41 protein-coding genes are annotated in these 40,548 nt (G+C 46.2%); 25 read left to right on the top strand and 16 right to left on the bottom strand.

From position 1 onward, the window contains the following. Positions 1-406 precede the first annotated feature (406 nt). From BIZ37_RS12710 to BIZ37_RS12720, 3 genes are all read right to left on the bottom strand, one after another. Positions 407-1,282: a 5'-methylthioadenosine/S-adenosylhomocysteine nucleosidase gene (locus BIZ37_RS12710; protein ID WP_187461816.1), complete on the bottom strand. Its 876-nt coding sequence runs from the start codon at positions 1,280-1,282 to the stop codon at positions 407-409. Positions 1,283-1,559: 277 nt separating this feature from the next. After that, positions 1,560-1,985: a hypothetical protein gene (locus BIZ37_RS12715; protein ID WP_187461817.1), complete on the bottom strand. Its 426-nt coding sequence runs from the start codon at positions 1,983-1,985 to the stop codon at positions 1,560-1,562. A 41-nt stretch (positions 1,986-2,026) separates the two neighbouring features. Further along, on the bottom strand, positions 2,027-2,323 hold the full coding sequence (locus BIZ37_RS12720; RefSeq protein ID WP_187461818.1) for a hypothetical protein: 297 nt from the start codon (positions 2,321-2,323) through the stop codon (positions 2,027-2,029). A 306-nt stretch (positions 2,324-2,629) separates the two neighbouring features. Here BIZ37_RS12720 and BIZ37_RS12725 point away from each other — a divergent pair, with 306 nt between their 5' ends. From BIZ37_RS12725 to BIZ37_RS12740, 4 genes are all read left to right on the top strand, one after another. Continuing rightward, a complete protein-coding gene (locus BIZ37_RS12725) occupies positions 2,630-3,175 on the top strand; it encodes a sigma-70 family RNA polymerase sigma factor (protein WP_187461819.1) in 546 nt (181 codons plus the stop codon). Continuing rightward, on the top strand, positions 3,165-3,812 hold the full coding sequence (locus BIZ37_RS12730) for a DUF3379 family protein (protein WP_187461820.1): 648 nt from the start codon (positions 3,165-3,167) through the stop codon (positions 3,810-3,812). The genes BIZ37_RS12725 and BIZ37_RS12730 overlap by 11 nt, the downstream gene beginning before the upstream one ends. 160 nt (positions 3,813-3,972) lie before the next feature. Further along, entirely contained in the window at positions 3,973-4,830 is an 858-nt protein-coding gene (gene yghU, locus BIZ37_RS12735) for a glutathione-dependent disulfide-bond oxidoreductase (protein ID WP_187461821.1), read from the top strand. A 100-nt stretch (positions 4,831-4,930) separates the two neighbouring features. Then, positions 4,931-5,329 (top strand): VOC family protein, encoded by a 399-nt coding sequence (locus BIZ37_RS12740; RefSeq protein WP_187461822.1) that lies wholly within the window; start codon positions 4,931-4,933, stop codon positions 5,327-5,329. Positions 5,330-5,427: 98 nt separating this feature from the next. On the opposite strand, the gene BIZ37_RS12745 is transcribed toward BIZ37_RS12740, so the two are convergent. Next, complete coding sequence (locus tag BIZ37_RS12745) at positions 5,428-5,799, bottom strand: hypothetical protein (protein ID WP_187461823.1); 372 nt, start codon at positions 5,797-5,799, stop codon at positions 5,428-5,430. A 7-nt stretch (positions 5,800-5,806) separates the two neighbouring features. Further along, positions 5,807-6,115 (bottom strand): monooxygenase, encoded by a 309-nt coding sequence (locus BIZ37_RS12750; protein WP_187461824.1) that lies wholly within the window; start codon positions 6,113-6,115, stop codon positions 5,807-5,809. 130 nt (positions 6,116-6,245) lie between these two features. Between BIZ37_RS12750 and BIZ37_RS12755 the strand changes: the two genes are divergently transcribed. The 3 genes from BIZ37_RS12755 to BIZ37_RS12765 all read left to right on the top strand — a co-directional run bounded on the left by BIZ37_RS12755 (position 6,246) and on the right by BIZ37_RS12765 (position 7,927). After that, complete coding sequence (locus BIZ37_RS12755; RefSeq protein WP_187461825.1) at positions 6,246-7,151, top strand: LysR family transcriptional regulator; 906 nt, start codon at positions 6,246-6,248, stop codon at positions 7,149-7,151. Between the two features lie 113 nt (positions 7,152-7,264). Then, positions 7,265-7,540 (top strand): hypothetical protein, encoded by a 276-nt coding sequence (locus BIZ37_RS12760; protein WP_187461826.1) that lies wholly within the window; start codon positions 7,265-7,267, stop codon positions 7,538-7,540. Beyond that, positions 7,541-7,927, top strand: coding sequence for a helix-turn-helix transcriptional regulator (locus BIZ37_RS12765; protein WP_187461827.1), 387 nt, complete (start codon positions 7,541-7,543; stop codon positions 7,925-7,927). A 32-nt stretch (positions 7,928-7,959) separates the two neighbouring features. Here BIZ37_RS12765 and BIZ37_RS12770 read toward each other — a convergent pair whose 3' ends face one another. Then, the gene (locus BIZ37_RS12770; RefSeq protein WP_187461828.1) at positions 7,960-8,613 is read right to left on the bottom strand and encodes a DsbA family oxidoreductase; all 654 of its coding nucleotides are present in this window, start codon (positions 8,611-8,613) and stop codon (positions 7,960-7,962) included. 247 nt (positions 8,614-8,860) lie between these two features. Here BIZ37_RS12770 and BIZ37_RS12775 point away from each other — a divergent pair, with 247 nt between their 5' ends. Then, a complete protein-coding gene (locus BIZ37_RS12775; RefSeq protein ID WP_187461829.1) occupies positions 8,861-10,084 on the top strand; it encodes an ester cyclase in 1,224 nt (407 codons plus the stop codon). Further along, positions 10,085-11,365, top strand: a complete 1,281-nt coding sequence (locus BIZ37_RS12780) for an MFS transporter (RefSeq protein WP_187461830.1) — start codon at positions 10,085-10,087, stop codon at positions 11,363-11,365. It begins immediately after the preceding gene. Positions 11,366-11,456: 91 nt separating this feature from the next. Here BIZ37_RS12780 and BIZ37_RS12785 read toward each other — a convergent pair whose 3' ends face one another. Both BIZ37_RS12785 and BIZ37_RS12790 read right to left on the bottom strand, forming a co-directional pair. Beyond that, positions 11,457-11,951, bottom strand: a complete 495-nt coding sequence (locus BIZ37_RS12785) for an SRPBCC domain-containing protein (protein ID WP_187461831.1) — start codon at positions 11,949-11,951, stop codon at positions 11,457-11,459. Between the two features lie 93 nt (positions 11,952-12,044). Continuing rightward, positions 12,045-12,851, bottom strand: coding sequence for a helix-turn-helix domain-containing protein (locus BIZ37_RS12790; protein ID WP_187461832.1), 807 nt, complete (start codon positions 12,849-12,851; stop codon positions 12,045-12,047). A gap of 227 nt (positions 12,852-13,078) precedes the next feature. Here BIZ37_RS12790 and BIZ37_RS12795 point away from each other — a divergent pair, with 227 nt between their 5' ends. The 4 genes from BIZ37_RS12795 to katG all read left to right on the top strand — a co-directional run bounded on the left by BIZ37_RS12795 (position 13,079) and on the right by katG (position 18,103). Beyond that, a complete protein-coding gene (locus BIZ37_RS12795) occupies positions 13,079-14,095 on the top strand; it encodes a bile acid:sodium symporter family protein (protein ID WP_370577351.1) in 1,017 nt (338 codons plus the stop codon). A gap of 209 nt (positions 14,096-14,304) precedes the next feature. Beyond that, positions 14,305-15,180 carry a hypothetical protein gene (locus tag BIZ37_RS12800; protein WP_187461833.1) on the top strand — a complete coding sequence of 292 codons (876 nt, stop codon included), beginning with the start codon at positions 14,305-14,307 and terminating at the stop codon, positions 15,178-15,180. 168 nt (positions 15,181-15,348) lie between these two features. Further along, a complete protein-coding gene (locus BIZ37_RS12805; protein WP_187461834.1) occupies positions 15,349-15,819 on the top strand; it encodes a Dps family protein in 471 nt (156 codons plus the stop codon). 112 nt (positions 15,820-15,931) lie between these two features. Continuing rightward, a complete protein-coding gene (gene katG, locus BIZ37_RS12810; protein ID WP_187461835.1) occupies positions 15,932-18,103 on the top strand; it encodes a catalase/peroxidase HPI in 2,172 nt (723 codons plus the stop codon). Between the two features lie 97 nt (positions 18,104-18,200). Here katG and BIZ37_RS12815 read toward each other — a convergent pair whose 3' ends face one another. After that, the gene (locus tag BIZ37_RS12815; RefSeq protein WP_187461836.1) at positions 18,201-19,103 is read right to left on the bottom strand and encodes a LysR substrate-binding domain-containing protein; all 903 of its coding nucleotides are present in this window, start codon (positions 19,101-19,103) and stop codon (positions 18,201-18,203) included. A gap of 165 nt (positions 19,104-19,268) precedes the next feature. Between BIZ37_RS12815 and hisC the strand changes: the two genes are divergently transcribed. Further along, positions 19,269-20,351 (top strand): histidinol-phosphate transaminase, encoded by a 1,083-nt coding sequence (gene hisC / locus BIZ37_RS12820; RefSeq protein WP_187461837.1) that lies wholly within the window; start codon positions 19,269-19,271, stop codon positions 20,349-20,351. An 18-nt stretch (positions 20,352-20,369) separates the two neighbouring features. Beyond that, positions 20,370-21,155 (top strand): ABC transporter substrate-binding protein, encoded by a 786-nt coding sequence (locus BIZ37_RS12825; RefSeq protein WP_187461853.1) that lies wholly within the window; start codon positions 20,370-20,372, stop codon positions 21,153-21,155. 83 nt (positions 21,156-21,238) lie between these two features. Here the strand turns inward: BIZ37_RS12825 and BIZ37_RS12830 are convergent, their stop codons facing one another. Next, positions 21,239-22,153 carry a DMT family transporter gene (locus BIZ37_RS12830; protein WP_187461838.1) on the bottom strand — a complete coding sequence of 305 codons (915 nt, stop codon included), beginning with the start codon at positions 22,151-22,153 and terminating at the stop codon, positions 21,239-21,241. Positions 22,154-22,338: 185 nt separating this feature from the next. Between BIZ37_RS12830 and BIZ37_RS12835 the strand changes: the two genes are divergently transcribed. From BIZ37_RS12835 to BIZ37_RS12850, 4 genes are all read left to right on the top strand, one after another. Next, entirely contained in the window at positions 22,339-23,235 is an 897-nt protein-coding gene (locus BIZ37_RS12835; protein ID WP_187461839.1) for a LysR substrate-binding domain-containing protein, read from the top strand. Positions 23,236-23,460: 225 nt separating this feature from the next. Next, positions 23,461-23,838, top strand: a complete 378-nt coding sequence (locus BIZ37_RS12840; protein WP_107297117.1) for a RidA family protein — start codon at positions 23,461-23,463, stop codon at positions 23,836-23,838. A 324-nt stretch (positions 23,839-24,162) separates the two neighbouring features. After that, entirely contained in the window at positions 24,163-24,747 is a 585-nt protein-coding gene (locus tag BIZ37_RS12845) for a sugar O-acetyltransferase (RefSeq protein ID WP_187461840.1), read from the top strand. A gap of 442 nt (positions 24,748-25,189) precedes the next feature. Then, positions 25,190-26,455, top strand: coding sequence for a CHRD domain-containing protein (locus BIZ37_RS12850; protein ID WP_187461841.1), 1,266 nt, complete (start codon positions 25,190-25,192; stop codon positions 26,453-26,455). Positions 26,456-26,549: 94 nt separating this feature from the next. Here BIZ37_RS12850 and BIZ37_RS12855 read toward each other — a convergent pair whose 3' ends face one another. Both BIZ37_RS12855 and BIZ37_RS12860 read right to left on the bottom strand, forming a co-directional pair. Further along, positions 26,550-26,996, bottom strand: coding sequence for a VOC family protein (locus tag BIZ37_RS12855; protein ID WP_255526745.1), 447 nt, complete (start codon positions 26,994-26,996; stop codon positions 26,550-26,552). 164 nt (positions 26,997-27,160) lie between these two features. After that, entirely contained in the window at positions 27,161-29,029 is a 1,869-nt protein-coding gene (locus tag BIZ37_RS12860; protein ID WP_187461842.1) for a RimK/LysX family protein, read from the bottom strand. A 304-nt stretch (positions 29,030-29,333) separates the two neighbouring features. Between BIZ37_RS12860 and BIZ37_RS12865 the strand changes: the two genes are divergently transcribed. Beyond that, positions 29,334-30,683, top strand: a complete 1,350-nt coding sequence (locus BIZ37_RS12865) for a DUF4236 domain-containing protein (protein ID WP_187461843.1) — start codon at positions 29,334-29,336, stop codon at positions 30,681-30,683. Between the two features lie 92 nt (positions 30,684-30,775). Here BIZ37_RS12865 and BIZ37_RS12870 read toward each other — a convergent pair whose 3' ends face one another. The 3 genes from BIZ37_RS12870 to BIZ37_RS12880 all read right to left on the bottom strand — a co-directional run bounded on the left by BIZ37_RS12870 (position 30,776) and on the right by BIZ37_RS12880 (position 34,730). Next, complete coding sequence (locus tag BIZ37_RS12870) at positions 30,776-32,071, bottom strand: alpha/beta fold hydrolase (RefSeq protein ID WP_187461844.1); 1,296 nt, start codon at positions 32,069-32,071, stop codon at positions 30,776-30,778. 134 nt (positions 32,072-32,205) lie between these two features. Then, complete coding sequence (locus tag BIZ37_RS12875) at positions 32,206-33,693, bottom strand: hypothetical protein (RefSeq protein ID WP_187461845.1); 1,488 nt, start codon at positions 33,691-33,693, stop codon at positions 32,206-32,208. A gap of 113 nt (positions 33,694-33,806) precedes the next feature. Beyond that, complete coding sequence (locus tag BIZ37_RS12880; protein ID WP_187461846.1) at positions 33,807-34,730, bottom strand: M14 family metallocarboxypeptidase; 924 nt, start codon at positions 34,728-34,730, stop codon at positions 33,807-33,809. 250 nt (positions 34,731-34,980) lie between these two features. Between BIZ37_RS12880 and BIZ37_RS12885 the strand changes: the two genes are divergently transcribed. The 5 genes from BIZ37_RS12885 (at position 34,981) to BIZ37_RS12905 (ending at position 39,666) form a co-directional block, all read left to right on the top strand. Beyond that, entirely contained in the window at positions 34,981-36,429 is a 1,449-nt protein-coding gene (locus tag BIZ37_RS12885; RefSeq protein WP_187461847.1) for an NAD-dependent succinate-semialdehyde dehydrogenase, read from the top strand. A 130-nt stretch (positions 36,430-36,559) separates the two neighbouring features. Continuing rightward, positions 36,560-37,093 (top strand): molybdopterin adenylyltransferase, encoded by a 534-nt coding sequence (gene mog / locus BIZ37_RS12890; RefSeq protein ID WP_107297108.1) that lies wholly within the window; start codon positions 36,560-36,562, stop codon positions 37,091-37,093. Positions 37,094-37,255: 162 nt separating this feature from the next. Next, positions 37,256-38,017, top strand: coding sequence for a hypothetical protein (locus tag BIZ37_RS12895; protein ID WP_222939667.1), 762 nt, complete (start codon positions 37,256-37,258; stop codon positions 38,015-38,017). A gap of 260 nt (positions 38,018-38,277) precedes the next feature. Further along, entirely contained in the window at positions 38,278-38,556 is a 279-nt protein-coding gene (locus BIZ37_RS12900) for a hypothetical protein (RefSeq protein WP_187461849.1), read from the top strand. 90 nt (positions 38,557-38,646) lie between these two features. After that, entirely contained in the window at positions 38,647-39,666 is a 1,020-nt protein-coding gene (locus BIZ37_RS12905) for an adenosine deaminase (RefSeq protein WP_187461850.1), read from the top strand. A 291-nt stretch (positions 39,667-39,957) separates the two neighbouring features. On the opposite strand, the gene BIZ37_RS12910 is transcribed toward BIZ37_RS12905, so the two are convergent. Beyond that, a complete protein-coding gene (locus BIZ37_RS12910; RefSeq protein ID WP_187461851.1) occupies positions 39,958-40,506 on the bottom strand; it encodes a hypothetical protein in 549 nt (182 codons plus the stop codon). Positions 40,507-40,548: the final 42 nt, after the last annotated feature.

The following is a 40,548-nucleotide window of genomic DNA, read 5'->3' on the forward strand; positions in this document are numbered from 1 at the left end:
AAATTATAAATAAAGACAAACTCTTTAAAATTAGGTTTGAATAAATATTATTGTAACTTCAAATAACTTCTATAAAAATATAACGTTTTATATTTGAAAAATAGATAGAGTTTTTTCAAATCGAAATAGAATTAAATTTAAATTGTATCTTTCTAAACAGGTTAGCATTTTATTGCATCTGTTTGAGTGGGGCGTATTGTAGGGAAGTAAAAAATGTCCGTAAAGACAGTAGCGGGGTAAATTTGGCTGCTTTGTTCTATTGCTGTGATAGGTTTCGGCTATTGAATGATAAATCTATTCCTATCAAGAATTTAGTCAAAGTCGCCCATACTGAGAAGTGAAGCCTAAAAATGAACAAACCCGCTAAGATGTCTTAGCGGGCTTTGGAAATTACTTTGAAGAGTAATTACAGCGTAGAGATGTAGTGCAGGACTACATTCTTAACGAACTTCTGGTTGTCCGTTGCTGTTGATGGGTCGTATTTGCCGCCGTTGGTTAGGTTGTTCGACAGGATACGAATACCCAGGAAAGGAATGCCGTAAGCTTCAGCTATCATCGCAGCTGATGCGGTTTCCATCTCTTCTACGCTTGAGCCGAAGTGCTTGTTTAGCCAGTTCATGCGATCGATTTCGTTGTTCCAGAAGTTAGCTGAACCAATAGTGCCTTCAACAACCTTACCGCGTTTGTGCGTTTCTTTAACTGCGTGTGCTGAAGCCAGTAGTTCTGGGTTACCTTCGTAGTAACGGACTTTTTCGGCATCAACAGCATCGTCGCCTTCACCTGCACTCCCTTCAGATGCCATCACATCCATAGGGATCCAGTTCATTGGGTTTGAACCTTCGCCTTCAGCCAGAACCGGAGTCTTGAAGTTGCCTGCGTTGAATGAACGCTTGCCTAGTACGATATCACCGACATTCAGAGATTTGTCGTGGCCACCAGATGTACCCTGGTTGATGATGGCACGTGGCTTATAACGCTCGATTGCAATCGCAGTTGCCGCTGCAGTGTTCTCTACACCCTTGCTGGTTTTGGTTACAACAATTGGGTAGTCGTTCAGCGTACCAATGTAGAAGGTAAAGTTGCCGCTGTGTTCAATGCGAACATCTTTCAGCAAATCTGCGAAGTATTCCGCTTCGATTGGCATTGGACCCTGAATCAGGATTGGCTGCTTAGGGGCTGTGTTAGCCGGAACAGTAACGCTCTTTACAGTAGAAGCTGTTGCAACGGTGGAAAGAAGTAGTGCTCCGATAACGAAAAACACTTTTTTGGTTTGCGATAGCATGGGGTGATCCTTGTTATTAGCTTAAGCGCTTAATGTGTGCGGCACGGAATATACATCGCGCAATCGTTTGCGTCACTAGTGATGTTTGTAACTAGATGTTTCAATGGGAAATAAAGCACTAATAAATAAGCACTAAAGTTAATGGATTGGCGGGTGAGTAATAGAATGAAATAGTGACATTAATGGAGATTATCTATCAAGGTCAGGTAAAAAGGGAGCCAACTAATATTAAGTTGGCTCCCTTTTGTGTTCTGGAGATTAGATAGGGACTAAACCGTTAGTTGGCTACCGCTTGGGTCTTGGTGGTGTTGCCGAGGGTGATGGTGTCGTAGTCCCTGAGTAGGTAAAGTGCCAAGCAGGCTGCTAGCATTGGCCAGGCAGCAAAGAACAACAGGTTGTTCATTGGGTCTAGGTATTTGGCGAACGAGGAAAGGGTTGAGACCAAGTGCAGTACCAAAATGGCGAGATAGGTTTTGTTACGCCACAGACCCAGTAGAAATGCGAATAGGAAAACCATTTGTAGCAGGCCGAGAGCAATCATTACTGAAGGTGATAGGTTAATGCCGTAGAATCCAGAGAATACATTGACAGCATGCTCGGTCGCGATAATTTTATCTAGACCCCACATAAAGAAGACCAGAAAGATACCTAGCCGTAGTGTTAATAGGCTAATAGATAAGTTTTTTTGTAATTGCACTGGCATGTTTATTACATCCTTGGTTGCTATATTTAAATAGGGGATGTTTACAGATTTTCGATATGGAACTTAATTAGGTTTTGTGGAGTGTGATCCTCAATATTTGTAGGCTGGTTTATCGCCCTTGTAATACTTAATGATGACGCTTTCTCACCGGATGAAGATAAATGCTGCTCCAAAATACCAACATCGTAGAGTGTGTCTTTTGTGCTTAACACTATGTTTGATGGCGCGTTTTTATCGTTGGTAGTAGAGATGTGGTGCTGAAGCAAAGACGCCATGCCCAGCGGGCTAAAAGTGATCGCAGTACCGAGGATAGCGCTGATAAAAAAGGGCTTTTTCATTTAAATTCCTAGAGTCATAAAGTATCGATTTGGACGTCCTGACCATTAAGACCCCCATACCAATTAAATTATTTCCTTCCCAATAAAAAATTTTTCAATAGATAAAATAGCAGCAAATTAACGCATCTAAACCTTAATTATTTTGTGGGAAATAAGCTAGGAATATCTAGGCCGTTTGTTTTGATAATAATTGATTGTATCTATTGATATTTCATATTCTGATACATCTAAAATGATTTGCTCGGTGAATTATTTGTAATTTTCAGGCCCTAACTCTCATATTTTGACGGCTAGTATGAATTCAGGATGATCACCAATATAATTAAATCGACCGTTGACAAATTCGGTCATCGCAGCAAAAAAAAACGATACGAGAAGTTGGTTGCACAATATAGTCAAGACTTATACCGCTATGCTTATTGGCTCTGCCGTCATCCTCATGATGCAGAGGATCTGGTTCAGGAAACATTTCTGAGGGCTTGGCGTTTTCTCGATAACCTCAAAGAAGATGCGGTAGCCAAGCCATGGCTAATTACCATACTTCGTCGGGAAAATGCCCGCCGTTTCAGGGGGCAAACGGTAGAGCATGTGAACATAGATGACTGTGATTATCTTTATCACGATGACAGACCTGATCTTAATGCTACGTTGAGGTCAAAAATCATTGCGTTACCTGAGATATACCGTGAGCCTTTGCTGCTGCAAATTGTCATGGGGTTCACTGCCGATGAAATTTCAAAAATCACGGCGCTGAACCTTAATACGGTGCTGACAAGGCTCTCGAGAGGTAAGAAACAACTGTTTGATAACGGAACGGAAATGAGTGACCTAAGGACGGGGTATGGGGCGTAAAATCACATCTATTTCGGCTTATCGCAACAAAAAGGAAAAAGAAGAGATCCAATTACAGACGGCGTTGTCGGTCGACATGCCGCAAGGGTTGGAGCAACGCTTGTTGCAAATCTCTGAACGGGAAAACTCTGCAAACAAGCGCTCTCGTCCTTGGTTAAGCGTTGCGGCAGCCTTGTTGATGACGTTGACAGGTTATGGCATGTATCCAATGCTGGAGCAATCAAATTTGTTCACATCGGGTAGCCTTATCCAAGATGCCATGGCTCATGCAGGCTCTCAGTATGAATTTATCCAAGGAATCGACGAAGCGGTTTCATTGCAGCAAGTTAATATGAAATTGCAGCCATTCGGTTCGCAGTTGGATCATTTGCCTGGCCATGTTTATTACGTCAATCATTGCCAGTTTGGCAAAAAGACAGTTTTTCAGATGGTGCTGGGTGATGCGCAGGGCCAGAAAGTGAGTGTTTATATTGTACCGCAGAGCAGTTCCGGTGAAGACATGCGGGTTCAAGGGAATGTTAATGGGGTGCAAGTGCCTGTTAATCATGCAAGTTTGGTTGTCCTCGGAGAGGATGAGCAGGAGGCGCGTGCAATGTCAGACAAGATGAAAGCAGCCATTGAGTGGCATTCAATTTAGCCGGTAAGAATGAACGTCTATGAGGTTATGAACAAATGTTCAAAAATCTTGCGCTAAGCTGGATTATTAGCTAATGTTGAATTTTGAACGACTGTTCATAGTCGATATTAAGGCACGCGTTGAACAGGCAGTAACGGGCAGATAATGCGAGGAACGGCAAATGGCGACAGAATATAACCCACCAAAAGTTTGGACTTACGATAGTGAAAACGGCGGTGAGTGGGCGAGTATCAACCGTCCGGACTCAGGGGCAAGGCATGAACAAACTTTACCTGTCGGTGACCACCCTTTGCAGTTGTATTCAATGGGAACACCGAACGGCCAGAAAGTGACAATCATGCTTGAGGAGCTGTTGGCTGCAGGAGTTTCAGAAGCTGAATATAATGCCCATTTGATTAGAATCGGTGAGGGTGATCAGTTCTCTTCCGGCTTTGTCGAAGTGAACCCCAATTCTAAAATCCCTGCTTTGGTTGACTATTCATTAGAAAAACCACTCAACGTCTTCGAATCTGGCGGTATCTTACTGTACCTTGCCGAGAAGTTTGGCCACTTTATTCCGCAAGATGTTGTTGCCAAAACTCAGGTAATGAATTGGTTGTTCTGGCTACAAGGTTCTGCGCCGTACTTAGGTGGTGGTTTCGGGCACTTTTATGCCTATGCCCCAGCCAAGTTTGAATACCCAATCGATCGTTTCACCATGGAAGCTAAGCGACAGTTGGATGTCCTTGATAAACAACTGGCTAAAAATGCCTTCATTGCCGGTGATGAATACACCATTGCCGATATGGCTATCTGGCCCTGGTATGGCAATTTGGTGCTGGGCAAACTATACGATGCTGCAGAGTTTCTGCAGGTCGAGCAATACACCCACTTAGTCCGTTGGGCCAAAGAAATTGACGCCCGCGAAGCCGTTCAGCGTGGCAAGATCGTTAACCGTTCATGGGGTGAAGAATGGGAACAAGTCCCAGAGCGCCACACTGCCGGTGATATAGACAAGGTACTAAAGCTCAAGCCTTAGTCTTTGGGGCATAGAGACAGGTTCATTACTGGGGTTGCATATAAGTGATTGAATGATAAGTTAGCAGTTAATGTATCCATCATTGAACAAGGGACTATCAATGATTCCAAAATCGGCAAAACTAAGAATTGCCCGTCCGACAGATAATCTTGAAGATATTACCCAGATGTATGTAAAGGGGCTGGGGTTCAAGTTGCTCGGTACTTTCGAAGGCCACAATGGCTTCGACGGTTCTATCATTGGCCATGAATCACATAATTATCACCTGGAATTTACCCATCACCACGGGACTGTGGTGGGCCGTGCTCCAACCCAGGATAATTTGTTAGTTTTCTATTTTCCTGAACATGACGTTTGGGCCAAGTGTTGCGAGGAAATGGAGCAAGCCGGTTTTATCCTTGTTCCTGCCTATAACGATTATTGGGATGTGGTCGGGAAAACCTACGAAGATATTGACGGTTACAGGGTCGTACTGCAAAACAGGGAGTGGACGGCATAATTTCTCGGGCTTGGAATTGGCTAATCGACTAATTGCAATAGAAGTTACCCAGCGAAAAACTTTCGCTGGGTAATATTTTTTGGGAACGGCAAAACCTTCTATTGCTTGGTGACTTGTAGGTAACTCAGCACTGAAAGTAAGGTAAAGAAGGCTGGGTCACTCCAACCAAAACCAACAAATATCCCCGATATACCGGCATAAACTGTGATAATGACGCCAAGCACATTGTTTATCAGTAAAGCGATGAACAATTTTCTTGCCGTTATTCCTTGCTCAATATCTCTTAACAAGAGGCTTACCGCGGCGATCCCACCAAGGAAGATACTCGTATGCTGAGAAAGGAAATAGGCATATTGGTCATTGATTTCGACGCCATACATCGGCCACATTTGGTTTGGTGCAAAGAACAGCGCAATGGCAAAGACTAAGTAGATAATACCGTGCAGGGTTAAAAAGGTTTTGTTGTTCATGGTCGCCTCACTGATTGACCGGGCCTTTATTGATTGAGGTGAGCGGTTGGTTGATATCAAAAATCTGCCCACGAACCTCTGCGATTCCCATATGCTGCAAACGTGCCGTGTGCATCTCAAGGTAGGACTGTGCACTTGCTTCGTCTTCGAAAAGGTAGATACCACCTCCTAATTGGTCTTTTTCACTTTCGGTCCAGATTTTCCAGATCATCCCCGGTTCTTTGTTAATCGACTCGGCAAGGCCTACCAAGGCTGTTGCCATTTCATCGCCGAACGGACCGTTAAACTCAAAATCAACCTGTAGTAATTTCGCCATGGTTTTCTCCACACTCATTAAAGGAAGCCACAATAGTTGGCTTGTCTGTTTGGTATGGGCCTATTCTTGTCTATATAAAATAAACAGAAAAGTTCATAATATTGCAGTTTACTGTGGAATATTTAGACCAATGAGATTAAAGACCACCCTTGATCAATGGCAGACACTGTTGGAAATTGAGCGTGCTGGCAGCATTCAAGCTGCGGCCACAAGCATGAACAAAAGCCATACCACATTGATTTATGCAGTGAAAAAGCTAGAGCAACAGCTTGGGGTACCATTGATAGAAGTGCAAAAGCGAAGGGCAGTACTGACCGAAGACGGGAAGTCGTTGTTGCGCAGGGCCAATGCCATGTTGGAACAGGCTCAGGAACTGGAAGAAATGAGCGAGCAACTATCAAAGGGGATCGAGTCTGAAATTACCATCGCTATCGATCACCTTTGTGATCCTGCTTGGCTATACCAACCTATGTCTGAGTTCTTGGCACATAACAGTACGACATCGGTCCAGGTCGTTGAAACCTCGTTGTCGAAAACGAAGGAGATGGTCACTGGCGAACAAGCAGATTTTGCCATTATCAACATCCCAATTACCAACTATCCGGCAGAAGCTTTTGGGGTGACGACTATGGTTCCAGTAGTTGCTGCACATCATCATTTGGCACAAAAAGAGTCTTTATGTTTTAGCGAATTGGCTTCAACGAGCCAGATTGTTATTCGTGATTTGGGCGGGGAAAGTGACAAGAGCTCCAAGCAAGATATTGGTTGGCTAAAGTCGCGGCAACGCATTACGGTAGATAATTTTGACCATGCATTTCGCGCCGTGGAGCGGGGGGGAGGTTTCTGTCGTTTACCAGAACACATAGTGGAAAGCCGCGCGGACGGACGCATTAAAGTGCTAAACATTGAGAATGCTGAGCGCTATCAGGTCCCTTTGCATCTAACACTACCCAAAGGTGTGAAAACCGGACCTGCAGCAAGGTATTTCTATGAGTTGCTGCTTGATACTTCCAGATCCAGAGTCGATCAAAGTTAGGCATTTTGTTGGGTAGGTAAAGCTATCGAGTCGTGAATAATTTTAACACTTGCATAAATGCGCAAGTGATCATATGTTTGGTTTGTTGTTTTCTATGCCAACAGGAAAATATAATGCGAGCGGTAATAGCAGGACTCACAAAATGGTGCGCTTATAGCCATATTTTTAAAGCTTTGACGGTTTTGGTTAATGGCGGACAGATCTCAGAACAAATGAGGGCGGGGAGAAACATCGCTTTGCTTGGCATATTCTGCCCGTTTTTTTGGATTGCGTTGTTTACCGGGGCCGAGGCATCATCATTGGCATTCCATGCCACTCACTCTGGGATCGTTTTCTTGATTGGAGTCGCTATAATGGTTGCCAGTCTTAAGAAACAGCAACAAAAATAGATGGATGAACAATATATCGATGCCCTGAAGGCATTGGCTGAACCACACCGATTACGTTTGTTCTGGCTTCTGGTTCATGTTGACCAGAGGATCACGGTTGCCGAGGCGATGGATGTGACCGGTGATAGCCAATATAACGCATCACGTAATCTCAAAATGCTGTTCAAGGCTGGGCTGCTTACCCAGCAGAGGCAAGGCAAATGGGTCTATTATACGCTTGCCCAACAAGAGCTGCCGCACTGGCAGGCATTGGTTGATTCGGTCAGAAGTTTGCCAGAAACAGGCTTTAAGGACGTGACAGAGCGCTGCAAGATGCGCCTTGCAATGCGGGTGGATAATGAATGTGTTATTGGTGCCAACAGCGAAGAATGGCAGGATAAGCTATAACCGCTATTCTTCGCTGGATTGATAAGGGCCAATCAGCCATTCATTTCATTGACAAGCTCGGTGAGTACCTGCTTGTAGGTATCGACTTCTTGCGCACCGGTAAGGGCGCTGGTGCGATTGAACACGACAGTTGGAACTGCTGATACCCCAAGCTGTTGCCAGTCTGCTTCCGCCGAACGAATTGCATCACGGTGGGCTGCATCTTCCAGCCTTGATTGAGCCGCTTGTTTGTCCAAGCCAACAGCCGCCAACTCTTCAAGCAATACCGGCCTGTCTGAAATATCTTTTTTCTCACTGAAAAAGGCGTTGAACAAACGCATTTTCAGCTCCGTTTGTTTGTCATATTCCTTGGCAAACTCCAGCATGATATGGGCATCCAAGGTGTTGACCATTTTCATTTCATCAAAGTAGTTGAAAATGAATCCGTGCTCGGCGCCGAGTTTGGCAATTCTTTCCCGTGCTCTTTGGCTGTCCTCCGCCGTTGAGCCGTATTTCCTTGCAACGTGCTCACGTAGATTTTCACCTTCAGGCGGCATATCCGGATTCAGTTCGAACGGTTGCCATTCTATGTCGATGCGATCTTGAAGACCCAGCTCATTGATGGCTGCCTCAAGGTGCTTGTAACCGACTAGGCACCAGGGGCAAACCACGTCTGAAATAATGTCGAGTTTGATTTTGTCAGTCATGGTGGTCTCTCTAACGAAATTGCGGCTGCTTGCCGCTTAGTTGTTTTTCAATATAGGAGCTTTTGAACAATTGTTCAAATTTAATTTGAGTGATCGTTCAGTAATGGCTCAATGGTTGGGGGATATGAATTCAGAGAACTTTGCGCTTAATCACGTCATTGGGTAAAAAATAAACACATAATGACTACGTATCCAAAGGATTGTAGTTCGTAAGTGTTTAATTAGAAAATGCATATGAGGATTAGCAATGGAACAAGCGACAATAGAAAAGAAGGTATCAAATAAAAACACCCCAGCAAAAAGCCCCACCAAACCCAGTAAAAATATTGAGCAATCACACCCGAGTGGAAAGGTATTCATTGGTGACAGCTCCCAAGTTAACCCAGTTCATTTCCACTCTTATAACGAGATCTATAAAAACACCGAAATCAAACAAGACCTTGAGGGGTTTGATAGCCATTACTGCGATTTTGTTGACTACATACTGAGGCTAACCCATGAAATATGGGAAGAGCGTGGTATCGGCAGGATATATGATACATACCATGACGATGTCACGATGCACTGCGGTTCCTTTAATTTACAGGGCATGAATGATGTGGTGTCAAATACCCTCCAAACCTTGCATGCCTTCCCCGATAGAAGGTTGGTCGGGGAAAATGTTATCTGGTCGAAAGATAACGATGATACCTATTACTCATCCCACCGAATTGTTTCCAATGCAACGAATCTAGGTGATAGCAATTTTGGCCCGGCAACCGGTAAAAAAGCCTTTTTCAGAACCACGGTAGATTGCAAAGTTTTCCGTAACCGCATCGTAGAAGAGTGGTTGGTACGGGATAACTTATATATAGCCAAGCAACTCGGATTTGACCCTGTTGAGCTTGCCAAAAAAATGGCCAAAGGGTTCAAGGCGAAGTCACCGGCCCTCCAGTCCCGATTCGGACTGTCTGAAAATAGGAAAGGGCAGTTTACTCCGGAGATCACCGTTACATCTATCAATGGCCCTGACGGCAAATTCGATATTGGCAACTTTGTGATAGCCATGTACGAAAACATCTGGAACTACCGCTACTTCAATAAGGTAAAAGATTTTTACTGCGAAAATGCGATCGTTCATTCTATCTGTAATAAAGACCTGCTCGGAGAGAGCCAAATCCAAGGCTTCCTGGTTAGCTTATTTGCATCGGTACCTAACTCAAGGTTGCTGATTGAAAGGGTGACATGTAACCAAAATGGCGGAACTGAAGACTGGGACGTATCGGTAAGGTGGCGTTTGTCAGGCGTGCACGAGGGAACGGGTTTCTTCGGGGCACCTAGCGGTAAGCCGGTGGAAATATTCGGTATCAACCAGCTAAGGGTCAAGCAAGGGCTAGTCGTTGAGGAGTGGGTAACGTTCGATGGCCTGGATGTACTTCGTCAGATCCATATGGAAGAAGACGATGCATACCTCAATGTCACTGGAGGCTAAATGAGCAATCAGCAAGAAGACGCTGTACTCGGCAAAGAGCTATCTATGCCCCGCAGGTTGGCCGCCTTTGCAGCGATACTAATGGTCTATTTCTTTTACTGCTATAACTTCATGGTCGATATCTTTGTTAGGCCAACGTTAGTCAATGAGTTTGGCTTTACCTTGCAGCAAGCCTCTTCGATATTTGCGGTAATGTCGCTCGGTACTATTCCGGGAACTATCGTGGCAGGAATGTGTTGCTCTCGGTTTGGCAAAAAAAGAACGTTAATTGCAATAGCCGTGCTCTATGCATTGATGACATATCTCCCTCTGTTAAGCCCTGACAACTACTCGCTCTGGCGGGTGGCACGATTTATCACTGGGTTTTGTCTTGGAGGGGTATTTGGTACATCGATTCCATTGGTTGCAGAGTTATTCCCGCAAAAATACCGTGGCAAACTGGCCGCAGTCTGTACCAGTACATTCTCGGTAGCAATGATTTTTGCCGGTCAACTTTATGGCTTGTTGGGCGATGAAAACTGGCAGTTACTGGTGTGGTCAGCGATCATTCCTCCGCTATTTGGTGCCCTGTTGGTCTATTTCTTGGTACCGGACGATGCTTCCTACATGAAAAAACTCCGTGAAGAAGCAGCCCAAGAAAATACCAAGATTAGCTATTTAGAAATGTATAAGGGTAAATATCTCTGGATTGGTATTGCCGTCATTGTACTGTCAGGCACTAACTTCGTTGCTTATTCTGGTTTTTCCAATAATGCGACGACTTACCTGACAACTGTTCTGGGCATGTCGGCGGCGACCGCTGGTACTATCTTCAGCATACAAGGTGTTGGCCAGCTGATTGGTTATAACTTTTGGGGTTTTCTGTCAGATAGATACGGCAGGAAGATACCAATTATAGGTATGGTGGCCGTTTCTGCCCTGATATTTGTCTATTCGCAGCTGGGCATTGAAGATATCAACACATTCTACTTGGTATCTTTCGTACTGGGGATGTCATTTGGTTTCTCTGGCGCCTGGGGAGCTTATTACACAGAGTTATTCCCGAACAAATTCAGGTCGCTCTCTGCCGGTATTTCCTTTAACGGTGGCCGGTTAATCTCCACTGTTGGCCTACCTTTGGTCGCTGGTGTGTCGGCGACAGCCTGGGGTATGCAAGGTATCTTCACTGTTGTGATGTTTGTAGCCCTAGCCGGTGCCGCACTTTGGTTTTTCTTACCGGAAACCTTGTCCCGCGATAAACCCGATTCACAACCGAACAAACAGATAAAAACGGCAAATTAAACAAGGTGCAGTTCTGCGAGCTTGTCAGCCGTTAAACAGAAAAGCCGGACTATTTCGTCCGGCTTTCTTATATCGATAATAAATGAAGGGTTTAATCTTTCTTCAATTTCTGGCACTGCGGCTGTTTTTTGAGTTCCTCCAGCCACCTTCTGTGGTAGGAGTTAATATTCCTGCTGTTGAAGAATTTGGTTAGCCAAGTCATACCGCCGCGCTGGGTGGATTCCGTCAGTATCATGCAGCCTTCATCGGTAGGTTCAATGAGCCAGGCGTGGTACATATCGACATCCCCACATTTTCCTTTCCAAGCCAGCCGTTGATTGGGGATAAACTCAACTACGGTGCAATCAAAATGAAGCGTTCTCGCCCGCCAGCTAAAAATCGTGCCTTTGTGCAATTCAATCCCGTCACCATTGAGGATTTGCACTGAGGTCTGGGCGCGTCCCCACTGCGGCCAGCATGGAGCGTGGGTAAGACTGGACCAGATTGCATCGGCATGTGCAGGGATCAGTGTTTCGTTTCTCACATGAAGCTGGGCATGCTTGGGATGGTAGTATTCCGGCCAATGGATTTCCATGCTGGTTGTCATTCGTTACGCCTTTTGCAGTAAGGTAACTAAAGACTAATACCATTAGCCGGTTTTCACTAGTTGGCTTAACAACAATGATTGGGCGGTACGTTATCACTCCTTGCGCAGGTATTTTCCCGGTGTGACGCCAAATTGTTTCTTGAAGATGGAGACAAATGCAGATACCGAATCATAACCACACTCTATAGAGACACTGGTAACCGGTTTGCCGCTCTCCAATCGATTCAATGCCTCAAGCAAACGTGCCCGCTGGCGCCATTGCTGGAAGGTTAAGCCGGTTTGCTGTTTGAAAAGGCGGCTGACACTGCGGCCAGAGAGTCCAACGATTTCGCCCAGTTGCTCGATATCCCTTTGCTCGTCGGGGTGGTGCAGGAGCATTTCAGCGATGGTTGTAAGGCGTTTATCGGAGGGCATCGTCAATTGGGTTGAGGACGTTGGCAGGCAAGCAATTTGATCAACGAGAACTTGTACCAAACGGCTATCAGCGCTGTCTTTGTCATAGTTAGCAGCAAGGGTGCAAAATTGCAGGGTTAACTCACGGACCAAGGGGGTGATACTGCAAACTCGAGGCTTGGTCCAAGGTGTATCTGGCAATAATCTGGTTTCGATATAAAGACTGCGCATTTGAGCCGCGCCATTGGAAATTACCTTATGCTCAACGCCTGCTGGAATCCAAATCGCAAACTGCGGTGGGGCGACATAGTGCCCTTCGCGGGTATGGACGATTAGCATACCTTCTACGGCATAGGACCACTGCCCCCAGTTATGGGTATGCCAATGGGTCTGACTGCCGGACTTTTGCCAGTTTTCGACACGGGCATAAACGGGGCGAGGGAGCTCGGTTAGCGTGGGTACGTGGCGAAGTTGCCTGTTGGGGGCTTTGTTTGCCTGTTTGTTCATGCCGGGAAGCCTTCAGTCCTTTGGATAGGGGAATCGTCATCGGTTACCGTTTTTCTGCGGAAAAAAACGGGCTAGTTTGTCCTGTTATCGATAAAAGTTATCTTCCTTGCGATAGCAGGAAATCAAGACCAGCGTATCCTAATAGCCCTAGATTGCCAATGGATGGTGACAGCCTGCCCTCACTTTTACTTGATGAGGCAGAAGACGGGTATATGAAGGTGAAAATAGTGTTCAAAAAAGTCATAAGTTACTTCAAGAAAGAATGGTTCCTTACGGGGATGATGTCAGCTGTTGCGTTGGCTGCACTCATGCCCTCTGTCGGTCAGTCAGGTGGTTTGCTGCACTTGGATCAAGTGACTGCTATTGGTATTGCCATTATTTTCTTCCTCCACGGCATTGGTTTGTCGCCGCAAGCCATCAAAGCCGGCATCACTAACTGGAAGCTGCATATTTTTGTCCAGAGCGCGACGTTTATTGCCTACCCTGTGCTCTGGTTGCTGTTTGGTAATGTCTTCCATGCCATGATGCCTGCGGCGCTGGCTTATGGTTTCTGTTACCTGTTTGTCTTGCCGAGTACGATTTCATCTTCGGTGGCAATGACCAGCGCGGCTAAAGGCAATGTGCCGGGGGCGATTTTCAATGCGTCTTTGTCGAGCGTGCTGGGTGTGTTGATCACACCTCTTTTGATTCAGTGGTTCATGGGGATGGACGGTGTCGAGATGGATATTATCGATACGGTTGTTTCTATTTCCTCAATGCTGCTACTGCCGATGATCCTCGGTCAGTTGTTACGGCCTGTGTTGTTCAAGGTGTTGGAGAAGCGTAAGTCCATCATTAACAAAATAGATAAGTGGGTGATACTGCTTATCGTGTTCAATGCCTTTAGCGACTCGGTAAAAGATGGCATCTGGAGTGATTTTGCTATCAGTACGTTGGCAGTGACCCTACTGGTGACAACGGCTATTCTGTTGGTTGTTGTGCACAGTATGCAGTGGATTGCCCGCAAGGCTGGCTTTAACCGCGAAGATGAAATTGCTGCTGTTTTCTGCGGTACCAAGAAAACCCTGGCAGCCGGTGTCCCGATGGCGAAGGTTATTTTCGGTGCCAACCCAATGCTGGGTATGATGTTGCTCCCAATCATGTTCTATCACCAAATCCAAATCTTCTACTGCGCGATTTTAGCGAATCGCTATGCCAAAGAAAGTGAACAAGAAGAGCAGGTGGTGGCTCAGGAAACTGCTTAGCCAACGCTGAACACAAACCTTAAAATAGCCTTTAGGCTCACAGGCTTGAAAAGAGATTAGGATCTACCTTGGGGTAGATCCTTTTTGTTCTTGATTGGTCGTGATGTCGTTTTACATTCTAACCGTTGTCCTCAACTATCCTTGTCTGATCCCTCTTTAGTAGCATGACGTTTATACTTGTAGTGTCTTCAAGCACCCTGGGAGAAGTTATGTCTGATTCATCTTCATGGGATAAAGGCCATCACGCCCATCGTTGGGGTGATAATGCTGAAGAGGGAAGACAGCGTCAAATGTACCTAGAGGATCCCTATGCGTTGTATTCGTCGCATGCTGGGCTGCAGTTAGAGCGTGGGGAAGGTAAAGACCTAATAACGTTACAAGAACCGAGACGTAAGGCCAATACCCTGGTTCGTTGGCCTGATTTGCTGTCTTTCGATATCGCCTATTGGAGTGATCAACAGTCTCAAATTTTCCAACTGGGTCGAGATACATGTTCAACCACCATTCAACAGCACACTCCCGGCTCTAAGCCAATTATTCCAGATGGATATATCAATGAGTTAAGAGGTGAATGGATAAGACTTTTTTACAATGGGCGATTAGTCTACGGTAACCTCTACAGTGCCCTTCATTACATTCTCAATTGGGCACAGGTTGCTGTCGAAACATGGTTAAATAGGCGTTTTCCTTTTCAGTTGCAAAGAGATAGTCAATTGCTCCCCCACAATGCTGCTGGGAATCAGTCATACCGCAAAGAAAATTTCTATAATGACCAGTTGGTAAAAACATACTTTGCCAACCATTACCATGATTGGCTAAGCGATCATCTTTTCGACTTAACTGTCGAATTGAACCAATATCTTGATCAGCAAACCCCAGCGACCTACGTTATCGAATACAAGAACGCCAAAGGGCTTCCCTGCATCGATTTTGTGTGCAAAAACCAGCACGCTATGCGGTTGGTTCGTCCCGCCCATTTTGTTGAAGATATGCAAAACATGAGTTGTGACTCACGTTATCTGGAGCACAAGGCGCAGGAATTGACGGCAAAAATCGAGGATGAAATACGCGCTTTAGGATGGTAGGGCTGGGGATTCCTTAATGGGTTAGCCCACCAGTACAATCCAAAAAAGAGAACATGATGATTATTCTTATCACTTTTACAAACATCCAATTGTCACCAATACTTTAGCCAATCTTCTCATTATCGGTTCAATTAGTCGTTATTTAGATACGCTACCTAAGGAGCTACTGTGTCCCGAATTGACATTGGTATCGACAGCGAAGGCAGAATCAAAACAGCCGAAGGCTTAAAAAAGCTACTTGCTGATTCCTATACACTATATTTGCAAACACATAATTTTCACTGGAATGTGCAAGGTCCGCATTTCAGGGACCTGCATCTTATGTTCGAGGAACATTACACCGAATTAGCTACCGCGGTCGATGAGATCGCAGAGCGCATCCGGACCCTAGATGTACCAGCCCCAGGCACCTTTCAGGAATTTGCCCGCCTCAGTTCTATCAAAGAGGTTGATGGCGTCCCTAGTTCTTCAGAAATGGTCGATATCTTGACTAAAGGGCACGAACAAGTTGTCAAAACCTCCCGGGATGTACTCAAATTGGCGCAGGCCGCAGATGATGAATCAAGTGCCGCGCTAGTGTCGGATCGTATGCGGATCCATGAGAAGACGGCCTGGATGCTAAGAACGATTCACAAATAAAATTAGAAATATTGAGTTATTCGGCAACACATGTAGATATCACGCTGTGCAAACAGCAAAGCAATTGTCGTATCAAATAGTACGTGGAATTCACTGGAACAGGAGAATTATTATGCCGCAGGATAAACCTAGTGCCGCGGGTAAATGTCCTTTCATGCATGGTTCGATGACCACTAGTAATCGTACGGAAATTGACTGGTGGCCCAAGTCACTCAACCTGGATATCCTTCATCAGCACGATACCAAAACAAATCCGATGGGGGATTTCAATTACCAAGAAGAAGTCAAAAAGCTAGACTTTGCCGCCCTCAAAAAAGATCTTACCGACCTAATGACAGACAGCAAAGAATGGTGGCCGGCTGACTGGGGCCATTACGGTGGCTTGATGATACGTATGACATGGCACGCCGCAGGTACGTATCGTATTGCCGATGGCCGGGGCGGTGCCGGTACCGGTAACCTCAGGTTCGCTCCTCTTAATTCTTGGCCTGATAACACCAATCTGGATAAAGCAAGAAGAATCTTGTGGCCAGTAAAACAGAAATATGGCAACCGCTTGAGCTGGGCCGACTTAATAGCTTATGCCGGTACGATTGCCTACGAGTCTATGGGCCTCAAAACCTTTGGCTTTGGTTTCGGGCGGGAAGATATCTGGCATCCCGAGAAAGACATTTACTGGGGTTCGGAAAAAGAATGGCTAGCGCCCACAAATAACCCCAACAGCCGCTGGTCTGGTGAACGAGATCTAGAAAACCCGCTTGCTGCCGTAATGATGGGGTTAATTTATGTTAACCCTGAGGGGGTTGATGGCAATCCTGACCCACAAAAAACGGCGCATGATGTTCGGGTTACTTTTGCCCGTATGGCAATGAATGATGAAGAAACGGTAGCGTTGACTGCGGGTGGTCACACTGTGGGTAAAGCTCACGGTAATGGTGATGCCTCGTTGCTTGGTCCAGAGCCTGAAGCCGGTGAACTTCAAGATCAAGCGCTGGGCTGGCTAAACAAAGATAAACGCGGTGTTGGTGCTGATTCCGTGACCAGTGGCCTTGAAGGTGCCTGGACCACTAACCCTATACAATGGGACAACGGTTATTTCGAACTGCTGCTCAATCATGAGTGGGAGTTGGCAAAAAGCCCTGCCGGTGCGTGGCAATGGGAACCTGTCGACATCAAAGAAGAAGACAAGACCGTTGATACTGAGAATCCATCAGTCCGTCACAACCCAATCATGACAGACGCTGATATGGCGATGAAGGTTGACCCTGAATATCGCAAGATATCAGAACGGTTCTATAACGATCCGGCTTACTTCTCTGAAGTATTTGCCCGTGCATGGTTCAAACTAACCCACCGTGATATGGGCCCGAGGGCACGTTATATCGGGCCGGATGTCCCTTCAGAAGATCTTATTTGGCAAGACCCAGTTCCATCCGGCAGTACTGGCTATGATGTGGGCGCAGTGAAAGCGAAGATCGCATCGAGTGGCCTGTCAGTTAGCGATATGGTGTCTACGGCATGGGATAGTGCCCGTACATTCCGCGGTTCAGATAACCGGGGTGGGGCAAATGGTTCGCGAATCCGCTTAGCGCCACAGAAGGACTGGCAAGGTAATGAGCCGGAACGTTTGGCCAAGGTGCTTGGCGTGTTGGGTGGTATCGCACAGGACAGCGGAGCCAGTGTCGCTGATGTGATTGTACTGGCAGGTAATGTGGGTGTAGAACAAGCCGCTAAAGCTGCAGGCTATACAGTCGATGTGCCATTCTCTCCGGGGCGTGGCGATGCAACGGAAGATATGACAGATAAGGAATCGTTTGAGGTGTTGGAGCCATTGCATGACGGTTTCCGGAACTGGTTGAAGCAGGAATACCTAGTCACTCCCGAAGAGATGTTGCTGGACCGTACCCAATTGATGGGCTTAACCGCCGCTGAAATGACAGTGCTGGTTGGTGGTATGCGTGTTCTGGGTACCAACCATGGCGGAACCCAGCACGGGGTCTTCACTGACAGAGTCGGTCAATTGACCAATGATTTCTTTGTTAATCTGACGGACATGAATTACACATGGGAACCTGCTGGCAGCAACCACTATGAGATCCGCAACCGTCAGTCAGGGGAAGTGTCATGGACAGCGACCCGGGTTGATTTGGTGTTCGGTTCAAACTCTATCTTGAGAGCTTATTCAGAGCTTTATGCCCAAGATGACAACAAAGAGAAGTTCGTTAATGACTTCGTTGCAGCCTGGACCAAGGTAATGAATGCAGACCGGTTTGATTTGAGCTAAACCAGCTAATCGCCCATGGCGATGACATTTTGCAATTAATGCTTTAACCCAAAGCCCCTGAGTATTCAGGGGCTTTTTTGTCGAGCAATCTATAAAACTAATGGTCAGTCAGCCATTTTATCAGCCGCTTCATTGCCTTTGATTGTTGGCTAACCGGATACATCAGGTAATAGCCTTTGCCTGAAGCCACTGTTTGAGTATTGGGCATGACTAATCGGTGGCTGTCTAGATCGGGTTTGGCGAGGGTGACATCACCGATTGCAATACCGAATCCTTGCAGTGATGCGCTTACTGCCAAGTCAAGGGTGGCAAAGTGCTGGTTTTGATTAGCAAGCGCTGAATGGGTATTCCCCGTTTTGCTCAGCCATAAATTCCAATCACTTCTGTCTGGGGTTGCATGGAGCCAAGTGTATTGGCTCATAGCATCAGCAGTCATTTCATTTTCATCACCAGCAATCAGGCTAGGTGAGCATAATTTAGGTGAAACCAATTCTGGAGAACACATGGGTGCGAGGATTTCCTCGAACAATAAGTTCGCCGCCAGTTCTGCCGACTGTGGTTCGTGCCCGTAGCAAATCGCAGCATTGAAAGGCTCAGTGGAAAAGTTAACGCTGTGATTAATGGCAGAGGTGAGCTCGACATCAATATCGGGATGGGCTTGCTGGAAAGCCATTAATTTGGGTAATAGCCAGGTTGTAATGCAGCTAGGAGCTTTAAGCTTTACCAGATTTTCATCGGCACTGACCTTAGCAACGGCGTGTTGAATTTGATTTACCGCTTTTTCAATTAATGGGAGAAACTCCTTACCTTTATCGGTAAGAGCCAATCCTCTGGCTTGACGATGAAACAAGGGCGTTTTCAACCTATTCTCTAACGCAATGATCTGCCTACTGATGGCCCCTTGGGTGACATTGAGTTCATCAGCCGCGCTAGTAAAGCTGAGCGTTTTCGACGTTACCAGAAAAGCAGCCAGCTCCTTGGTTGTCGGTAGATCCTTCATTCACTGCATCCTTAAGCTATGAGGTTTTCTCATGGCTAGTATGCCGATTTATCGATTCCTTTATCAAGAAGAAACTGCATATAATGATTTTAAATTCTTAAATTGTGATTATTTATGCTTCTTTGGCCGGATCTATTGAAGCATTTTCATGAATGGAGTCATTAGATGAAGTCATTGGCCGAAAAGATCGCGCCTGATGCGATAAAAAAACTCATACCCTACCAATCTGCAAGGAGGATTGGGGGTAATGGCCATTTGTGGTTGAATGCCAATGAGTTGGAATCAAGTTGTCGGTATGAAGGGCAACAAGGTGACTACCAGCGCTATCCTGATTTTTTGCCTGATCAGCTAGCCAATGCTTATCTGGATTATTGCCAGACCCATACCGAAACCATTGGTTGTAATACGGTTGCAGTTCGTGGAGCGGATGAGGCTATCGACTTGTTGGTAAGGACATTCTGCCAGCCGGGTGTCGATAAAATTATGGTATGTCCGCCGACTTATGCAATGTATGAGTTCTGTGCCGACTCAATTGCTGCTGAAACTATAAAGGTTCCACTTTTAGCTAACTTCCAGCTGGATATGGCGGCGATCAATGGCCAGCTTGATGCCGTGAATATCTTGTTCTTGTGCTCACCCAATAACCCAACGGGTAATATTATTGCCCAAGCCGATATTATTTCTTTGCTGGAGTCAGCGAAAGACAAGGCGTTAGTTGTGGTTGACGAGGCCTACATTGAGTTTGCTCCGCAGACGACGGTGGTCGGGCTTATCAAGCATTACCCTAACTTGGTTGTAATAAGAACCCTATCTAAAGCATTTGGCCTTGCTTCTGTGAGATGTGGGTTTTTATTGGCTGATGAGAGTGTGATGGACTTGGTGACACGGTTGATTGCCCCGTATCCGATTGCCGACCCTAGCGCTGAAGTTGCTTTGGCTGCATTGACTGAGAAAGGTATCAGTCAAATGAATGCGCAAACGGATGATCTCATTACCGTAAGGGAATGGTTTGCCGGTGAACTCAAACAGCTGGCGATTGTAGAGCAAGTATTCTGCTCATCAACAAATTTCGTATTGGTGAAGTTCAATACCGCAACCTGTATGTATGAGTACCTGTGCAGCAAGGGGATTATTACCCGGAATCAGGTTCATGAGCCAGCTTTGTCCAACTGTGTGAGGATTACCATTGGCTCTAAAGAAAGTATGCGTGAAACGCTTCTTGCCCTAAAAGAGACGGAAGCAGAGTAAATATAAAAGGAACTTATGATGAAAAAAACGATGACATTGGCTCTTGTACTGACTTCTCTTTTCTCGGGACTAGTATCGGGTTCGGCACTTGCGGCACAAAAGTCGGTTCGCCTGGCTTCGGATTTCACCTACCCACCGTTTAACTACAAGGATGCGTCTGGTACGCCGGCAGGGTTTGATATTGAGATTGCCGATGCGCTATGTGCAGAAGCTAAGCTTAATTGCGAGTGGGTATCGCAGAGCTGGGATGGATTGATCCCGTCTCTACTGGCTCGTAAGTCAGATGTGATCATGGCTTCCATGCGTATCACCGATGAACGTAAACAACGTGTACTGTTTAGTGATAAGTATTACCAGACTCCAGCCCGTTTCGTAGCAGGTTCCGCTGCAGGTATCACGATTAGCGAACAAGGTTTGCAAGGCAAGAGAATTGGCGTTCAGCTGGGGACTATCCATGACCGTTATGTCACTGATAAATTTGGTGATGTAGCCAATATCCGTCGTTACAACGGGCAAGATGAAGTCTACCTTGATCTCCAGAGCGGTCGCCTAGATGCGGTATTTGGTAACTCGGACCAACTGGCATTGGCATTCTTGGAAAAAGAGCAGGGCAAAGGTTTTGAGTTTGTCGGCGAGGCAGTGACTGATCCGGCCTACATTGGTGAAGGGACCGCATTAGCGATGCGTAAGAATGACAAGGAATTAGCTGAGAAGTTTAATCAGGCAATCGCAACGATTAGAGCCAATGGTACCTACGACAAGATTGCAGCTAAATACTTCAGTTTTGATATCTATGGCGAGTAATTGCCACTGAAATGAAGCCTTTGGGTAGAACCCTAAAAAGAAAATCCCCAGTTGGGGATTTTCTTTTTTTGGGGGAAGAGGGATTAATGCGCAGCTGCTCGTTGGTGTTGTATCCATTTTGGCCCGAAGGTGTTGATGATAGTCGCGAGCACGATGAGGCTGATCCCTATAACTTTGTTGGTCTCGAGGGTTTCATTAAAAAAGCTGACTTGCCAAATAAGGGCAAACAACAGATTGGTGAAAATTAAAGGGGCCAGCTGAGAGCCTGTCGAGGCCAACTTATAGGCTTTTGCACGGAACATTTGGGTGCTGACTATGCTGATAGCCAGTGTGATGAGCAGTACCAAAAGCATGTTGGTATCAAAAGGATTTGAGGCAATTAGCAAGCTGTCATTGGTGACAACCCGCATCGTTGCAACAGGTAATAGGATGATAGCAGCCAGCATAAAACACCAACCGTTCAAAGCGGCTGGTGGCAGATCAGATTTAGCGCCTTTGAATAGGGTAACTTGTGACAGAGCATTGAATCCGCCTGCAGCTAAACCAATGAGTAGTTCCGGTTTTAGCTCCATACCTGCTGGATTGCCGGCCTGAAGAACGACCCCGATGAAAGTCATAGCGAGGCAGGCAAGAGTGATGCCTTGAATCGGTGTGCGGTACATCAATTTTTCTAACACTGGAATAAACAGTGGCCCAGTACTGAAAAGCACCACGCTTTCGACCAAGGTTAGTTCGTTTAATGCGGCAAGAAAACATAACTGGCTACCAACAACGCATAAGGCGCGGATGATAATAGGCCGGCTGTTGTGTTTATTCGGTATCACCCAGCCAGAACTTTTTAGCATTAACAACATAATGCTAGCAGGGAGAAAGAACCTCAGAAAACCGAGCACTTCGGTACTGAAACTCTCCGTCAGTAATTTTCCCATAAGGCCATTAAACGACAGGCTGAAAGTGGAGATAAGCATAAAAAGTACGGGCCTGAGGTCTGTCGGCATGAATGTAAACTCCTATTGGGTGAAGGCATGTATTTACAGTGATATTTACTGTGTTTGCTTTGAATTACTCTGAATGTCTTTGATGATGAAGAAGGCAGTAGAGTTTTGTATGGTTTGATTCTAGGCTGCTTGTCTCGAGGAAAAAAGCGAGTAATACTGACTAAAACTGTTAGAAAAACTTACATATGAGAAAGCTGGTCCCCCTTAAGTCAATTTATGCTTTTGTTGCCGTCGCAGAAACTGGCAGCATGACTGATGCTGCCGAGGTACTAAGCGTAAGCCATTCGGCTGTCAGCCAAGCGATTAAGGCGTTGGAATCTCAGCTTGATGTCAGTTTGTTCCGAAGAGTCGGACGTCGGGTTGAGCTGAATCCCGTTGGCCGTAAGTACTACCGTAAGGTTGCTCCAGCCTTAGCACAAATTGTTGAGGCCAGTGAGGCTGTTGCCCGTAAGAAGCCTAGCAATCGCATTACACTGAATATGGTCAATTCTCTAGCATTGCACTGGTGGATCCCCCGTGTTCCTGACTTCAACGAATACGCTCCCCATATCGATATCCGTATTTCTAATATCGTCCACGCCTTTGATTTGGAAAAAGAAGGGGTTGATGTGGCGTTGTTACATGGTAAAACCGATGAGTGGCAGGATTACTATTGTGAAAAGCTCGGTGACGATGAGCTTATCATGGTGTGCAGCCCGCATTTGCTGGAAGGAAACCTACAGGCAACACCGCAACAGCTTTTGGCTAAATATCCGTCGATTTTTGCAACTAACCCTCGGCGCCAAAATGACTGGCAAGTATGGTGCGACCATCATCAGTTAGCGGTGCCGAGCCAACAGAAAAACTTAAGCTTTACTGCATCGGTGCAAGCCGTGCAGGCAACAATAAGACGGTTAGGGGTACTTATTACCCATAAGCAGTTTGTCCGAGATGATATCAAGCACAATATGCTGGTACAGGTTGGAGAACCGGTCTTGAATCCATACCATGAGTTTTATTTTGCTTGTTTGCCGGAAAAGTTGAAGGAAGAGAGCGTGTTAGCTTTGCGAAACTGGTTTCGAGCCCAGTTTAGTGCCGACTAGTGGGTAAAGCAGGGCTAGTGGTTATAGGTATGGCGCTGCGATTGTTTGAATTGCATAATATTCCTTCATTAAAGAAAAAAATTCTCTCTTGAATGGTTTTAGTAGAATAGATTGAAAATAATTTCTCCTCGTTGCTGTGTATATTTCTATTCAAGATTTAAGGGCTTAACAGTGATGGTAAAGAAATTACTCATAAGCTCGACACTGCAAACAAGGAAATCAACAATGACTCAAACAATCAATACTGTAAATGCCCCTGCAGCCGTTGGCCCATATGTTCAAGGTAAGCATTTCGGCAATATGCTAATCACATCAGGCCAGCTTCCGTTGAACCCAGAAACCAACACTATGCCGGAAGATGTGGCAGAGCAGGCAAAGCAGTCACTAGCTAATGTGGAAGCGATTGTGAACGAAGCCGGCATGACAAAAGCGGATATCGTCAAGGCGACAGTGTTCGTTAAAGATTTGAATGACTTTGCGACAGTGAATGAAGTTTACGCGGCATTCTTTGGTGATAACTGTCCGGCGCGAAGCTGTGTTGAAGTTGCTCGCCTGCCGCTTGATGCCAAGGTTGAAATTGAAGTGATTGCGGTTAAAGGCTAAGCCAAGCTCCACTCTATTTTTAATGAACGCCTACCTTTGGTAGGCGTTTTTCGTTGGACTAACTGTGATGATCATTCTGGAGGCTACATCGTGATTCTGTTGGTGGGGCCAATGAGTGAGATGGATTGTGAATGGAATCCTAGTGAGCTATAACCCAAGGCTTTATATTTATTGGGAACTTTCCCAACGCCCTGTTCAGAGTGTGATCTACACGAGTTTTTGGCAACGTAAACCAGCGTAAAAGCAGCAATAGTGATGGCGCTAAGGAATAATAATGGCTTCTTTTTTACCGGCGTTGCCGGGTTGATAAGGTGCAGATCCAACATGGCTTTAACTGAAAAACAGAAGATGATTACTGGTGAAATGTATCAAGCTTGGGATGAAGAGCTTGTTGCTGACCGCCAAAAAGCAAAGAAACTTTGCTTTGCACTCAACCAAACGTGCCCTACTGATAAAGATGCCCGTCAGGTATTAATTAATGAGTTGCTTTGCAAAGAGACCGATGCATGGATTGAGTCTCCGTTTAACTGTGATTATGGCTACAACCTGAAAGTGGGTAAGGGTTTTTATGCCAACCACGGGTGCACGATTCTTGATTGTGCGCCAATAAACATCGGTGACAACTGCTTATTGGCTCCAGGAGTTGTGATAGCAACTGCAGGCCATCCGCTAGACCCAGTCGAGCGCGCTTCGGGTGAAGAGTTTGCCAAGGAAATTACTATTGGCAACGATGTGTGGTTTGGTGCCAATGTGACAGTTTGCCCTGGAGTAACCATCGGCGATAACGTGGTAGTGGGGGCCGGCAGTGTTGTGACGAAGGACTTGCCAGCCAATACGGTGTGTGTGGGTTCTCCAGCAAAGCCGATCCGTACCCTGAAGATTGAAGAGAAGAAATCAGCATTGGTTTAATGCTGGTAGCTTTGACCGTGTTCTGCTGCCTGATTTACGTATTTAGTACATAAGTTCAAGGATTGGGCAGTAGAGCCATTCAGAGACCCCAACAGCAAGTGTTGGAAAGGTAATCAACATCCCTGCAACAGACCAAACAAGCTTCTGAGTGTTCATACTCGTTCCCTAAGAAAGTATTTATTAACGTATTAATTGTAATTATTTGAGGCAAAAAGTCCTCTACTTTGACAATGATTTACTTTCGGAAGCATTCCTCTATATGCAACCTCCTGTCTGCTTGAACTATTTCAATAGCCTGTATCAGGCGAATAAGTACCACCAAACTAGGACTTTTCTTACCCTTGAGTAAGTTGTCTCATTTTTGAGCCAATGTATGGTTTTTGAGGCATGGCCCGACAACTACACTTTGCGACACGAACCAGTTGTTGGTGTGGGAGGGGGTATGAGTAGACACTTGATTTGGTTATTGCTGCTGGTTGTTACCTCATTGGTCGGTTGCCATGATGAAGAAATGACATTTGAAGTCACGCTGTCTGGCGCTCAGGAAGTGCCACCAGTGAAGACCGAAGCGGTTGCTTCTGGAACAGTGACATTATTGATTGAAAAGAGTCACGAAGATGAATTTGTCAATGTGACAATTAATGAAGTATCGGCAGGTGATCAGCTTAATAAAAGCGGGGACGAAGATAGTCCTTATAAAAATGATGACGGCGATGATGGGACTGACGATGAAGAACGTTTTTTGTTATCGGCAAACATTGACGTCAGTGTTGTCGAGAATGTGGTTGCTGCTCATATCCACCAAGGCGGGATTGGGGAGAATGGCCCTGTCGCATTCGAGTTTGTCGATAATGGTGATGGTACTATGTCAGTAGAGGAAGTGGAGATCACCGCAGAGCAAGCCGATATGCTGCAAAATGATGAGTGGTATATCAATGTTCATACTCAGCAAACCCCATCAGGTGAAGTAAGAGGCCAGATTGTTGGTGGTGACACTGAATTATTGGCTTTTGTACTGAGTGGTCGCCAAGAAGTCCCAGCTATAGAGTCCGATGCGACGGGTAATGGTTATGCAACGGTAAATACCGAAACTAACGCAGTGAACTTGAAAGTAGTAACGACAGGTGTAGAAGATGCCGTTGCCGCTCACATTCACGAAGGGGTAGTCGGTGAGAATGGCGGTGTGGTGGTCTTCCTAGAACAGAATACTGATGATCCGAATGTGTGGCAGACACCAGATGGCGCGACGCTTGAAGACGATGTGATCGATCAATTGCTCGAGGGCGGTCACTATGTGAATGTTCACACGCCTGATGTACCTAGCGGGGAATTAAGAGGTCAGATACTTCCTGCCACAGTAACGCTGTTTGCCTTTGAGTTGGAGGGTGAACAAGAAGTGCCTCCGGTCGAAACAGATGGCTCCGGTGATGGTTACGTCTGGTTTGATTCACAAACTAACTTGCTTTCAGTGCTGATCTACACAACTGACTTAGATGATGCCGTGGCGGCACATGCTCACGAAGGTGAAACCGGTACTAATGGTGGGGTGATTGTAGAGTTGGAGCAAGATGGGGCTTCAACTTGGCGAAGTCCTGGAGAGGTAGAGATTGACGATGAAACCGCAGAGAGATTACTGTCAGCCGGTCATTACCTTAATGTCCATACACCGGATGTTCCAAGTGGTGAAGTGCGAGGCCAGATAGAGTAGCAGTCTCCGTCTAGTCATAATTTATCATACTGAGAAAAGCGCAAAGGAGCTTAAAAGCTCCTTTGCTCGTATCCGTGCAGTGAGATTAAATCCTTTACTGTGCTTTTTCCTCGTCCCAAAAAGCAGCCTCGATTTTGTGTCCATCTAAATCGCGGACAAAACACCCATAATAGGGTGCTCCATACTCCGGTCTAGGACCTGGCTTACCATCACATGTTGCCCCAAGTTTTATTGCGGTATCGTAAAATGCATGCACTGCGTCTTCAGAAGGAGCAATGAAGGCGAAGTGAACACCATTCGCTGCTTCTGCAGGCTTCTGGTTATATGGCAGCTGTACCCAGAACTCAGGAAACCTTTTGCCATAAGCGACAGCAATACCGGGCACATTTTCTTGGCGTGTGGCACCAATGGTAGCTAACACTTGATCGTAAAAATTAAGGGCTGCATCAAGTTGATTGGTACCGAGTGATATGTGGGAAATAATTGACGGAATATCATCGAAATTTTGCGGCATAGTCCTTTCCTTATTTTCATCAAACATGCATATTCGCAGCTTGTTGTAATTTTGAAGCCACTCTTGCTACTACTTGGTTGAATTTTCTTCATATAAAGGAAATGAAGTCAAAGGGGGACAGCCAAAAGCTGGAGTTTGATCAGGCTAAAAACGATGAGGCCCCACATTGATAATGCGAGGCCATGAAGTAATTATTGCTTCTTGGTCAGGATAAATTGGTCGTCACTGCTGACCACGATATTATGCTTAAGGAAGTTTTTACCCAGAATCATGCTGTACTCGAACCGGCTTCGGTCACGTAGGTTAACGTTGATATCCTTTTCCATACCATCCAACTTCACCTTCATCTTCACCACATAGCGCGTGCTTGGTTTTTCTCCAGCGCGGGCCTTGATACGCATGGTTTTTACGATTTCTCGGGTATAGGTTTTTTCGTCTCCCTGATGGTTACCATAAGTGAAGGTGACCATCTTCTTGCCGTTGTCTTCAAATGTCTTGATGTCGGTGGCATGCATTGAGCTGACATCGGCGCCGGTATCTAGCTTGACTGGGAAATGCATCTTATCCATGGATAGTTGCTCGATATAGCCGGCCTGTTTGGGGGCGTGCTTATCAAGTAGCTGAGTTGTACGGGTATTAACGAGCAAGTCACCAGGGATCAGGTCTGGGCTGATTTCCAGTTGGCTAAAGGGACTGTCGCTTGACTCTCGGGTTTCGAGGGCAATATCACGAAGCAGGAGTGAAGATGGCAGTGAGATTTCCGTACCTACGATAGGGCGTACCTGATCACCGACACGGATCTTTCTTTTCAGCGGTTTATCCAAACGATGGTTTTTACCATTGGCATCTTTGATGGTGTAATTGATCATTCGGCCATATTCCGTTCTCTGTTCATCAATTTGTGAAACTTTGAGAAGGGGCGTTTTGATGATGCCAGAAGGCCCGGCAATAATGCTAACACCATCGATTTTGACCGTCTCTTCACCGCTGATCATCAAAATAGAATCATCTTTTGCCATGGTTGAGATAGGGGCCAAGTCCGATTTGCCCAAGTAGCTTGCCCCTAGGTTGACGACAAAGTATTGGTTGAGGGCTTCTGTTCCAAGGCGCAATTGGCTGTGATTCTTTGAGCGGTCTTTAAGGTATACCTGGATGTGTTGTTCGGTATCACCCAGTTTTACCGGTAAATAAACCATTGGCCTTTGCGCATTGCTAAAACGCAACATGCGGCTTAGTGGCGCAGTCATGGTCTTGCGGGTTTTGTCCTGGCCTTCCAATGTAAAAGTTACTTTTTTGTTTTCTTCATCGACCTTGATATCAAGGGCATGGAGAATGCTGTAACGGCTATCGAAAGACGTGCTGACTTCAAGCGGTAAGTTCTCAATAGAGGCTTTTTCTTTGCGACCAATAATGTGCGCATCAGGCTGCGACTGCAGGTAATCAAACCCAGCATCGACCCATGCGGTATTTCGCAGGAACGTTTTACCTATCAGGATTGGGTACGAGAACCTGTCACGGTCAGTTAAGTTGACCTCGGTACGGACTGTTTTGCCCGCGATCGTCAGATCTAGCTCAACCACCGGACGGGCAAGGTGGCCATCCCCACGGCTTTTGATCATTGCCAAGCGGAATAAGGGTTTCTCAAGGCGGATCAGCTCACCAGTAAAAGGGTGCCTGATGTCAAAGCTCACCATGATATTGGTTTTGTCTTCCCGGTCGCGAAGCTGAGTACTGCCAAGCGCATCGTACTTTACGGCGATAGCATCAACCAGCTCGTCACCTTCTATTCCTTCAAAGGCCGGTTCATCAGTAGTGATGACGATATTTTCGGCATGGAGAGAAGTTGAATCCGCGCCGGTATCAATCTTGGCTGGAATACCTATGTTATCGAGTGAATCAATAGCAGGAAAATAAACGAGTTCAGTGCGGCCTAAGACGACTTTATCGTCAATTTGGCTGCGGCTTTCGATAATGCTTTCATACTGGGTGTTTTGCGCCATGGCGGGTGAGGCGGCAAAGGCTGCCAAGCACAAGGTGGTCAACAGTCGTAGGGAAGTCATAAATTTCCTGTATCAATTCAGCGAAGGGGATGTCATCGGTTTAAGTGTACTGTTTAAAGGTAGCGTGAATGTGGCTTATTGGCTGTAATTCAGCAGAGATTCAGTAAATCTGACAGAACTCTTGCAAAACTTAGCTGGAAATTTTGTTTTCGGTGTAACCCTTTATACAACAGTGAGTTGGTTAATGAGCGTTGACTTCTTCACTGGATTTGCAGTTGTAAAGTTTTGCTTTGCCCGTGTATGATTGCGGCCTGTGTATTATGGTTTTGTGTTGTCATCATAATGATGATGTCTTGGTGGTTGTATGGGTTTACGTTTTAACAAGAGAATTAAGATTGCTCCCGGTGTCAAAGTAAATATTGGCTTGGGTGGTGTAAGTGCCACTTTGGGGGGACGAGGGGCGTCTGTCAATATTGGCAAGCGTGGCGTCTATGCCAATGCCGGATTACCTGGTTCTGGGCTGTCCTACCGAACAAAGATTGGGGGCAACGCCGCCAGAAGAAACCAGCAGCGCCAGGAAAAACAATTAGTTCGCCAGCAGGCCCAGCAAGCACGTTTGGCGGCGTTGTCGAAAGTAGAAATAAGCCTCGACAAAGAAAATGGCACTGTTGTACTTACTGACATAAACGGTACCCCGATCGAGGGGCGCGATAAGACACTTGTTTGGCAACATAAAGGCGAGACTATCACCGAGTGGCTACGGGAGCAGACCGAGGAAATCAACGGGGATGCTGAATTACTTGAAGATATTTACCTTGATATGCCAGAGCCGTTTGATGAGCCCGTCTACACTATACAACCTTATGAGACCCCGAAACCGGTAGCCCCGGCCAAGCCTGAGCCAGTGGATAAGCCAGAAAAAGGGACACCGCCGTCCATTGGCTTTTTCGCTAGGTGGTTTGAAAGCAAGAGAAAGCAGCACCAAATTCAGTTGAGTGAATTCGAGCAATCCTACACCTTGGCAATCAAGCACTGGGAGCAACAGGTTCAAGACAGTGAAAGCGCATACCTGAGTGCGAATCAACAGTGGGAAGAGCAATGTGCCTCATGGGCAGAGGCTAAACTAGCCCATGAGCAAACTGAACAGGCTAACAGTGACAATTTTGCCCGCACAATCCGAACGGATGTGAAAGTCATGGAGTCATTGTTGGAAAATGCGTTTAGTGACTTGGAATGGCCAAGAGAAACCTTAGTCGACTTTCAGGTAGAGCAGGACGGTCAGACAATTTGGGTCGATGTCGATCTACCTGAAATTGAGGATTTTCCTGCTAAGGTTGCAGCGCTATCGGCAAATGGCCGAAAATTGAACATTAAAAACAAACTCAAGAAGCAGCTACAACTTGAGTATGCAAAGCATATCCACGGTATCGCATTGCGCTTGGCGGGCTATTCGCTAGCGACATTACCCTCAGCAGGGAAAGTCGTCGTCTCGGGCTATTCCCAGCGGTTAAATCGTCAGACAGGACATATTGTTGATGATTACCTATACAGCATAAAGTTTACCCGTTCAGGTATCGAGCAACTTAACTTTGATGACTTGGAAAGCGTCGATCCGGCCGCAGCCATCGAGTTGTTTGAGCATCGCCGGAATATGACAGTTACAGGCATCCTAAAAGCCATAGCACCTTTTGAATTATCAACTGCCACTACCTAAGGGCATTAAGTTAAGAGGGAAAGGTGAGCAATGTGCCGAAGCAGATAGATTGCTCCGGCATTATTTATGGGATTTTGGGGCAGAAATCTGAGTTACTGTTTAGGCAGATTGGAAATGTTTTCTGCCATTTCCATCAGCTTATCCAAAATACGTTCACCATCGGCGCGAAGGCCATTGTGCTCATACTCATTAGTGATCCAGGCTTTGCTGTTAGGAATGCCTTTCAAGGTTTCCAGTGAATACTGCATTTCTACATACATGTCTTCGGCATAGACCGCACAAGCAACGGGTACGGTGTTGTTCGCCAGCGCTTCAATGTCATATAAATCTGCCCAATCAGTGCGTTCGGCAAGTAGTTTGGCAGCTTCTTGCAATGGCTTGAGGCACTCAAATTGCTCAAACATCCATGGGTAGACCATTTCGCCAGTAAACTGGAAAGAATTCCCTTTCTGGTAGTTAAACTGCGGGAAGCTATCGCGAACCCGGTGGGCAGACCATTTTGATGCCGAGTGTTGGCAATAGATAGACTCGTGCAAAATCGCATAGATAGGGTTGGTTTGGTAGCTTTGCTCTGCCAGCATGGCATTGAGGAAAGCGTAGCTTAGGGTTTCTTGGCCGTTTGTCTCGACAAAGGCATCCTCAAGTAGGTAATACATAGGCACATTGGCACCGCTACGGCCAAGGTTGATGCCTATCAGCTGGAACTGCTCAACCGTGAAGCGCTGGCCGTTAGGCAAGCGAACATCATTGTCCAAGAGGTAATCAGCAATTTTCTGGCATTGGGCCTGTGCAGAAGGGAACTGGGCAAAGAAGGCGTTATTCTTGTCCTGTACCCGCTGATAAGTGGCTTGGTATACCTCGTCGGCATGACGCGACAGTGAAGGTACCCCACCGGTAATATACGCCCGGCTGAGGCTCTGCGGGAAGAAAGACAGGTAAGTCAGCGAGCAGAAGCCACCAAAGCTTTGGCCCAGCGTTGCCCATTGTTTGACCCCAAGTTTTTCCCGGATGGTTTCAGCATCACGGACAATATTGTCTGCGCGGAAATGGCTCAAATACTCGGCTTGTTCAGGCGCAGATAAATGGGCCAGCGTCTGATGGCTGATCACTGTGCTGTTTCCTGTTCCACGCTGATCCAGCAATAACACGCGGTATCGCTGCAATGCACGTTTCAGCCAACCGGAACGACTGTCTGGGCGAGGCGATGGGAAACCAGGGCCACCTTGGAAATAGACCAACCAAGGAAGCTCATCATTGTGTCGGTTAAGGTCGACCACTTCACGGGCGAACACCGAGATGGTTTGTGCGTGAGGTTGGTTGTAATCCAATGGGACTTCGAAAGTATGCTGACGGTAAAGCAAATCACCGTCGATAAATGAGGTTTGCACAGGTAGCTCCTTTACTAGCGAAAACAGACTGATATCGCAAAAGGGTATCCTACCACCAATTCTAATTTCTTTTCATTCTCATCTTACTCATGCAGCTTATCCCCTCAATGACTGTCCTAGCAGTAAGGCGGCGACTAGGGTTCTGTTTTGGGGCGGAGAATTTGCTCAAACAGCCGGGGTTGGTCGAAATGACGGATGCCGATAAAGGCAATGGCATGATGGCCTAACTGCCGCATGGCTCCCGCAGATGGAATGCCGAAAGGCCAAAGATAGGTACTCTCTAGACGTTCACTACCCGCAAGCATTCCTCTTTGGTCGAAAAGGCTTATTGTGTGTTGTTGGTGGGAGGGAAGCTGGCGCAGTTGATCATAGTGGTGACCGACTAGCGATTGGACTTTATTGGCGTTAGGTAAATCCTTCTTTGCCAGCCACCCAACTTGCTTAATCATATGCTCGCCATGGGATAGGGTGACAGACCATGTTGGCAAATCGAAAGGGGCTGGTCGATTAAACAGTAACGGACTTTCGGTATCGGGTTTGGCATTGTCGAACACAAACTTGTCAGAGAAGTTAAACACCATATGGTAGCAGCCGCAGTGGTGGATAGAGTCGAGTAACATAGGCCGGCCTTGGTGATCGAGTGTAAGCCTCAGCAATACCCCGTCAAATTTACCCGCATAGGGGTCAAAAGATGATGTTGGTGTGCGGTTGGCAAACCAGAGGCTGTAGTTCAGTTGTAGGTAGATTTTGCCATAAAGCTGGGTATAGCTGTGGTGTAGGTAGATGGCCGGTTGTGAGGTATCGACAGCGGGTTTGTGTTGGCTATCCACATAGTTTACTGTCCCCGGAATATCATCTGCCGAAGCGGTTTCTATGTTAATTAATGGCGAATAATACTGGTAGAGCTGTGAAATTGTCGTCTTGCTTAACTGGGGCCAATGGATGGTAGATGTATCTAATGCATCACTAAACCAACTCGTAATTAGCTCTCGGTTGATATGAGCTTGGCCCCCTTTGTGTTGAGAAGCCGCAATACCTGAATCTGAAATGGTTTCAGTGAGCTGATATTGAACAATGTCTTTAGGTGGCGCGTGGAACCCCAGCAAAATCCACTTTTTCTCTTTATCAATAGAAGACTGGGCGATTTGGCTGCTGATTGGGTAGAGCCCAAACACACGCAGCCAAGGTTCGTAACTGTCTGGAATCGAGACTGTTTGCTGCTTCAGTTCGGCCCATACCTTTTCGTTATGCTTGGCTTCTTTGACCATTTTTTCCGCACAGGTATCAAGCGCAGCGAGATCGTAAGGATTAGCAATAAGGTTGTGGTATTCGGCTTGGCGCTGCTGGGTAGCGAGTTGGGCCGTATAGTCGAGCCATTGCTCACGGTCCTGCTGCGAGGATAAACGGCTAAGTTGCGACTGGCTGAAACGATCAAAGGCAAGATAGGGAAAAGCAGCTAAGTTAACCACCTGAGCATCATTGACTTTCTGGCGGTTGACCTCTTGCTTGAACATCGCCAATTGGCTAAAGCAGCCATGCAGATCTTGGGAATAAAGATGTGGGTGAGAAGAAGCACATGCACCTAAGAGGGCTATCAATGTGGCAAGTAAGAAACAGCGCATAACCACCTAAATGTATAACACATTGAAAGTATTAAATTATAGATGCTTATGGCATTGGTGTTAAAAAAAGCAGGAGCTAGTTGCCCCTGCTTTTTAAAAAATATCTTGAGCAATTAGCCCAATTGCTTGATGACGTAATCCAGTGCGCCGGTAATAGCGGCAACTTGCGCGTCATTACACTGCTCCGGGGTTGCACGGTCACTATCTGGGTAAACCTCTGTGGTCGTACCGTAAGTACAATCTGTAATGCCGTTACATAGGCTCAGTTTTTTCAGCGGGTAGTTGATCACGCCTTCTTGCTGTACTGGGCTACCGATGATATTGCCATCAGCGTCAGGTGGGGCAATATGGGTCACCTTGCGAACAGAGTCGATAATCGCTTTTTGGAAATCCGGCTGAGGGTTTTCGGTATCGCCAACGGTGTAGAAACCATCTGGCACACCGTCTTCAATGTAAAGCTTACCGTCACGGGCTTCACGGGCTGGGCGGAATTCTAGTTCATCGGTATCGGTTGTTTCATGCAGGTCGATATGAACCAGCACTTCGCCTTCTAGTTCACCAACCATCTTCATAAGATTGGCCGCTTCTTCAGAAGGGCTGTCGGCATAGAATGCGCGGTTTGGGTCAACCGTGTTAGGGTTCCAGCGGTTGATCACTTCGTAGCCCCACGGGCTGACGCAAGGTGCAATGACAATGTTGAAACGATCACTGTATTTAGCCGCCTTGTCTTCGGCAAATTTCAGGGCACCGTGCACGCCACTGGTTTCGTAACCGTGCACACCACCGGTTACCAGAACAACGGGTTTGCTGCTATCCCAATTGCGGGTTTTGATGGCAAACAAAGGGTATTTATCGGCATCGTAGCTAAGTGCGCCATATTGGTGGAGGTCAAAGTCAGATTCTAGCGCTGTGATTTTAGATACGACTTCTTCTTGATAAGAGCGCTTAATGGTGGTTTGTGCTAGCCACTGTGCCTTTTCTTCGTCGCCCCATGGCTTGCCCGGTGTCCCGATTGGGTAGTTATGTTCGCGTTTCATTCGATTGTCTTTTGTTGTGTGTGTTTGTCTTTGTTCAAACAGAATAATTGACTGTGTAACCAGACGCAATCGTATTGATATCCGTAATATGTCTCTGTGGTTGCTATTTTGTGAATGGATGTAACGGATTGCTTAGTTACTTAGTCACAAAATGTCACTAGTGTCTGAAAACACGATCAAGCTAACTTCAAACTATTCCCGTAAGTCATTATGCTGGTTGCTAAACTGATGCCCTTTAGAGGAATACTGCGTGAAGCTACATGATCCCCAACTACTGAAACAGGCCTGCTATGTGGCAGGTAACTGGGTGACTGCGATAGATGATGCCTATACCCCAGTAACTAGCCCATCAACGGGCGAACTGATTGCAACAGTACCTAGCCTTGGCCGCGATGAGACACTTTCAGCTATCCATGCCGCCGAAAAGACTCAGGGAGAGTGGGCAACACGAACAGCGAAAGAGCGGGCAACAGTCTTGCGCCGTTGGTATGAGTTGATTGTCGACAATACCGAAGATCTAGCGACCATCCTGACGCTAGAGCAGGGTAAGCCACTGGCGGAAGCAAAGGGTGAGATCACCTATGCTGCCAGTTTTGTCGAATGGTATGCCGAAGAAGCGAAACGCGCTTACGGGGAAATGATCCCGAGCTATAAGCCAGATGCCCGTATACTGGTATCCAAACAACCTATTGGCGTTGTTGGTGCAATTACGCCATGGAACTTCCCTGCGGCAATGATCACCCGAAAATGTGGCCCTGCATTCGCTGCAGGGTGCGCGGTTGTGCTCAAGCCCGCGCCAGATACGCCGTTAACTGCTTTGGCATTGGCTGAGTTAGCTGACAGGGCAGGGATCCCGGCAGGGTTATTTAGTGTGGTTACCGGTGATGCGGCGGCAATTGGTGGTACTTTGACCGAAAGCCCTGTGGTGAAGAAAATTTCATTTACGGGCTCTACCGGTGTCGGAAAGTTATTGATGGCGCAATCGGCTAGCACAGTGAAAAAAATGGCTCTAGAGCTCGGGGGCAATGCACCGTTTATTGTCTGTGATGATGCCGATCTCAATAAAGCAATTGACGGGGTGATGGTGGCTAAGTTCCGTAATGCCGGGCAGACCTGTATTTGTGCTAACCGTATCTATGTTCACGACAGCGTGTATGACGCCTTTACGGCGAAATTGATCGAGAGAGTCAAAGCGCTGAAAGTGGCAGATGGATTTGAGGAAGGGGCTAATTTAGGGCCACTTATCAATGCTGCTGCCGTTGCCAAAGTGCAGAGCCATATTGATGATGCGTTGGCGAAAGGTGCAATCCTTGCGCACGGTGAGACCCAGCCTGAAGGTACTTATTTCTTCCCGCCTCAGGTATTGACCGAAATGAACGACGATATGTTGATTGCTAGCGACGAAACATTCGGTCCGGTCGCCGCCTTATTCCGTTTCTATGATGACGATGAGGTGATCCGCCGTGCAAACCATATTAGCTCTGGCCTTGCCTCTTACGCTTATACGCAATCCCTGTCTCGAGCTTTCAAATTCAGTGAGTCTTTGGAATACGGTATGGTCGGGATCAACGAAGGATTGATTTCAACCGAAGTGGCTCCTTTTGGTGGGGTTAAGGAATCAGGTCTGGGCCGTGAAGGTGCAAGGCAAGGATTGGAAGATTTTCTTGAAACCAAATATACCTTAATGGGCGGCTTGTAATCGCCTTTACCCGTTTTAGGTGTTTAACAATCCAAGAGAATTTCTTAAACTTGCATGCATGAAGAAACAATACTTTCCTGCTTGCAAGAAAGTAGAAATGGATAACAAGGCTCAGCCTGAGGAATAACCAATGACTAAAGCAAAAATCGGCATCGTGACTGTCAGCGACCGCGCAAGTGCAGGTGTATACGAAGACATCTCTGGGCAGGCGATTATCGATACGTTGAACGATTACCTGACCTCTGAGTGGGAGCCAGTATACGAAGTCATTCCTGACGAGCAGGATGTGATTGAAGCGACATTGATCAAGATGGCTGATGAGCAAGACTGTAGCCTGATTGTAACGACGGGCGGTACCGGCCCGGCCAAGCGTGATGTGACTCCTGAAGCCACTGAAGCCGTTTGTGACCGTATGATGCCAGGTTTTGGTGAACTGATGCGTGCTGAGTCGTTGAAGTTTGTACCGACAGCGATTTTGTCGCGCCAGACTGCCGGCCTGCGTGGTGATAGCTTGATTGTTAACCTGCCGGGTAAGCCTAAATCGATCCGCGAGTGTCTGGATGCCGTTTTCCCGGCGATTCCTTACTGTATCGATTTGATGGAAGGCCCTTACCTCGAGTGTAACGAAGAGGTGATGAAGCCTTTCCGCCCTAAAAAGAAGTAATGATTCGCTTAACTCAAGATTAAGGGAATAGTGGGATAAAAGGCTGAGCATGGTGCTTGGCCTTTCTTTTATCTGCTTGGGCTAGGCTTATAACACACTTGGTATATAACCTAGCGAGGAGGGACGATTGTGAAGTTACGTTCATTAGTCGTTGCCATAGCAATGGCGACAACAGTTATGGCAACAACAGCAACAACTCCGGTGTATGCTGGCTGGGATGAAATCAAAGATGCAGCTTCAAAGCTTGGTGAAGAAGTTGGCAAAGGATCGAAAGAGGCCTGGGAATCTGTATCGGATTTTTCTAAGGAAACCTGGGATTCGGTATCCGAGTGGGGCGAGGATGCCTACAACACCGCCGGTGAGTGGACTGATGCCTCGATAGAAAAAAGCAAGGAGTGGCTCGATGTAGCCGATGCCAAGCTGGATGAAATGCTTGAGCCAGAAACGCCTGAGGAAGCCCGTCTGGCATTGAATACGATGGCAGATACTGCACTGGTCCGTTTATTCAATGAGCAGCCGTCAGCCAAATTGCTTTTCGATAGTGCCTATGGCTATGCCGTTTTTGATTCTCGAAAGTTTTCGTTGATGCTCCATACCAACCAAGGGGCAGGGGTTGCGGTTAACCGTAAAACAGACGAACACACTTATATGAAAATGTTTGGCGCGGGGCTTGCGGTCGGCCTTGGTGGTAAGTTCTATCAGCAGATCATCTTTTTTGAAGATCAAAAGACCTTTGACGGCTTTGTTACCGATGGCTGGGAAGCTACGTCAGAAATGGGCGTGGTGACCGGTACCGATAGCGCTGAGTTAACCGCCAAATACAATGGCGGAATGGCGATTTACCAGATTGGTGAAAAAGGCTTATTGCTAGACGCCAACATTTCAGGTTCTAAATACTGGATTGATACAGATTTAACCCAGTAGCAAGGTTATTCTCCTAGTTAGCGTTAATATGCTTACTAAACCTTCCTCATATGCCCAAGCACCTAATAGTTGCTTGGGTATATTTTTCGCTCCTATGTATGAAAATGCAGTGGTCAAAGTAACCAATACTGTGTTTTTTGGAAGCTTGTTCATAAAAATATCAATAACGCCTGATATTTTCACTTTCCTACGTTATGTTGACAATGATTCATCGTAATCACGTTAGCATAAAACGAATAGAACTAAAGACTAGGCTAGACATGGACATCAAACGTACTTGGGGTTTCCTTTCGCTACTGATTGGTAGTGTTTCTTTGATATTTGGGTTTGTCACTATTGGCGGTATGATCGGCCAAACGCAGGTTGTCTCTGATATGAGCACCTTTATTAGTGCTGGCGGAGGAGATTATTTCCATTCTTTCAGCTCGACACATGCTGCCAGCGAAGTGAAGCACAAATACCAACTGCTACTAAGTAGCGGTATTGTGATGATGGCTATTGGCGGCTTTATGATGCGCGGTCAGTGGCAACGCTACTAAGCGGAAGGCCTTAAGTTTAACTACACTACTTTCAATACCATCTTAGACTCCTAAAGGTAGGTGACCTACCTTTTCTGTGGAGGAAGAGTAATGAAAGGCTTTATCAGTGGGTTACCTAAGGTTGAACTCCATCTTCACCTTGAAGGGACGCTTGAGCCAGAGTTAATGTTTGCTCTGGCCCAGCGTAACAACGTCACACTTTCCTATTCATCCATTGAGTCGTTAAAAGCGGCTTATCAATTTCACGATCTCCAAGCATTTCTGAACCTCTATTATCAAGGGGCCTTGGTATTACGTACCGAGCAGGACTTTTATGATCTGACTTACGCTTATCTTGAGCGTTGTAAGCAAGAGCATATTGTTCATACTGAAGTGTTTTTCGACCCTCAAATCCATACTCGGGCAGGCGTGTCTTTTGATACGGTCGCCTCAGGCATAATACGAGCCTTGCGGGATGGAGAATCCAATTTGGGTATCTCATCGGGTTTGATCATGTGTTTCTTACGGGATTTGCCTGAAGATGACGCCATAGAGACACTTAAGCAGGCCATTGCCTATAAAGACGATATTATTGCTGTGGGTCTAGATTCATCAGAGCAGGGCAACCCGCCAGAGAAGTTTGAGCGTGTTTATGCTATGGCAAGAAACACAGGATTCAAAACCGTTGCCCATGCAGGAGAAGAAGGCCCTGCCGATTATATTTGGGGAGCCATTGAAGCACTCAAGGTGGACCGAATTGATCACGGTGTGCGTTGCTTAGATGATCCAAAGCTAGTGGCGTATTTGGTAGAGAAGCAGATCCCTCTGACGGTATGCCCGTTATCCAATGTGAAGCTCAGGGTTTTCAATGATATATCAGAGCACAACATTGTTGAGCTGTTTAAACAGGGGGTACAAGTAACGATTAACTCTGATGATCCCGCTTATTTTGGCGGTTATCTTAATGACAATTATTTGGCCGTTGCACAGGCCTTTGACCTGTCAAAGCAAGATGTTGCGCTGTTGAGTGATAATGCTATTGAGGCAAGTTTCTTGAGTGAAGAGAAGAAGCAGTTGCTGCAACAGAAATTAGCCCACTACTTGGATATTCAGTTCCGGCCGATTATTTAAAAAAAAACGCCTATCAAGTCCATGATAGGCGTAGCAATAAATCGATTAAGGAACAACATATTTGAAGTGCAAGAATCATACGATCTGAGTGAAAATCACGCAACGATCAATGATGTAAAAGTTGTATGCGCTTTTGTTAAATGTCTTTTTGATTAAATGCTTAGATTAGACTAAACATTCAAATTATTTTCATTGTTTGCTTGGGCGGAAAATAACCATTATTTTTCAATGGTTAATACTGGTTGTTGTCTTAAATATAATCCAGTAACTTTGTTTTTTAGGCTAACGGATTTATTTAAATATTGATTTTACAGCATTTTGTAATGTTAACAGCAGACTCGTTTTCGGCTTCATACTGTGAGCCTGATCAATACCAAGGTAATAGGATTGCATGAATTGCCGGCGAAGTGATTCAGCTCTGTTGCTATCATTGGCCGCAAGCTGCTGGCAAATCTCTGTTGCGTGGTCATTGGCATAGCTAAAATCGATGCTATTGACCCCTTGGCATAGGAACCAAATCATTGCGATAGCTTTGACCTCTAACTCATTCAGTGTGTAGAACTTTTTCGCATGCTGCTCCCCGACATGCTGCTTGAATAACGTATCCATTTCACTGATCTTGCTTTGTGTGGCTTGAAACTCATCAAAGACTTGCTGAATTGCGTGGGTAAATAACCCTAGTGCAAGATCTTGCTGTGGCTTGTCCGCTTTTTGCTGGCAAACAGTCTGGAAAAAATTGGAACGGAAGTTGACGAAGTCTTGTGCGAATTCGCGCTCGGCATCAGTGAAGGGGAGATGTTCAAAGCCGAAATCGTTTAATAGTTGTTGTAATGTTTTCATAGCGGACTAAAAGTAAGGAGCAATGTTGGCAGTATACAAAAT

The sequence above is a fragment of the Photobacterium sp. BZF1 genome (assembly GCF_014349205.1).
In the GTDB taxonomy this organism is placed as follows: Bacteria; Pseudomonadota; Gammaproteobacteria; order Enterobacterales; family Vibrionaceae; genus Photobacterium.

What these genes read in the sequence shown, in the direction of transcription:
- BIZ37_RS12710 (WP_187461816.1), bottom strand. Translation starts at nt 1,282, where the DNA reads ATGCTATCGCAAACCAAAAAAGTGTTTTTCGTTATCGGAGCACTACTT.
- BIZ37_RS12715 (WP_187461817.1), bottom strand. Translation starts at nt 1,985, where the DNA reads ATGCCAGTGCAATTACAAAAAAACTTATCTATTAGCCTATTAACACTA.
- BIZ37_RS12720 (WP_187461818.1), bottom strand. Translation starts at nt 2,323, where the DNA reads ATGAAAAAGCCCTTTTTTATCAGCGCTATCCTCGGTACTGCGATCACT.
- BIZ37_RS12725 (WP_187461819.1), top strand. Translation starts at nt 2,630, where the DNA reads ATGATCACCAATATAATTAAATCGACCGTTGACAAATTCGGTCATCGC.
- BIZ37_RS12730 (WP_187461820.1), top strand. Translation starts at nt 3,165, where the DNA reads ATGGGGCGTAAAATCACATCTATTTCGGCTTATCGCAACAAAAAGGAA.
- yghU (WP_187461821.1), top strand. Translation starts at nt 3,973, where the DNA reads ATGGCGACAGAATATAACCCACCAAAAGTTTGGACTTACGATAGTGAA.
- BIZ37_RS12740 (WP_187461822.1), top strand. Translation starts at nt 4,931, where the DNA reads ATGATTCCAAAATCGGCAAAACTAAGAATTGCCCGTCCGACAGATAAT.
- BIZ37_RS12745 (WP_187461823.1), bottom strand. Translation starts at nt 5,799, where the DNA reads ATGAACAACAAAACCTTTTTAACCCTGCACGGTATTATCTACTTAGTC.
- BIZ37_RS12750 (WP_187461824.1), bottom strand. Translation starts at nt 6,115, where the DNA reads ATGGCGAAATTACTACAGGTTGATTTTGAGTTTAACGGTCCGTTCGGC.
- BIZ37_RS12755 (WP_187461825.1), top strand. Translation starts at nt 6,246, where the DNA reads ATGAGATTAAAGACCACCCTTGATCAATGGCAGACACTGTTGGAAATT.
- BIZ37_RS12760 (WP_187461826.1), top strand. Translation starts at nt 7,265, where the DNA reads ATGCGAGCGGTAATAGCAGGACTCACAAAATGGTGCGCTTATAGCCAT.
- BIZ37_RS12765 (WP_187461827.1), top strand. Translation starts at nt 7,541, where the DNA reads ATGGATGAACAATATATCGATGCCCTGAAGGCATTGGCTGAACCACAC.
- BIZ37_RS12770 (WP_187461828.1), bottom strand. Translation starts at nt 8,613, where the DNA reads ATGACTGACAAAATCAAACTCGACATTATTTCAGACGTGGTTTGCCCC.
- BIZ37_RS12775 (WP_187461829.1), top strand. Translation starts at nt 8,861, where the DNA reads ATGGAACAAGCGACAATAGAAAAGAAGGTATCAAATAAAAACACCCCA.
- BIZ37_RS12780 (WP_187461830.1), top strand. Translation starts at nt 10,085, where the DNA reads ATGAGCAATCAGCAAGAAGACGCTGTACTCGGCAAAGAGCTATCTATG.
- BIZ37_RS12785 (WP_187461831.1), bottom strand. Translation starts at nt 11,951, where the DNA reads ATGACAACCAGCATGGAAATCCATTGGCCGGAATACTACCATCCCAAG.
- BIZ37_RS12790 (WP_187461832.1), bottom strand. Translation starts at nt 12,851, where the DNA reads ATGAACAAACAGGCAAACAAAGCCCCCAACAGGCAACTTCGCCACGTA.
- BIZ37_RS12800 (WP_187461833.1), top strand. Translation starts at nt 14,305, where the DNA reads ATGTCTGATTCATCTTCATGGGATAAAGGCCATCACGCCCATCGTTGG.
- katG (WP_187461835.1), top strand. Translation starts at nt 15,932, where the DNA reads ATGCCGCAGGATAAACCTAGTGCCGCGGGTAAATGTCCTTTCATGCAT.
- BIZ37_RS12815 (WP_187461836.1), bottom strand. Translation starts at nt 19,103, where the DNA reads ATGAAGGATCTACCGACAACCAAGGAGCTGGCTGCTTTTCTGGTAACG.
- hisC (WP_187461837.1), top strand. Translation starts at nt 19,269, where the DNA reads ATGAAGTCATTGGCCGAAAAGATCGCGCCTGATGCGATAAAAAAACTC.
- BIZ37_RS12825 (WP_187461853.1), top strand. Translation starts at nt 20,370, where the DNA reads ATGAAAAAAACGATGACATTGGCTCTTGTACTGACTTCTCTTTTCTCG.
- BIZ37_RS12830 (WP_187461838.1), bottom strand. Translation starts at nt 22,153, where the DNA reads ATGCCGACAGACCTCAGGCCCGTACTTTTTATGCTTATCTCCACTTTC.
- BIZ37_RS12835 (WP_187461839.1), top strand. Translation starts at nt 22,339, where the DNA reads ATGAGAAAGCTGGTCCCCCTTAAGTCAATTTATGCTTTTGTTGCCGTC.
- BIZ37_RS12840 (WP_107297117.1), top strand. Translation starts at nt 23,461, where the DNA reads ATGACTCAAACAATCAATACTGTAAATGCCCCTGCAGCCGTTGGCCCA.
- BIZ37_RS12845 (WP_187461840.1), top strand. Translation starts at nt 24,163, where the DNA reads ATGGCTTTAACTGAAAAACAGAAGATGATTACTGGTGAAATGTATCAA.
- BIZ37_RS12850 (WP_187461841.1), top strand. Translation starts at nt 25,190, where the DNA reads ATGAGTAGACACTTGATTTGGTTATTGCTGCTGGTTGTTACCTCATTG.
- BIZ37_RS12855 (WP_255526745.1), bottom strand. Translation starts at nt 26,996, where the DNA reads ATGTTTGATGAAAATAAGGAAAGGACTATGCCGCAAAATTTCGATGAT.
- BIZ37_RS12860 (WP_187461842.1), bottom strand. Translation starts at nt 29,029, where the DNA reads ATGACTTCCCTACGACTGTTGACCACCTTGTGCTTGGCAGCCTTTGCC.
- BIZ37_RS12865 (WP_187461843.1), top strand. Translation starts at nt 29,334, where the DNA reads ATGGGTTTACGTTTTAACAAGAGAATTAAGATTGCTCCCGGTGTCAAA.
- BIZ37_RS12875 (WP_187461845.1), bottom strand. Translation starts at nt 33,693, where the DNA reads ATGCGCTGTTTCTTACTTGCCACATTGATAGCCCTCTTAGGTGCATGT.
- BIZ37_RS12880 (WP_187461846.1), bottom strand. Translation starts at nt 34,730, where the DNA reads ATGAAACGCGAACATAACTACCCAATCGGGACACCGGGCAAGCCATGG.
- mog (WP_107297108.1), top strand. Translation starts at nt 36,560, where the DNA reads ATGACTAAAGCAAAAATCGGCATCGTGACTGTCAGCGACCGCGCAAGT.
- BIZ37_RS12895 (WP_222939667.1), top strand. Translation starts at nt 37,256, where the DNA reads ATGGCGACAACAGTTATGGCAACAACAGCAACAACTCCGGTGTATGCT.
- BIZ37_RS12900 (WP_187461849.1), top strand. Translation starts at nt 38,278, where the DNA reads ATGGACATCAAACGTACTTGGGGTTTCCTTTCGCTACTGATTGGTAGT.
- BIZ37_RS12905 (WP_187461850.1), top strand. Translation starts at nt 38,647, where the DNA reads ATGAAAGGCTTTATCAGTGGGTTACCTAAGGTTGAACTCCATCTTCAC.
- BIZ37_RS12910 (WP_187461851.1), bottom strand. Translation starts at nt 40,506, where the DNA reads ATGAAAACATTACAACAACTATTAAACGATTTCGGCTTTGAACATCTC.